The organism is Lonsdalea quercina, assembly GCF_900107885.1.
Classification (GTDB): Bacteria; Pseudomonadota; Gammaproteobacteria; order Enterobacterales; family Enterobacteriaceae; genus Lonsdalea; species Lonsdalea quercina.
In genome coordinates this window covers 403701-461371 of record NZ_FNQS01000001.1, presented here as the reverse complement: position 1 = coordinate 461371, position 57671 = coordinate 403701, and the positions used below count along the sequence as shown (strand labels likewise).

51 protein-coding genes and 1 other RNA gene (2 of these 52 cut by a window edge) are annotated in these 57671 nt (G+C 54.7%); 25 read left to right on the top strand and 27 right to left on the bottom strand.

Going from position 1 to position 57671, the window contains the following annotated elements; genetic code table 11:
- Together secD and secF are read left to right on the top strand one after the other, a co-directional pair.
- A protein-coding gene (secD, locus tag BLU64_RS02070) for a protein translocase subunit SecD (RefSeq protein ID WP_026738806.1) crosses the window boundary here: on the top strand, positions 1 to 1442 show its 3' portion. It extends 406 nt beyond the left edge of the window; only the last 1442 of its 1848 coding nucleotides appear in the window; its start codon lies off the left edge, out of view; it ends in the stop codon at positions 1440 to 1442.
- Positions 1443 to 1452: 10 nt separating this feature from the next.
- On the top strand, positions 1453 to 2421 hold the full coding sequence (secF, locus tag BLU64_RS02065; RefSeq protein ID WP_026742888.1) for a protein translocase subunit SecF: 969 nt from the start codon (positions 1453 to 1455) through the stop codon (positions 2419 to 2421).
- Positions 2422 to 2535: 114 nt separating this feature from the next.
- On the opposite strand, the gene BLU64_RS02060 is transcribed toward secF, so the two are convergent.
- Positions 2536 to 3108 (bottom strand): DUF3251 domain-containing protein, encoded by a 573-nt coding sequence (locus BLU64_RS02060; RefSeq protein ID WP_026742887.1) that lies wholly within the window; start codon positions 3106 to 3108, stop codon positions 2536 to 2538.
- A 183-nt stretch (positions 3109 to 3291) separates the two neighbouring features.
- A complete protein-coding gene (gene mgtA, locus BLU64_RS02055; RefSeq protein WP_074727785.1) occupies positions 3292 to 5994 on the bottom strand; it encodes a magnesium-translocating P-type ATPase in 2703 nt (900 codons plus the stop codon).
- Between the two features lie 473 nt (positions 5995 to 6467).
- Here mgtA and nrdR point away from each other — a divergent pair, with 473 nt between their 5' ends.
- The 6 genes from nrdR (at position 6468) to pgpA (ending at position 10644) form a co-directional block, all read left to right on the top strand.
- Entirely contained in the window at positions 6468 to 6917 is a 450-nt protein-coding gene (gene nrdR, locus BLU64_RS02050; protein ID WP_026742885.1) for a transcriptional regulator NrdR, read from the top strand.
- A gap of 44 nt (positions 6918 to 6961) precedes the next feature.
- Complete coding sequence (gene ribD / locus BLU64_RS02045) at positions 6962 to 8077, top strand: bifunctional diaminohydroxyphosphoribosylaminopyrimidine deaminase/5-amino-6-(5-phosphoribosylamino)uracil reductase RibD (protein WP_026742884.1); 1116 nt, start codon at positions 6962 to 6964, stop codon at positions 8075 to 8077.
- Between the two features lie 119 nt (positions 8078 to 8196).
- Positions 8197 to 8673, top strand: coding sequence for a 6,7-dimethyl-8-ribityllumazine synthase (ribH, locus tag BLU64_RS02040; RefSeq protein WP_026738812.1), 477 nt, complete (start codon positions 8197 to 8199; stop codon positions 8671 to 8673).
- 25 nt (positions 8674 to 8698) lie between these two features.
- Complete coding sequence (nusB, locus tag BLU64_RS02035) at positions 8699 to 9112, top strand: transcription antitermination factor NusB (protein WP_026742883.1); 414 nt, start codon at positions 8699 to 8701, stop codon at positions 9110 to 9112.
- Between the two features lie 61 nt (positions 9113 to 9173).
- Positions 9174 to 10148 carry a thiamine-phosphate kinase gene (gene thiL / locus BLU64_RS02030; RefSeq protein WP_026742882.1) on the top strand — a complete coding sequence of 325 codons (975 nt, stop codon included), beginning with the start codon at positions 9174 to 9176 and terminating at the stop codon, positions 10146 to 10148.
- Positions 10129 to 10644, top strand: coding sequence for a phosphatidylglycerophosphatase A (gene pgpA, locus BLU64_RS02025; protein WP_026742881.1), 516 nt, complete (start codon positions 10129 to 10131; stop codon positions 10642 to 10644). The genes thiL and pgpA overlap by 20 nt, the downstream gene beginning before the upstream one ends.
- A 112-nt stretch (positions 10645 to 10756) precedes the next feature.
- On the opposite strand, the gene dxs is transcribed toward pgpA, so the two are convergent.
- Genes dxs through xseB form a run of 3 tightly spaced genes read right to left on the bottom strand, consistent with a single transcriptional unit; the run spans position 10757 to position 13814 of the window.
- Positions 10757 to 12619 (bottom strand): 1-deoxy-D-xylulose-5-phosphate synthase, encoded by a 1863-nt coding sequence (gene dxs, locus BLU64_RS02020; protein WP_074727783.1) that lies wholly within the window; start codon positions 12617 to 12619, stop codon positions 10757 to 10759.
- Between the two features lie 33 nt (positions 12620 to 12652).
- Entirely contained in the window at positions 12653 to 13564 is a 912-nt protein-coding gene (ispA, locus tag BLU64_RS02015) for a (2E,6E)-farnesyl diphosphate synthase (RefSeq protein ID WP_074727781.1), read from the bottom strand.
- A 7-nt stretch (positions 13565 to 13571) separates the two neighbouring features.
- The gene (gene xseB / locus BLU64_RS02010; protein WP_026742878.1) at positions 13572 to 13814 is read right to left on the bottom strand and encodes an exodeoxyribonuclease VII small subunit; all 243 of its coding nucleotides are present in this window, start codon (positions 13812 to 13814) and stop codon (positions 13572 to 13574) included.
- 235 nt (positions 13815 to 14049) lie between these two features.
- On the opposite strand from xseB, the gene thiI reads away from it, so the two are divergent.
- Positions 14050 to 15498: a tRNA uracil 4-sulfurtransferase ThiI gene (gene thiI, locus BLU64_RS02005; protein WP_074727779.1), complete on the top strand. Its 1449-nt coding sequence runs from the start codon at positions 14050 to 14052 to the stop codon at positions 15496 to 15498.
- 59 nt (positions 15499 to 15557) lie between these two features.
- Here the strand turns inward: thiI and yajL are convergent, their stop codons facing one another.
- Entirely contained in the window at positions 15558 to 16148 is a 591-nt protein-coding gene (gene yajL / locus BLU64_RS02000) for a protein deglycase YajL (RefSeq protein WP_074727777.1), read from the bottom strand.
- Entirely contained in the window at positions 16111 to 17034 is a 924-nt protein-coding gene (gene panE, locus BLU64_RS01995) for a 2-dehydropantoate 2-reductase (protein ID WP_026742875.1), read from the bottom strand. Before panE ends, yajL begins: the two co-directional genes overlap by 38 nt.
- A 190-nt stretch (positions 17035 to 17224) precedes the next feature.
- Here panE and BLU64_RS01990 point away from each other — a divergent pair, with 190 nt between their 5' ends.
- Positions 17225 to 17716 carry a YajQ family cyclic di-GMP-binding protein gene (locus tag BLU64_RS01990; protein WP_026742874.1) on the top strand — a complete coding sequence of 164 codons (492 nt, stop codon included), beginning with the start codon at positions 17225 to 17227 and terminating at the stop codon, positions 17714 to 17716.
- A 48-nt stretch (positions 17717 to 17764) separates the two neighbouring features.
- On the opposite strand, the gene putA is transcribed toward BLU64_RS01990, so the two are convergent.
- The 11 genes from putA to BLU64_RS01935 form a co-directional block, all read right to left on the bottom strand.
- Positions 17765 to 21544, bottom strand: a complete 3780-nt coding sequence (gene putA, locus BLU64_RS01985; RefSeq protein ID WP_051625512.1) for a trifunctional transcriptional regulator/proline dehydrogenase/L-glutamate gamma-semialdehyde dehydrogenase — start codon at positions 21542 to 21544, stop codon at positions 17765 to 17767.
- An 81-nt stretch (positions 21545 to 21625) separates the two neighbouring features.
- Positions 21626 to 23167, bottom strand: coding sequence for an amino acid ABC transporter permease/ATP-binding protein (locus BLU64_RS17755; RefSeq protein WP_026742872.1), 1542 nt, complete (start codon positions 23165 to 23167; stop codon positions 21626 to 21628).
- A gap of 259 nt (positions 23168 to 23426) precedes the next feature.
- Complete coding sequence (locus BLU64_RS01975) at positions 23427 to 24263, bottom strand: ABC transporter substrate-binding protein (RefSeq protein ID WP_081825707.1); 837 nt, start codon at positions 24261 to 24263, stop codon at positions 23427 to 23429.
- A 467-nt stretch (positions 24264 to 24730) separates the two neighbouring features.
- Positions 24731 to 26110: an MFS transporter gene (locus BLU64_RS01970; RefSeq protein ID WP_026742871.1), complete on the bottom strand. Its 1380-nt coding sequence runs from the start codon at positions 26108 to 26110 to the stop codon at positions 24731 to 24733.
- Between the two features lie 145 nt (positions 26111 to 26255).
- The gene (cyoE, locus tag BLU64_RS01965) at positions 26256 to 27146 is read right to left on the bottom strand and encodes a heme o synthase (protein WP_026742870.1); all 891 of its coding nucleotides are present in this window, start codon (positions 27144 to 27146) and stop codon (positions 26256 to 26258) included.
- Between the two features lie 16 nt (positions 27147 to 27162).
- Positions 27163 to 27495 (bottom strand): cytochrome o ubiquinol oxidase subunit IV, encoded by a 333-nt coding sequence (locus tag BLU64_RS01960; RefSeq protein ID WP_026742869.1) that lies wholly within the window; start codon positions 27493 to 27495, stop codon positions 27163 to 27165.
- Positions 27495 to 28109, bottom strand: a complete 615-nt coding sequence (locus BLU64_RS01955) for a cytochrome o ubiquinol oxidase subunit III (RefSeq protein WP_026742868.1) — start codon at positions 28107 to 28109, stop codon at positions 27495 to 27497. Before BLU64_RS01955 ends, BLU64_RS01960 begins: the two co-directional genes overlap by 1 nt.
- A complete protein-coding gene (gene cyoB, locus BLU64_RS01950; RefSeq protein WP_074727775.1) occupies positions 28099 to 30093 on the bottom strand; it encodes a cytochrome o ubiquinol oxidase subunit I in 1995 nt (664 codons plus the stop codon). The genes BLU64_RS01955 and cyoB overlap by 11 nt, the downstream gene beginning before the upstream one ends.
- A 20-nt stretch (positions 30094 to 30113) precedes the next feature.
- Positions 30114 to 31061 (bottom strand): cytochrome o ubiquinol oxidase subunit II, encoded by a 948-nt coding sequence (gene cyoA / locus BLU64_RS01945; protein ID WP_026742866.1) that lies wholly within the window; start codon positions 31059 to 31061, stop codon positions 30114 to 30116.
- A 419-nt stretch (positions 31062 to 31480) separates the two neighbouring features.
- Positions 31481 to 32950, bottom strand: a complete 1470-nt coding sequence (gene ampG, locus BLU64_RS01940; RefSeq protein ID WP_026742865.1) for a muropeptide MFS transporter AmpG — start codon at positions 32948 to 32950, stop codon at positions 31481 to 31483.
- A gap of 51 nt (positions 32951 to 33001) precedes the next feature.
- Positions 33002 to 33580 carry a lipoprotein gene (locus tag BLU64_RS01935; protein ID WP_026742864.1) on the bottom strand — a complete coding sequence of 193 codons (579 nt, stop codon included), beginning with the start codon at positions 33578 to 33580 and terminating at the stop codon, positions 33002 to 33004.
- A gap of 346 nt (positions 33581 to 33926) precedes the next feature.
- On the opposite strand from BLU64_RS01935, the gene bolA reads away from it, so the two are divergent.
- The 8 genes from bolA to BLU64_RS01895 all read left to right on the top strand — a co-directional run bounded on the left by bolA (position 33927) and on the right by BLU64_RS01895 (position 43914).
- Positions 33927 to 34241: a transcriptional regulator BolA gene (gene bolA, locus BLU64_RS01930; protein WP_026742863.1), complete on the top strand. Its 315-nt coding sequence runs from the start codon at positions 33927 to 33929 to the stop codon at positions 34239 to 34241.
- Between the two features lie 287 nt (positions 34242 to 34528).
- Positions 34529 to 35833 carry a trigger factor gene (tig, locus tag BLU64_RS01925; RefSeq protein ID WP_026742862.1) on the top strand — a complete coding sequence of 435 codons (1305 nt, stop codon included), beginning with the start codon at positions 34529 to 34531 and terminating at the stop codon, positions 35831 to 35833.
- Between the two features lie 378 nt (positions 35834 to 36211).
- Entirely contained in the window at positions 36212 to 36835 is a 624-nt protein-coding gene (clpP, locus tag BLU64_RS01920; RefSeq protein WP_026742861.1) for an ATP-dependent Clp endopeptidase proteolytic subunit ClpP, read from the top strand.
- A gap of 164 nt (positions 36836 to 36999) precedes the next feature.
- Positions 37000 to 38274, top strand: a complete 1275-nt coding sequence (gene clpX / locus BLU64_RS01915; RefSeq protein ID WP_026742860.1) for an ATP-dependent protease ATP-binding subunit ClpX — start codon at positions 37000 to 37002, stop codon at positions 38272 to 38274.
- A 188-nt stretch (positions 38275 to 38462) separates the two neighbouring features.
- Positions 38463 to 40823, top strand: a complete 2361-nt coding sequence (gene lon, locus BLU64_RS01910; RefSeq protein ID WP_026742859.1) for an endopeptidase La — start codon at positions 38463 to 38465, stop codon at positions 40821 to 40823.
- 194 nt (positions 40824 to 41017) lie between these two features.
- Complete coding sequence (gene hupB / locus BLU64_RS01905) at positions 41018 to 41290, top strand: nucleoid-associated protein HU-beta (protein ID WP_074727878.1); 273 nt, start codon at positions 41018 to 41020, stop codon at positions 41288 to 41290.
- 236 nt (positions 41291 to 41526) lie between these two features.
- The gene (gene ppiD, locus BLU64_RS01900; protein WP_074727773.1) at positions 41527 to 43407 is read left to right on the top strand and encodes a peptidylprolyl isomerase; all 1881 of its coding nucleotides are present in this window, start codon (positions 41527 to 41529) and stop codon (positions 43405 to 43407) included.
- A gap of 138 nt (positions 43408 to 43545) precedes the next feature.
- Entirely contained in the window at positions 43546 to 43914 is a 369-nt protein-coding gene (locus BLU64_RS01895; protein ID WP_026742857.1) for a ComEA family DNA-binding protein, read from the top strand.
- A 251-nt stretch (positions 43915 to 44165) separates the two neighbouring features.
- Here the strand turns inward: BLU64_RS01895 and queC are convergent, their stop codons facing one another.
- Entirely contained in the window at positions 44166 to 44861 is a 696-nt protein-coding gene (queC, locus tag BLU64_RS01890) for a 7-cyano-7-deazaguanine synthase QueC (protein ID WP_026742856.1), read from the bottom strand.
- Between the two features lie 110 nt (positions 44862 to 44971).
- On the bottom strand, positions 44972 to 46045 hold the full coding sequence (locus BLU64_RS01885; RefSeq protein WP_074727771.1) for a PLP-dependent cysteine synthase family protein: 1074 nt from the start codon (positions 46043 to 46045) through the stop codon (positions 44972 to 44974).
- Between the two features lie 120 nt (positions 46046 to 46165).
- Between BLU64_RS01885 and BLU64_RS01880 the strand changes: the two genes are divergently transcribed.
- The 5 genes from BLU64_RS01880 (at position 46166) to amtB (ending at position 52230) form a co-directional block, all read left to right on the top strand.
- Complete coding sequence (locus BLU64_RS01880) at positions 46166 to 46627, top strand: Lrp/AsnC family transcriptional regulator (protein ID WP_026742854.1); 462 nt, start codon at positions 46166 to 46168, stop codon at positions 46625 to 46627.
- Between the two features lie 81 nt (positions 46628 to 46708).
- Positions 46709 to 48478, top strand: a complete 1770-nt coding sequence (locus tag BLU64_RS01875) for a SmdA family multidrug ABC transporter permease/ATP-binding protein (protein WP_074727769.1) — start codon at positions 46709 to 46711, stop codon at positions 48476 to 48478.
- Positions 48471 to 50246, top strand: a complete 1776-nt coding sequence (locus BLU64_RS01870; RefSeq protein WP_026742852.1) for a SmdB family multidrug efflux ABC transporter permease/ATP-binding protein — start codon at positions 48471 to 48473, stop codon at positions 50244 to 50246. The genes BLU64_RS01875 and BLU64_RS01870 overlap by 8 nt, the downstream gene beginning before the upstream one ends.
- Before the next feature lie 313 nt (positions 50247 to 50559).
- Positions 50560 to 50898, top strand: coding sequence for a P-II family nitrogen regulator (glnK, locus tag BLU64_RS01865; protein ID WP_026742851.1), 339 nt, complete (start codon positions 50560 to 50562; stop codon positions 50896 to 50898).
- Positions 50899 to 50937: 39 nt separating this feature from the next.
- Entirely contained in the window at positions 50938 to 52230 is a 1293-nt protein-coding gene (gene amtB, locus BLU64_RS01860) for an ammonium transporter AmtB (RefSeq protein WP_026742850.1), read from the top strand.
- A 101-nt stretch (positions 52231 to 52331) separates the two neighbouring features.
- Here the strand turns inward: amtB and tesB are convergent, their stop codons facing one another.
- Positions 52332 to 53195, bottom strand: coding sequence for an acyl-CoA thioesterase II (tesB, locus tag BLU64_RS01855; RefSeq protein ID WP_026742849.1), 864 nt, complete (start codon positions 53193 to 53195; stop codon positions 52332 to 52334).
- Between the two features lie 206 nt (positions 53196 to 53401).
- Here tesB and BLU64_RS01850 point away from each other — a divergent pair, with 206 nt between their 5' ends.
- The gene (locus BLU64_RS01850; protein WP_071999779.1) at positions 53402 to 53974 is read left to right on the top strand and encodes a YbaY family lipoprotein; all 573 of its coding nucleotides are present in this window, start codon (positions 53402 to 53404) and stop codon (positions 53972 to 53974) included.
- Positions 53975 to 54006: 32 nt separating this feature from the next.
- Here BLU64_RS01850 and BLU64_RS01845 read toward each other — a convergent pair whose 3' ends face one another.
- Complete coding sequence (locus BLU64_RS01845; protein ID WP_244888407.1) at positions 54007 to 54327, bottom strand: MGMT family protein; 321 nt, start codon at positions 54325 to 54327, stop codon at positions 54007 to 54009.
- A 164-nt stretch (positions 54328 to 54491) separates the two neighbouring features.
- On the opposite strand from BLU64_RS01845, the gene ffs reads away from it, so the two are divergent.
- Positions 54492 to 54588, top strand: an RNA gene (ffs, locus tag BLU64_RS01840) — signal recognition particle sRNA small type.
- 348 nt (positions 54589 to 54936) lie between these two features.
- Here the strand turns inward: ffs and BLU64_RS01835 are convergent.
- The 5 genes from BLU64_RS01835 to BLU64_RS01815 all read right to left on the bottom strand — a co-directional run.
- Positions 54937 to 55140, bottom strand: coding sequence for an HHA domain-containing protein (locus BLU64_RS01835; protein ID WP_009114000.1), 204 nt, complete (start codon positions 55138 to 55140; stop codon positions 54937 to 54939).
- A 53-nt stretch (positions 55141 to 55193) separates the two neighbouring features.
- Positions 55194 to 55562: an Hha toxicity modulator TomB gene (gene tomB, locus BLU64_RS01830; RefSeq protein WP_026738849.1), complete on the bottom strand. Its 369-nt coding sequence runs from the start codon at positions 55560 to 55562 to the stop codon at positions 55194 to 55196.
- 624 nt (positions 55563 to 56186) lie between these two features.
- Positions 56187 to 56330: a type B 50S ribosomal protein L36 gene (gene ykgO, locus BLU64_RS01825; RefSeq protein ID WP_071999778.1), complete on the bottom strand. Its 144-nt coding sequence runs from the start codon at positions 56328 to 56330 to the stop codon at positions 56187 to 56189.
- Positions 56331 to 56348: 18 nt separating this feature from the next.
- A complete protein-coding gene (locus BLU64_RS01820; protein ID WP_071999777.1) occupies positions 56349 to 56600 on the bottom strand; it encodes a type B 50S ribosomal protein L31 in 252 nt (83 codons plus the stop codon).
- Positions 56601 to 56742: 142 nt separating this feature from the next.
- On the bottom strand, positions 56743 to 57671 hold the final stretch of the coding sequence (locus BLU64_RS01815; protein ID WP_074727766.1) for an efflux RND transporter permease subunit. 2218 nt of this gene lie beyond the right edge of the window; 929 of the gene's 3147 nt are visible here — the last part of the coding sequence; its start codon lies off the right edge, out of view; it ends in the stop codon at positions 56743 to 56745.

Sequence of the window (57671 nt, the reverse complement as noted above, 5' to 3'; positions counted from 1 at the left end):
AAGTGGATATGGATACCGCGTTGGGCAAGTTGCAGGAGCAAACCATGGACTCCCTGCGCAGCGACCTGCGCGAGAAAAACATCCCTTACGCGTCCGTCCGCAAGAGTGATAACTACGGCGTCGAAATTCGCTTCCGCGACGGTCAGACTCGCGATCAAGGCGTCAGCTACCTGACGTCCCGCCACCGCGACCTGGTCATTAACGCCAATGGCGACGCGACGCTGCGTGCGGTCATGAGCGATGCGCGATTGAGCGAAGCCCGCGAGTACGCGGTCCAGCAGAACATCAACATTCTGCGTAACCGTGTGAACCAGCTGGGCGTTGCGGAGCCGTTAGTTCAGCGTCAGGGCGCTGACCGTATCGTCGTCGAACTGCCGGGTATTCAGGATACGGCGCGCGCGAAAGAAATTTTGGGCGCGACGGCGACGTTGGAGTTCCGTCTGGTCAACGCTAACGCGGATTCCACGGCGGCAGCCAGCGGCCGCGTCCCGGGTGACTCGGAAGTGAAGCAGATGCGCGAAGGCGGTCCTGTCGTGCTGTACAAGCGTGTGATCCTGACCGGTGACCACATCACCGATTCCACGTCCAGTTCCGACGAATATAACCGTCCTCAGGTCAACATCTCTCTGGACAGCGCCGGCGGCAATATCATGTCCAACTTCACCAAGGACAACATCGGCAAGTTGATGGCGACGCTGTTCGTGGAATATAAGGACAGCGGTAAGAAAGACGCCAACGGCCGCTCTATCCTGGAGAAACAGGAAGAGGTCATCAACGTCGCGACCATTCAGTCTCGCCTGGGTAACAGCTTCCGTATCACCGGTATCAACAATCCGAACGAAGCTCGTCAGCTGTCGCTGCTGCTGCGCGCCGGTGCGTTGATTGCGCCGATTCAGATCGTCGAAGAGCGGACTATTGGCCCGACGCTGGGGATGCAGAACATCACTCAGGGTCTGGAAGCCTGCCTGTGGGGGCTGATCGCGTCCATTGTGTTCATGGTGGTCTACTACCGCAAATTCGGGATTATCGCGACCACGGCGCTGATCGCTAACCTGGTGCTGATTGTCGGGATTATGTCCCTGCTGCCCGGCGCGACGCTGACCATGCCGGGGATTGCCGGTATCGTGCTGACGCTGGCGGTGGCGGTTGATGCGAACGTGTTGATAAACGAACGTATCAAGGAAGAGCTGAAAAACGGTCGAACGGTGCAACAGGCGATTCATGAGGGTTACAAAGGCGCGTTTTCCAGTATCGTGGATGCCAACGTGACGACCCTGATCACTGCCGTGATTCTGTATGCGGTTGGTACCGGCTCGATCAAAGGCTTTGCCATCACCACGACGATCGGGGTTGCAACCTCGATGTTTACGGCGATTGTCGGTACCCGTGCCATCGTGAACCTGCTTTACGGCGGTAAACGCATTAACAAGCTGTCTATCTGAGGAGTGCGTTGTGGCACAGGAATATACTGTTGAGCAACTCAACTACGGCCGTAAAGTCATCGACTTTATGCGCTGGGACAATCTGGCGTTCCTGATCTCGGGGATTCTGCTGGTGATTTCGTTGGTGCTGATCGGCGCTCGCGGCTTCAACTGGGGACTGGATTTCACCGGTGGTACGGTGATCGAAATTCATCTGGAAAAACCGGGCGATCTGGACGAAATGCGTCTGGCGCTGGAGAAGGCCGGCTTCGCCGACCCTCTGGTTCAGAACTTCGGCAGCAGCCGTGACGTGATGGTGCGTATGTCGCCGAATGTCGGCAACTCCGGGCAGGAGTTGGGCAATCAGGTGCTGAACGTGATTAACCAGAGCACTTCCCAGCACGGCGAAGTGAAACGTATCGAGTTCGTTGGACCGAGCGTCGGTAACGATCTGGCGCAGGCGGGCGGCATGGCGCTGCTGGCGGCGCTGATCTGCATCCTGATCTACGTTGGCTTCCGTTTCGAATGGCGGTTGGCTCTGGGGGCGGTTATCGCGCTGGCGCATGACGTCATCATCACGCTGGGCGTGCTGTCGCTGTTTCAGATCGAGATCGATCTGACGATTGTGGCCTCGCTGATGTCGGTTATCGGCTACTCGCTGAACGACAGTATCGTGGTCTCCGACCGTATCCGTGAGAACTTCCGTAAGATCCGCCGCGGTACGCCGTATGAGATCATGAACGTGTCGCTGACGCAGACACTGAGCCGTACCATCATGACGTCCGCCACCACGCTGGTGGTGGTGCTGATGCTGTATATCTTCGGTGGTGCGATGCTGTCGGGCTTCTCGCTGGCGATGCTGATCGGCGTCTCCATCGGTACGGTGTCTTCGATTTACGTCGCGTCCGCATTGGCGCTGAAGCTGGGTATGAAGCGCGAGCACATGCTCCAGCAGAAAGTCGAGAAAGAGGGCGCGGATCAGCCGTCGCTGTTACCGTAACGTCCTCGGTGAAACGCTAAAACCCGCCTGTGACGGCGGGTTTTTTTTTGCTTGGGCCACGGCATTCGATAGAGAGCCGTGGCCCAAGCGAGACGCGCTTACCGGCGCTGTTCGTCATCGCGCGGGCGGAGAAATGTGGTCCGTCTGCGGCGCAGAGGCGGAGACCTTCTCGATATCATACAGGCGGATGAAACCCAGCTGTTCAAGCGATAGGCCGGTCAGGCGCAGCGCGATCGTGACCTCCCCTTTGGGGAGCATGGTTTGCGTCACCGTAAAGGATTGGGTCTGCGCGCTCTCTGTCAGCGGCTTTCCCGACGCATCCAGCAAGCCCCAATCCAGTAGGGCGCGGAAATTGGGCAGCGCTCCGCCATCGAGCCGTCGGATATGCAACTGGGCATACGTCTCGGCTTCCTGTGAAACCTGGCTGAGAGAGACGCTGAGTCGGCCTATCGCACTGTCCACCAACGCATAATTTTTTGCTGCCGGCAGCAAGTGAACACCTGCGCTGGAGTGTGCGTTGAGGGTGTTCTGGCGCTCGAGCGCCACGGCCTGTTCAGCCAGCGTCTGCAAGCGCTGGTTCAACTGACTAATCTCTTGCTGCACTTGGGGCAGCTGTTGCTGATGGGCGCAGCCTGCCAGCGCGATCAGGGGCGGCAGCAAGGTAAGCAGACGGAAACGAATGGTCATGAAAGAGTCTCCTTGAGGGACGGCGCGTACGACAGCAAGGCGGGGAAGCGCCGCCGCCGGTTAAGTGTTCTGCGACAGATAATAGCGGATGTGGCATAAAAACGGGGCTGTGGCAGGCCAGAAACGGGAGAAGAGAGAAGGAGGCTGCGCTCCCAGGAGGGGCGCAGCCGTTGAGAGGGGCGTTTATTGCCAGCCGTAGCGGCGAGCGAAGAAGCCTTTCATTACCTGCGTCAGCATCATGTAGCCGCAAAGGATGGCGATGAGCCACGGGAAATAGCTCAGAGGCAGTGACTGCAGTTCCAGGAACTCGGCCAGCGGTGAGAATATCAGCGCGATCCCTGCCGCCATAATCAGCAGCGTCATCATTGCCAATGGCCATGACGGACGGCTCTGGAAAAATGGAATTTTACGGGTACGGATCATATGCACAATCAGCGTCTGCGACAGGAGTCCTTCAATGAACCAGCCGGACTGGAACAGCGTCTGCATCTCCGGTGTGTTGGCCTGGAATACCCACCACATCAGGGCGAACGTCGCCACGTCGAAAATAGAGCTGATCGGGCCGAAGAACACCATGAAACGACCTATGTCTCCGGCATTCCAGCGCTGAGGACGGCGAATCTGCTCATCGTCCACGTTATCGAACGGAATAGCGATCTGCGAAATATCGTACATCAGGTTCTGTATCAGCAGATGCAGCGGCAGCATGGGCAAGAACGGGAGAAATGCGCTGGCGATCAGAACGCTGAACACGTTGCCGAAGTTCGAGCTGGCGGTCATCTTGATGTATTTCAGCATGTTGGCGAAGGTTCTACGCCCTTCGACAACCCCTTGCTCCAGCACCATCAGGCTTTTTTCCAGCAGGATGATATCGGCGGCTTCCCGGGCGATATCCACCGCGGAGTCGACGGAGATGCCAATGTCCGCCGCCCGCAGGGCAGGGGCATCGTTAATGCCGTCGCCCATGAAGCCGACGACATGGCCCTGCGCCCGCAGCAGACGCACAATCCGCTCTTTGTGCATCGGCGTCAGTCGCGCGAACAGCGTGGTGGTCTCAGCCTGAGTCGATAGTTCCTCATCGGTCATTTCGTCGAGGTGGCTGCCGAGCAGCGTCTGCGAACAGTCGATGCCGACATCGCGACAGACCTTGGCGGCCACCAGTTCACTGTCCCCGGTCAGGATTTTGACCGCGATCCCACTGTTGTTCAACGCTTTCAACGCGGGCGCGGTGCTCTCTTTCGGCGGATCGAGGAAGGCGATATAGCCTTCCAGAATCAGGTCCGACTCATCGACGCGGGAATAATCCCGCGGCTCGGCGTCGACCACCTTGCTGGCGACGGCCACGACGCGTAGGCCCTGGCGATTCCAGTCGTCGGTGAGATGGCGGATCCGCAGCAACCGATCCTCATCCAGCATCATGGTTTCTTCGCCGAGCCGTATGGAGGAACACACGCTCAGCATTTCTTCCAGCGCGCCTTTACAAATCAGCCGATGTTCCCGATCGTTTTCGGCGACGACGACCGACATCCGGCGGCGTTCGAAGTCGAAGGGGATCTCATCCACCTTGCGCCAACGGGAGAGGACGTCGCGCTGCTCTTTATCGGATATGCCTTCCAGCACGGCCTGATCCAGCAGATTGTGCAGCCCGGTTTGATGCGCGCTGTTCAACCACGCCAGACGCAACACCTTTTGGCTGCAGCGTCCGAACGCATCGGTATGACTTTCCAGCGCAATATGGTCCTGCGTCAGCGTGCCGGTCTTATCGGTGCACAGAATATTCATCGCGCCGAAGTTCTGAATGGCGTCCAGACGTTTGACGATCACTTTCTGACGAGAGAGTTTTACCGCGCCTTTCGCCAGCGTTGAGGTAACGATCATGGGCAGCATTTCTGGCGTCAGGCCGACGGCGACCGACAACGCGAACAGCGCCGCTTCCCACCAGTCGCCTTTGGTGTAGCCATTGATGACCAGCACGATGGGCGTCATCACCATCATAAAGCGGATCAGCAACCAGCTGACGCGGCTGATGCCCTTCTGAAAGGCGTTTTCCTGCCCGGGCTGATTCGTTACTCGGCCTGCAAGCTGGCCGAACCAGGTGTTGGCGCCGGTACCGATCACTATCGCCTGCGCCGTACCGCTGATGACGTTGGTGCCCATGAAGCACAGCGTGTCGCTTTCCAGCGCCGGGGCGTTTTTCGCCAGACGGCTTTGCGCGACTTTTTCGACGGGCAGCGACTCGCCGGTCAGCGATGCCTGACTGATAAACAGATCGCGCGCCTGCAACACGCGCAGATCGGCCGGGATCATGTCGCCGGCCGCCAGCTTGACGATGTCGCCAGGCACCAGCTGATCCATCGGGATTTCCTGATACTCGCTGCGTCCGGTCTGCTCATCGCATCGCAGTACGGTGGCGGTATTGCTGACCATCGCCTTCAGCGTATCCGCGGCTTTTCCCGAACGCGCTTCCTGAATAAAATGCAGTAGCGTCGAGATCAGTACCATCAGCCCAATGACCAGTGCCGCGGTCAGATCTTCCGTTGCGTAGGAAATCAGCGCCAGCAGCGTCAGCAACAGGTTGAAGGGGTTACGATAGCAGCGCCACAAATGCAGCCACCAGGGGGCGGCCCGTTCGCCGGGGATTTGATTTTCTCCGTAGGTTAATCGTGCCTGACGGACTTCGTTGGGCATCAGCCCTTCGGGATGGCTGTCAAAAGCCTGATAGAGCGCTTCTTCATTCTGCCAGGCGTAGTGATGGCACTGACGGGCGAGACGCTCCGGAATCGCATTTGCCTGGCCGTTCGGCATGGGCGCGCGATGAAACAAACGAGAAGGCAGATGGCGCCTGATTTGGGCGAGCCACTGTCGGGTGAGGCGAGTAAATAGCATAGCAGTCCCTCCGCCACGACGGGGTGACGTCGCAGCGTGCTGACGCGCAGGGGGTATTCGCCGGCGCATCGGTTTCTAAAATGAGCAGGGACGATATCTGAACGTCGCTGCCTTACATATCGGTCGGTAAGGCAGCGAAAAAAAGCGGGGTTGCCTTACCGAAGAAGTCCTGCATGCGCAGGGTGAGGTTCTGGTTCCATCAATTTTCTCCGGTGGGTGATGCCATTCCAAATGACGCGAATATACGCTCAGGAGGCTAATTTCAATTTACGAGATTGCCGGTGAACGGAGGGTGCGCCAGCATGCGGAGTCACAATCTAGCAGATCAATCCTCAACCCAATCTAAACCGATGGCAGGGCGGCGCCGGTGGCAAGGAGACGCATATGGCCGCGTTGCGCCATAAGGAGGCTGGGTTAGGCCGCTAATTCAGGGTAAACTATTCTCATGATAAACGGAGGGAGCGGGAAAGGTTATGCATTGCCCATTTTGTTCTGCAGTTGATACCAAAGTGATTGATTCCCGTCTGGTTAGTGAGGGAGCACAGGTACGTCGACGTCGTCAGTGTCTGGTCTGCAATGAACGTTTTACCACCTTCGAAGTGGCGGAACTCGTGATGCCTCGTATCGTCAAAAGCAACGATGTCCGGGAGCCATTCAATGAGGAAAAATTGCGCAGCGGTATGCAAAAAGCGCTGGAAAAACGGCCGGTCAGCTCCGATGACGTGGAGATGGCGATCAACCATATCAAATCGCAGCTGCGCGCCACTGGAGAGCGAGAAGTCACCGCCAAGATGCTAGGGAATCTGGTGATGGATGCCCTGAAAAAGCTGGATAAGGTCGCGTACATTCGCTTTGCCTCGGTTTACCGTAGCTTTGAGGATATCCGAGAATTCGGGGAAGAAATCGCCCGTCTACAGGACTAACCCCTGTCATGCCGCACCGTCGGCGCTGAAAAGAGAGGCTGGGAATGACATTACCGTCGGATGAGTTTTATATGGCACGAGCGCTGGAACTGGCGCGCCGTGGGCGTTTCACTACCGCGCCCAATCCTAATGTAGGCTGCGTCATCTCCCGCGACGGCGAGATCGTCGGCGAGGGCTATCACCAGAAAACGGGCGGTCCCCATGCGGAAGTTCACGCGCTGAGCATGGCCGGTGACCGTGCGTACGGCGCAACGGCCTACGTCACGCTGGAACCCTGTAGCCATCAAGGGCGGACGCCGCCCTGCGCGGATGCGCTGATCGCCGCTGGCGTGAAGCGGGTGGTGGCCGCTATGCAGGATCCCAATCCACAGGTGGCTGGCCGTGGGCTGACGCGATTGCATCAGGCCGGCATTGATGTCAGCTACGGCGTAATGGCGGCGGAAGCGGAACAGCTCAATCGCGGTTTTCTCAAACGTATGCGCACCGGACTTCCCTACGTACAGCTCAAGATGGCGGCGTCTCTGGATGGACGCACGGCGATGGCTTCCGGCGAAAGCCAATGGATCACGTCATCGCAGGCGCGCCAGGACGTGCAGCGGTTTCGCGCCGAAAGTGCCGCCATCCTGAGCAGCAGCGCGACCGTGCTGGCGGATGACCCCTCTCTGACCGTGCGCTGGGAAGAGCTTGACCCGGATACGCAGCGCGCCTATCCGCAGGATCAGCTACGTCAGCCCGTACGGGTGGTCGTGGACAGTCAGGAAAGAGTCACATTTCGTCATCGCCTGATCCAGCAGCCCGGCTCAACCTGGCTGGCGCGCCAGAAGGCTGATGCGCAGGCCTGGCCGTCGTCTGTCGAACAGTTGGCGTTGCCGTTGCAAGGCGAAGGGATCGATCTGGTCGCGCTGATGATGCTGCTGGGCAAACGCGAGATCAACTCGGTGTGGGTCGAGGCAGGCGCACGGCTGGCCGGAGCGTTACTGCGCGCCAACGTGGTGGACGAAGTGCTGCTCTATCTCGCGCCGAAGCTGCTGGGAGAGGCGGCGCGTCCGCTTTGCGTCTTGCCGGGATTGTCCCAGTTGTCCCAGGCGCCGGAGTTTTCGCTGGCTCAGGTGGCGCAGGTCGGCCCCGATCTGCGTCTGACTCTCAAACCGCAGTCCTGAGACCACGGCACGGGCGTCGCGTAGTACAAAATATCAGCTGACAAAACCGGACACGGGTCCGGAAGAATATGATAGAATCCGCCCCCCTGCGGGGCACTCAAACCAGTCAAAGGAAAGCTATGAACGTTATTGAAGGTGTTGTTGCTACTCCTAATGCCCGCGTGGCGATTGCAATTGCCCGCTTCAACCATTTCATCAACGACAGCCTGTTAGAAGGCGCCGTTGACGCTCTGAAACGCATCGGCCAGGTGAAGGAAGAGAACATCACCGTGGTCTGGGTGCCGGGAGCCTACGAACTACCGCTAGCGGTACGCGCGTTGACCAAAAGCACTCAAAACGGCGGTTATGATGCCGTAGTGGCGCTGGGAACGGTGATCCGCGGTGGAACAGCCCATTTTGAATTTGTGGCTGGCGAATGCAGCTCAGGTTTGTCGCAGGTTGCCATGAACAGCGACATTCCCGTGGCTTTCGGCGTACTTACGACGGAAAGCATTGAGCAGGCTATCGAACGCGCCGGCACCAAAGCGGGTAATAAAGGCGCAGAAGCTGCGTTGACCGCGCTTGAAATGATTAATGTATTACACGCTATCAAGTAAGCCTGATTAAGTAAGGGGTATTTCCGTGAAACCTGCTGCTCGTCGCCGCGCCCGTGAATGTGCGGTTCAAGCGCTTTATTCCTGGCAGTTATCTAAAAACGATATTGCCGATGTTGAACTAGAATTCCTGAGCGAGCAGGATGTCAAAGGCGTTGACATCACCTATTTCCGCGAGCTGTTGACCGGGGTGGCGACGCAGGCCGACCGTATGGATGAGTTGATGACGCCATACCTGTCCCGCAAGCTGGAAGAACTGGGTCAGGTGGAAAAAGCGATTCTCCGTCTGGCGTTTTTCGAACTGAGCCGACGTGACGATGTGCCCTACAAAGTGGCCATTAACGAAGCTATCGAACTGGCTAAAGTGTTCGGTGCTGAAGACAGCCACAAATTTGTCAACGGCGTGCTGGATAAAGCGGCCCCGCGCCTGCGCAAGAAATAAGTTATTCGGGACCGGATTACCCGTCCCGAAAGTTTGAACGTCGGGACGGCCTGGACGAGATATGGTTGCTGGTGAATTCGATCTGATTGCTCGTTATTTTGACCGGGTGAGAACAACGCGCCGGGACGTTGAACTGGGCATCGGAGACGACTGCGCGCTGCTGACGGTGGCTGATAAAACGCAGCTGGCGGTCAGTACCGACACGCTGGTTGCCGGCGTACACTTCCTGCCGGACATCAATCCGGCGGACTTGGCCTACAAATCTTTGGCCGTCAATCTCAGCGATCTTGCCGCTATGGGCGCCGATCCGGCGTGGGTGTCCCTTGCCTTAACACTGCCGTCTATCGACGGCGGCTGGCTGGAGGCCTATAGCGACAGCCTGTTTGAACTGCTTGACTACTACGATATGCAACTGGTTGGTGGAGACACCACCCGCGGCCCGCTGAGTATTACCATGACGATTCAGGGGCTGGTGCCCGCCGGACGAGCCTTGCGGCGCGACGGCGCGCATGTCGGCGACTGGATCTACGTCACGGGGACGCTGGGCGATAGCGCTGCGGGTCTGGCTATTTTGCAGGATCGCCTACAGGTCGAGGACGACGAACGGCGACGCTACCTGCTGCAACGTCATCTGCGGCCTCAGCCGCGCATCCTGCAAGGGCAGGCGCTTCGCGGCCTGGCTCATTCCGCCATCGACCTGTCCGACGGTCTGGCTTCCGATCTCCGCCATATCCTTGCCGCCAGCCAATGCGGCGCACACATCAATCTGGATATGCTGCCGTACTCCGGAGCGCTGCAACAGTCGGCGGATGCCGACTGCGCCAGACGCTGGGCGTTGGGCGGGGGAGAGGACTATGAGCTTTGCTTCACCGTGCCCGAGCTGAATCGGGGCGCGTTGGATATGGCGCTCAGCCACCTTGGCGTGCGCTACACCTGCATTGGACAGATGTGTCCGGCAGCCGAAGGGCTGCGTTTCTTCCAACAGGACGAACCTGTCGACATCGATCTCAAAGGCTATGACCACTTTGGGGAGTGAAAATAAAGGTTCGCGTGAGGCGAAAAGCCGCCTGCGAATGCTGAACCCGTGGCATTTTCTGGCGACCGGGTTGGGAAGCGGACTCTCGCCCTGGATGCCGGGAACGGCAGGATCGTTGGCGGCGATCCCGTTATGGTATCTGATGATTCTGTTGCCGTGGCAGCTGTACTCGCTGGTGGTCATGTTCAGTATCGGCATCGGCGTTTACCTGTGTCAGCTTACCGCGAAAGACATGGGCGTTCACGATCACGGCAGTATCGTGTGGGACGAATTCGTCGGGATGTGGATTACGTTGATGGCCGTGCCGTCCATGCATTGGGCATGGGTGGCTACAGGATTCGTGCTGTTTCGGCTCCTCGATATCTGGAAGCCCTGGCCCATTCGCTGGTTCGACCGAAACGTGCATGGCGGAATGGGGATCATGGTGGACGATGTGATTGCCGGCGTTGTGGCGGCGTCCCTGATCTACCTGTTGGGTCACTCTCTGCCGTGGTAAGCGTGCGCCACCACGTGCGCACGTTCTTTTGCTCTGCCGTTTCCGATTGAGACTCCGGATATTCCCCACCTGACGCAGTGATGTCGGCGGGGAACCTGCGCCGAGCCTGAGATCAGGCCAGCCATTCCCGAATGCGTTGTTCAACGCCCGCCGCATCCAGTCCCAAGTCGGCCCGGATTTCCTGCTGCGACCCCTGAGAAATAAAGCGATCCGGCAGGCCCAGATTCAGAACCGAAACGGGGCGGCGATTCGCCATTACCCATTCGTTCACGCCGCTGCCGGCTCCGCCCATCACCGCATTTTCTTCCAGCGTCACCAGCGCGTCGTGGTTTGCCGTCAGTGTGTCCAGCAGCTCCACGTCCAGCGGTTTGACGAAACGCATATCGACCAGCGTCGCATTCAGCTTTTCCGCCGCCTGACGCGCTTCAGGCAGCAGCGTCCCGAAGTTGAGAATAGCCAGCTTTTCGCCTTCACGGCGCACAATGCCTTTGCCGATAGCAATGGACGCCAGCGGCGTCAGTTCTACGCCCAGACCGCTGCCGCGCGGATAGCGAACGGCGACCGGCCCATCCTGATAGTGATAGCCGGTGTGCAGCATGAGGCGACATTCGTTCTCGTCGCTCGGCGTCATGATCACCATATTAGGGATACAGCGCAGGAATGAGAGGTCGAACGCGCCCTGATGCGTCGGTCCGTCGGCGCCGACAATGCCGCCGCGGTCGATGGCGAACAGCACTGGCAGCTTTTGAATGGCGACGTCATGAATGACCTGATCGTAGGCCCGCTGCAAGAAGGTGGAGTAGATCGCGACGACCGGCTTGTAGCCGCCGATCGCCAGTCCGGCGGCAAAAGTGACGGCATGCTGTTCGGCAATCGCCACATCAAAATACTGCTTGGGATATTGGCGGGAGAACTCGACCATTCCGGAGCCTTCGCGCATGGCGGGCGTGATCGCCATCAGCTTACTGTCGCCCGCGGCGGTTTCCGTCAGCCACTGGCCGAAGATTGTGGAGTAGGTCGGGAGCGCTTCCTTGCTCTTCGGCAGCATCCCGCTGGCAGGATCGAACTTGGGTACGGCGTGCCAGCTGATAGGATCCTGCTCGGCGGGCGCATAGCCACGGCCTTTCTTGGTCATGATGTGCAGCAGTTGCGGCCCTTTCAGGTTACGCATGTTTTTCAGCGTCTGCGTCAACACGTTGACGTCGTGACCGTCGATGGGGCCGATGTAGTTGAAGCCGAGCTCCTCGAACAACGTGCCGGGCACGACCATCGCCTTGAGATGTTCTTCGGTGCGGCGAACCAGCTCTTTGATGGGGGGCATGCCGGACAGCACTTTTTTGCCCCCTTCGCGCAGCGTGGAATACAGTTTGCCGGACAGCAGCTGCGCCAAATGGTTGTTCAGGGCGCCCACGTTTTCAGAGATCGACATCTCGTTGTCGTTCAGCACCACCAGCATATCCGGGTCGATATCGCCCGCATGGTTCATGGCTTCAAACGCCATCCCCGCGGTGATGGCGCCGTCGCCGATCACGCATACGGTACGACGGCCCAATCCCTCACGGTCGGCGGCTACCGCCATGCCGATGCCTGCGCTGATGGAGGTGGAGGAGTGGCCGACGCTTAGCACGTCGAACTCGCTCTCTTCACGCCAGGGGAACGGGTGCAGGCCGCCTTTCTGCCGGATGGTCGCAATACGCTCGCGTCGGCCGGTCAGAATTTTGTGCGGATAGGCCTGATGGCCCACGTCCCAGATCACGTGATCAAACGGCGTGTTGTAGACATAGTGCAGAGCCACCGTCAGTTCTACCGTACCGAGACCGGAGGCAAAATGCCCGCTTGAACGGCTGACGCTGTCCAACAGGTATTGCCGAAGCTCATCGCACAGTTTCGGCAGACTTTCTTTGGGCAGCAGGCGCAGTTCGTCCGGGGTTTCCACCAGCGCCAGCGTGGGGTATTTCGCTATATCAAGGGTCATCGGATACTCATTAAGCGGTGTCTTATGTTGAAATTATTTATCGCGTTCAACGATGTAACTCGCCAGCGCCCGCAGCGGCGCAACGTCCAGCCTAAGGGAACTGACTTTGACCAGATCGTCTAGCGCCTCCAGAGAGTCCTGATAGAGTCGCTGCGCCTTGTCTTTCGCCTTCTCCAACCCCAACAGCCCCGGGTAGGTGCTTTTACCCAATTGCTGATCGGCTCCCTGGCGTTTGCCGGTGGTGGCGCTGTCGCCGACGACGTCCAGAATGTCATCCTGTACTTGAAAGGCTAAGCCGATGGCGGCGGCGTAACGGTCGAGACAAGGCAATGCCTCTCGGCCCACTTCGCCCGCGGCCAGCGCGCCCATCCGTATGGCGGCTCGGATCAGCGCTCCGGTTTTGTGACTGTGGATCTGTTGCAGCGAGGCTAAATCGACCTGATGCCCTTCGGCGACCAAATCCAGCGACTGGCCGCCGCACATGCCCGCGACGCCGCTGGCCTGCGCCAGTTCGGAGACCATCGCCAGACGGTCGCGGTCGCTGACCCGCGGCATCGGCGCATCCGCCAGAATCGAAAACGCCAGCGTTTGCAGCGCGTCTCCAGCCAGGACCGCGCTGGCTTCGCCGAACCGAATGTGGCAGGTCGGCTGGCCTCGGCGCAGATCGTCGTTGTCCATCGCAGGCAGGTCGTCGTGAATCAATGAGTAGGCGTGTATACACTCGACGGCCGCCGCTGGCGCGTCCAGACTTTCCAGTTTCAGTCCGAAAAGCTGTCCGGTCGTATAGACCAGAAACGGACGTAGCCGTTTACCCCCCAGTAATGCCCCATAGTTCATAGCGTCAACCAGCGGAGTATTCTGAAATGGCAGGGCGGCGATAAACTGACTCAGCGTGGCGTCCGTGCGCCGGTGGTGGGCACGCAGTTGCTCAAAGAATTCTGTCATAGCGTGACTACTCGTTGTCCGGGGTAAAAGGCGTCAAGGCCGCTTCGGGTTCATCGTTGAGCAGGATTTGCACGCGCTGTTCCGCCTGCTGCAACTTCAACTGGCCTTGACGCGCCAGCTGAATCCCTTGTTCAAACGCCTGCAGCGCCTCTTCCAACGGCAGATCGCCTGACTCAAGTCGGGCGACGATCTGCTCCAGATCGTTCAGTGAACTTTCGAAACTCACGGGTGGTTCGTTTTTTTTCGGCATAGTCGGTTTGGGTCCTGTTCCTACATATCGGCGCGCAAAAGGGGGCCGTAGCTCGTCGTGCCGCATGGTGCATTTGTGCGGTTAAGACGCGCCGTATGCCGCAATTAAGTGATATACTCCGCGCCCTGGATGCTATTGGTAAGACCGCCGGAGCAACGTCGGTCTTACCGATAACGTGATTTTAGCCTCAGGGTAAAATTATTTACGCCTTTACGATCAAGTAACGACAGCCACCATGAAGTTTATCATTAAATTGTTCCCGGAAATCACCATCAAAAGCCAATCTGTGCGGTTGCGCTTTATCAAAATCCTCACAGGGAACATCCGAAACGTTTTAAAACAGTATGATGAAACGCTGGCGGTTGTCCGTCACTGGGATCATATCGAAGTTCGTGCTCAGGACGAAAGTCAGCGCGTCATTATACGTGATGCCCTGACGCGTATCCCGGGGATTCACCATGTCCTCGAAGTGGAAGAGCACGACTATACCGATTTGCACAATATCTTCGAGCAAACGCTGGCCATGTACCGCGATCAGGTGGAAGGCAAAACCTTCTGCGTGCGGGTCAAACGTCGCGGCAAGCACGACTTCAGCTCTCAGGACGTTGAGCGTTATGTCGGTGGCGGCCTGAACCAGCACATCGAGAGCGCGCGCGTCAATTTGACCTCGCCGCAGGTTACCGTGCATCTGGAAATCGAACAGGATCGTCTGCTGCTGATTAAAGGCCGCTACGAAGGGATTGGCGGCTACCCGATCGGGACGCAGGAAGATGTACTGTCGCTGATTTCGGGCGGCTTCGACTCCGGCGTGTCCAGCTACATGCTGATGCGTCGCGGTTGCCGCGTGCACTTTTGCTTCTTCAATCTGGGGGGCGCCGCGCATGAAATCGGCGTTAAGCAGGTGGCGCACTATTTGTGGAACCGCTTCGGCAGCTCGCATCGCGTTCGCTTCGTCGCCGTCGATTTTGAACCGGTGGTGGGCGAAATTCTTGAGAAAGTCGACGACGGCCAGATGGGCGTTGTGCTGAAACGTATGATGGTGCGGGCGGCCTCGAAAGTGGCCGAACGCTATGGCGTGCAGGCGCTGGTGACCGGCGAAGCGTTGGGACAGGTCTCCAGCCAGACGCTCACCAATCTGCGTATGATTGATAACGCGACGGATACGCTGATTCTGCGTCCGCTGATTTCGCACGATAAAGAACACATCATCAATATGGCGCGTCAGCTGGGCACTGAAGATTTTGCCAAGACCATGCCGGAGTATTGCGGCGTGATCTCCAAGAGTCCGACGGTTAAAGCGGTCAAAGCGAAAATCGAACACGAAGAGAGTCACTTCGACTTCGATATTCTCGATCGCGTCGTGAGCGAGGCGCGCAATCTGGATATTCGTGAAATTGCTGAGCAGACCACGCAGGAAGTGGTGGAAGTCGAAACGGTGGACGCGTTCGCCGCCAACGACATCCTGCTGGATATCCGTTCGCCGGATGAACAGGACGATCGTCCGCTGACGCTGGAACAGGTCGAAATCCGGTCGCTGCCGTTCTATAAGCTGGCGACCCAATTCGGCGATCTGGACCAGAGCAAAACCTATCTGCTCTATTGCGAACGCGGCGTGATGAGCCGTCTACAGGCGCTTTATCTGCGCGAGCAGGGCTTTAATAATGTGAAGGTGTATCGCCCCTGATTGGGCGAAGCGATGTAGGTAAAAAAAGGCGCTTCGGCGCCTTTTTTAATGCATGAAAATCAGTCCTGATAATTGTAGATGCCCGGGGGCAGCACCAGCTGAGCGGCTACCTCGGCCGCCTTTGCCTTGCCGACCAGCAGGTCAATCAGTTTCAGGGCGAAGTCGATGCTGGTGCCCGGTCCCTGGCTGGTCAGGAGGTTGACACGCGGGTCGAAGGCGACGCGTTTGTCGAGCCATTTCTCTTCCGGGATTTGCGATTTCAATCCCGGATAGCCGGTCATATTCCCTACCGGGAAGAGCTGATGATACTCCAGCACCACGGCGGGGGAGGCGCAGATCGCGGCGACGATGTTGCCCTCCAGATGCGTCTGGCGCAGGCGTTCGATGAGCAGCGGGCTGTCGCGAAAGCACTCAGCCCCTTCCAGTCCGCCCGGCAAAACCACCGCGTCGAAGGCGCGGTCAGCCACGGCCACCAGCGGGACCTCCGCCAGAATACGGACGCCGCGCGAGCAGATGATGTTCAGATCGCCGTCGCCGGCGACGCTGGCGGTCGTCACCTGAATCCCCGCCCTGACCAGCAGGTCAATCGTGGTGACCGCTTCGATTTCCTCGCTACCAGGGGCCAGGCAAACCAGTACCGATGCGCTCATATTCACTCTCCTTTTGCTTAATCTGTTCGAACAGGCGGCGATTTTCCGGCAGCGTTAAGCCGTGAGCTCGTCCGCGTTTCAGCAGGTAGCCGGTAATGTAATCAATCTCGGTGTGCCGCTGCGCCAATATATCCTGCAGCATTGAGGAGGTATTGGCGGCCGTGTTGTGGATGATCTGATGGATATAGAGTAACAGGCTTTCGGTCGAGGTGTGCAGGCCCTCCCGGTCCATGACCTGCGCTATCTCCTGGCACAGCGCCGTCAATGCCTGCGCATGGAACGCCAGCTCACCGTTGGTGCAGCGCAACAGCGCGGTCAGCGGGTTGATCACGCAGTTGGCGGCCAGCTTCAGCCAGCAGGTAGCGGTGATATTGTTATGCCAGGCCACGTCCGGCAGGGCCTGTTGCAGGATTTCCGCCAGCGAGCTCTGGTCGTCAATGTCATTGACGCCGCCGATACTGACGCGGCCGATATGGGTCGTGCCTGCGGCGATATGGGTGACGGCCGTGCGATCGCGGCGTGCGGCGTGGGTGGTGATGCCGGCCAGCACCGGTTGGGTTAACGTCGGAAGTTCTTCCAGCGTTCCCATGCCGTTGTGCAATAGCAGGATCGTACAGTTCGGACGCAGACGCGGCAGGAGGGTGGAGACGGCGTCAGAGACCTGCCAGGCTTTGAGCGTCACCAGCAACAGCTCGCTCTGCGCCAGATGTTCGGGATCGTTGGCGGTGAGATTCAGGTTGCGGTGCTCTCCGTTGAGCGTGATCACATTCACCGGACAGTAGGGACGGGGAATGCGCAGCCAGCCTTGTACGTCGTGCCCTTGCTGATGAAGCGCTGCAAGCCAAAGTTGCCCGATAGCGCCGCAGCCGAGGACGGTAATATTCATGCCTCTCTCCCAGGGTAAAATGAAAATGTGATCTACATCACTTCATACATGATAAGCCATCGCTCATTGGTTTGTCCGGCGTATTCGCCGCCTGCGCTTGGCGTTCTGTATCGTGCTCCTGCGTGCATTTTGCTTATGACTGGCGAGCAGGTATCATGCTCGGCAGCCTTTTTGTGTCAGGAGATAAATCATGCCATCTTTCGATATTGTTTCGGAAATTGATATGCAGGAAGTCCGCAATGCGGTAGAGAATGCGTCACGCGAGCTGAGCACCCGCTGGGATTTCCGCAACGTGCCCGCCAGCTTTGATCTGAATGAGAAAGCGCAAACCATCAAGATGGCGAGCGAGTCCGACTTCCAGGTTAAGCAACTGGTGGATATTCTGCGGGAGAAGCTGGCCAAACGTGGCATTGAAGGCAGCGCGGTAGAGGTGCCTGAAGAGCTGGAGCACAGCGGTAAAACCTACAGTGTGGAGGCCGGGCTGAAGCAGGGAATCGAGACGGCTCAGGCGAAGAAACTGGTCAAGCTGATCAAAGACAGCAAGCTGAAAGTTCAGGTGCAGATTCAGGGCGAGCAGGTGCGAGTGACCGGTAAGTCCCGTGACGATCTGCAAAGCGTGATGGCGCTGGTGCGCGGCGCGGATCTGGGTCAGCCTTTCCAGTTCAATAATTTTCGCGACTAAGCGGACTTCTCCCAGAAGCAAAAGGCCAGCTAAGCTGGCCTTTCTGTTCTAAAGCGTCATCAGACGCGTATTGCCTCCCGCCGCCGCCGAATTGGTGCAGACTGCGCGCTCAATCAGCAGGCGCTCAAGCCGAATGGCGCGGTCTCCGCTGCTCAAGCCCTGCACCGATACGATCGGGCCGTGTCTGGCGGCCAACTGAGTACAGACATTCTGTAGCGAAACGGCATTACCGTGATGGATAACCGCGTCGAAAGGCTGTTCGTAAAGCGTCGAAGCGGGCGCGATGTTGATAGCCGATTTAACGTCAGTGGGCAGCTTTTCGTAGAGCGCAATGTTCATGGAGGCGTCCGGCCACAGCATTTTGCCGCCCACGCTGGCGACGGCCGCCAGTTGAATCAGCAAATCCTGGGAATTCAGCGCCAGCCCCAAAACGCGTTCTCGGGGCAGGAGCCGGTAGTCGTTATCTTCGCCGGTGGGGCCGGGAAGCGCGCTAACGGTATACCCGGCGCTATTTTCTTTGAACGTTTTGCAACAGTGCAGCAGCTCGCTGTTTTGCTGCTGCTCCGCCCACGCTTTCAGTGCCGTAAAGGCGTTGAAGGTGCCAGGCTCCGTCGGCATGGCTTCCGGTCCGGCGACTGCGGTGTAGCGCAATCCTCGCAGCGAGGCATCGGCAGGGCACTGGCTTAGCAGACGATACAGGTACAGCGGCCCGCCCGCCTTGGGGCCGGTGCCGGAGAGTCCCTCGCCCCCGAAGGGCTGAACGCCGACCACCGCGCCCACGACATTACGGTTGATGTAGACATTGCCCACTTTGATGTTTTCCGTCACTTTATTAATGGTGCGGTCGATGCGGGAGTGAATGCCGAAGGTAAGGCCATATCCCAATGCGTTGATTTTATTCACCAACTCCGGCAACTGGCGGCTGTCGTAACGCAGTACGTGCAGCACGGGGCCGAACACCTCTTTTTTCAAATCTTCGATCGCGTTGATTTCAATGAGCGCGGGTGTGATGAAGTAGCCTTGCGCATCGTCTGCGGCGTCGCCCATCGAGGTATGACTGGCTTGAAACACGGGGAAGCCTTTGTCCCGCATTAAGCTGATGTGCGCGCGGATTCCGCCCATGGCTTCTTCATCGATAACCGGACCGATATCCGTGGACAGCTGTTCAGGGTTGCCCATCTGATATTCGACCATCGTGCCGCGCAAGGCTTCGAGCAGCGGCTCGGCGACGTCATTCTGGATACACAACAGTCTTAACGCGGAGCAGCGCTGACCGGCGCTATCGAACGCGGAGGTCATGCAGTCGATAATGACCTGCTCCGGCAAAGCGGACGAGTCGACAACCAGGGCATTGATGCCACCGGTTTCCGCAATCAGGGGAATAGGACGTCCGGCGTCGTCCAGGCGTCCCGCAATCTTTTGGTTTATCGATAGGGCGACGGCGGTAGAGCCAGTAAACATCACCCCTTTGACGTTCTCGTCGGCGATCAGCGGCTCGCCGACGGTTTCGCCTCGTCCCGGCAGCATCTGCAAGACGTCGTTTGGAATACCGGCTTCGTGCAGAATATTCACGGCAAGGTAGGCGATAAGCGGCGTTTGCTCGGCCGGTTTGGCAATCACCGTATTGCCGGTCGCCAACGCGGCGGCTATCTGGCCGGTGAAAATGGCCAGCGGGAAATTCCAGGGGCTGATGCAGACGACGACGCCCAGCGGCACGTGGCTGTCATTTTCGAACGTCTGCTGAACCTGCAAGGCGTAATAGTTGAGAAAATCCACGGCTTCGCGAACTTCGGCGATGGCGTTGCTGTAGGTTTTTCCCGCCTCTCTGACCAGCACGCCGATGAGTTCGCCAATGCGTTGCTCCATCAATTCGGCGGCACGGATCAATATTTCCGCACGGTCCGAGGGCGCAACGGCGGACCACTGACGCGTCGCCTGTTGCGCGGCAGCCAGCGCATGAGCGACATCGATGTCGGTCGCTTCGCAAACGGTGCCTACGATATCGCGCGGGTTCGCCGGATTGATGATATCGATTGGCGTCCCAAGTGGGGAACCTGTCGCCGTGAGGGGCTGCGCATGAATTTTCTCCTGCGAGCTGTGCGTCAGGGTTGTGAACAGTTCATGCAAACAGACTTCGCTATACAGGTTCAGCCCCCGCGAGTTCTCTCGGGATGCGCCGTAGATATGTCGCGGCAACGGGATGCGGGGGTGCGGCAATCCGAGCTGGCTTTCCGTTTTCGCTAGCGCTGCGACGACATTGACGGGGTTTGCGATCAGGCTGTCGAGAGAAACGTTCGGGTCGGCGATCTGATTCACGAATGAACTGTTGGAGCCGTTTTCGAGCAAACGACGGACCAGATAAGGCAGCAGGGTTTCGTGCGAACCGACCGGCGCATAGATGCGGCAGGGGCGATTCAGGCGCTCTTCGCCCACGACTTCCCGGTAGAGCGGGACGCCCATGCCGTGGAGGCACTGAAACTCATACTGATGCGGGGTAACGTTTTCCCCCGCCAGATAAAAGATAGCCGCCAACGAGTGAGCATTGTGTGTCGCAAACTGGGGGTAGAACAGTTCCGGCTCGGACAAAAGAGCTTTCGCGCAGGCCAGAAAGGAAACATCGGAGTAGACCTTGCGCGTAAACACCGGATACGCGCCAAGGCCGGCGACCTGCGCGCGTTTGATTTCACTGTCCCAATAAGCGCCTTTCACCAGTCGTACCCGCAGGCGGCGCTGGGTTTGTCGTGCCAAATCTTTCAGGTAGTCGATCACGCTGAAGCAGCGCTTCTGGTAGGCCTGGACGACGAAGCCGATGCCGTCCCAGGACTGTAGTTCCGGCTCTTCACACAGCCGCGTCAGTAAATCCAGCGAGATGTCGAGTCTGTCGGCCTCTTCGGCGTCAATGGTGATCGGCACATCATAGGATTTGGCGAGGAGCACCAGCGACTTCAGCGTGGGATATAGCTCGCTGAACATCCGTTCATACTGGTGCAGCGTATAACGGGGATGCAGCGCCGAAAGTTTGAGTGAAAACTCCGTGCCGTCATAAATGCCTTTCCCCTGGCTGTGCTTGCCAATGGCGTGCAGCGCTTCCTGACAGCGTTGAACGTAGTTGTCGGCGTCTCGCTGGGTCAGCGCCGCTTCGCCCAGCATGTCAAAGGTGTAGGTGAACCCGGCTTTCTCGATGGGAGTGATCGACTGCAACGCCTGCGAAATAGTTTCTCCGGTGACGAAATGTTCGCTCATGACATGCATAGCGACGTCCATCGCTTTACGGATCAGCGCGGAAGAGGCGGTAGCGATAATCGTATTCATGCTGTGGGACAAGGCGTGCTTGTCGCCATAACTAACGACCGAACCGGTGACGAGCAGTCCCCACGTCGCGGCATTGATAAACAGAGATGAATTTTTACCCAGGTGAGACTTCCAGTTCTGTCCTGAGAGTTTGTCGCGAATCAGTAGGTCGCGGGTGTCGTCATCCGGTATACGCAATAGGGCTTCGGCCAGACACATCAGCGCGACGCCTTCTCGTGAAGACAGGGAGTATTCCTGCAACAAGTTCTGGATCATCGTTTCGCGATTTTTACTGACTTTCTTCTTACGTAACGATGAGGCCAAGGTATAGGCCAATTGATGGGTCTTTTGGTCTATGTCGTCAGGTATGTTAAGGGTCTCAAACAGAGAGGACACCACTTCCTGCTCAGGTTGGTCCCAGACCAGCGCGATGGCTTGTCTCTTGTGATCTCTGGAGGTCCAATGCGTAGATAATTCAGCGAACGGCGAAACTTTTTCTCTGTCCATAACATCATCTCTTACGGTATCGATAGCCATAGTAAACCTCACGTTACTTAATCTTAGTCTACGGCGGGAAAGCAGCCGCTACGGTGAATTTAGCCCGTCCATCGTTCTTGGCTATAGCGCGAGTGTCGTTAGCGCACTCTTCTGATTGTGGAGAAATTTCACTAATCTCTCGTCCGTGGAATGCAGGATGTCATTCGGTGAACCGACGGCGAGAATCTCACCTTCTTCCATAAAGACGATGCGATCGGAGATTTTGAATGCGAAGGACATTTCGTGCGTCACGATCACCATCGTCATCCCCTCGTTAGCGAGGTCTTCAATGACTTTCAGCACATCGCCGACCAGCTCCGGGTCCAGCGCCGAAGTCGGTTCGTCGAACAGCATGATGGAAGGTGTCATCGCCAGCGCACGGGCGATCGCCACGCGCTGTTGCTGGCCGCCGGAGAGCTGGTGGGGGTATTTGTGCGCGTGTTCAAGCAGCCCGACTTTCTTTAGCAGCGTTAACCCCTGAGCCAGAATGTCGTCTTTGGCGCCGGTATGATGGTAGAGCGGCGCGAACATCACATTTTCCAGCGCGGTCATGTGCGGGAAAAGATAGAACCCCTGGAAAACCATGCCGATTTTCTCGGCCTGCTGGTAATAATGTTGCGTCGGCCTGCCGTTATCCGTGGGGTGAAGGAAAGGCTGGTCATCCAGTAATATTTTCCCCGCATCGAGCGACTCCAGACCGTTCATGGTCCGAATTAACGAGGTTTTTCCCGAACCGGATGGGCCGATGATGGCGATCACTTCGCCTTTTTTGATCGCCAGGTTGATGTTTTTCAGCACCGGTTTATTGCCGTAGCGTTTGCAGATGCCTTCCAATGCCAAAGTTACGCGGTGCTTGTCGCTGGCATATTTGCGGGCGGACTGCGGCGCGGGAGCGGGCGGTTGCGCCTGTAGCAAGGCGAGTTCGTGATCGCTTAAACCCCGGGCTTTTCTGCCGCTGGTATCGAGCCATTTTTCCAGCGCGGTCACCAGCCGGTCGAAGACGGTTACGATGAAGATGTAATAGCACGACACGGCGAGCAGCGTTTCGATGACCTTGAAGTTCTGGGTATACAGTCGTTGTCCCACCAGAAGAATTTCCCCTAATGAAATCACGGACACCAACGACGTCAGTTTGACGATGACGATGAATTCATTCGCCAACGCGGGAAGCGCGATGCGCATCGCCTGCGGAATGATGATGCGCTTCTGTATACCGGCATAATTGATATTGAGGGATTTCGCCGCTTCCAGTTGCCCTTTGTGCACGGACATCAACCCGCCGCGATAAATCTCAGCGATAAACGCGGATTCGCACAGCACCATCGCGATCAGACCGGAAATAAACGGCGATGACAGAAGATCTGACGTCGAGGTAAAAAATTGCGGCAGGTTATAGATCAGGATAATCAAAACCAGGAGCGGTAAGCTTCTGAAAAACCAAATATAGACCTTGGCGAGAGCGCGTAGAAACAGGAAATGGGATTGTTTCGCCAGCGCCAGAATGAGGCCCAAAATATTGCCGCCGACCCAGGAGGCGACGCTGAGCGCAATCACGACGAGCGTGGCTTGCCAGAAGTCAGAATAAGAGAACAGTTCAAAGAAATAATGAGTATCAAAATCCATAGTTTATCCTGTGATGAAATTGACGCTGGCATCAGCGATCATGCATCTGGATGGTTCACCGGAATAACACGCATGATGAATAGCGACGACCGTGCTTTCTGTTCGCGATGATATGACGACGGCGAATCGGCGACGTCCTGTTCGCTACGACGGCATAAGCCGTAAAATCCGGTCAAGGCGCAAAGGAAGCCTGACTGATGATGCCCTTTCCCACACGGTCAGACCTCTGCACATGTGGGGAAGGGAACGGGATAATGATCTATTGCAGCGTGCCGTTTAACGCGGCCTGTACTTCGTTGGGGGAATACGCCTTTAAATTGTATTTTTCCAATAGCTGCTGGTATTCCGGTGATTTGATGACCGTCTGGACGGCGGTATTCAGGCTGCTGAATTTCTCTTGGTTGCCTTTTTTCACGCCCAGTCCAATCAGAATGGGATAGACGATGCCGCTGCTGACCGTCAGTTTCTGAGTTTTGTTGGCGACGTCAAAAGCCACCGCCGCATCGTCAAACTGGACGTCTACCGCGCGTGACAGCACGGCCTGACTGGCTTCAGGCGCGGTGGGGAATTCACGGATATCGATGGGCTTTAGCCCTTTATCCACGCACAGCGTCTTGGAACCCTGCGACATTTTCAACACCCATGCCGCCCCGCTGATGGAACTGACTTTTTTACCGCACAGCATGCCAAGTTCCGTTGGCTGAAACGGGTCGCCTTTTCTCGCGATCAGAACGCCGCCGGTTTTGACATAGGGAATAAAATCGATCTGTTTGGCGCGTTCAGGCGTGATGTAGAGTGAAGACGCGATCACGTCAAATTTGCCCGTATTCAATCCCATAATCAGGTTGGCGAAGCGCGTATCGATGAACTCGGGCTTGGTTTTGAGTTCTGTTGCCACGAGCTGGATGAACTCGGCATCGAACCCTGCGGGCTTATGATTATCGAGATAGTTATAGGGAGGATAGGTAAGGTCGGCGCCGACTTTCAGCGGTGCGGAAAAGGCCGGGGCGTTCGACAGGGCGCTGAGTGCGGCGCAGAAATACAGAGCCTTTCTGAGCGTAAAAAAAGCAGAGTTGAAAGGTTTTTTCCCAGTCATGATGATTTCCTTATTGTGCGGTAAGTCAGCCTGCTGTGTGGGTGCGATTCCTATTTGTTAAGCATATACCGTGCCATTTTATTGCCTCGTTCCTCTGCACGGCTCCCCGTCTGCAATGCGGCCAACGAATAGCGACAAGGCAGCGCCCATTGTTCGGGATAGTTAAGAAAAATTAATCAATATAGCTCCGGCGATCTTGGGTTTGCCAGACGCGCGGCAGAGCGGGAATGTCGTCTGTCTCAGCCTCAATGTGCAAATGAGCGGTTCTAGGAGGAACGGGATATGTCTCTTCGTTGTGCGTCTGCACAAGGGCGGTGCATCGCATGGTGCAACGGACGCGCAGAAAAAGGTGCCTGAATTAACGGGTTTTTTGGCTTGAAGAGGGAGGAACGCCCCTCGATAAACGGGGCGTTTTACGCTTAGGTGAGAGAGGCGATGGCACAATCGACACGGTCAGCACATCGGTATTAGACCGACGCCGATGCGGTATGGAGCCACTGCTCCAGTGTCTGACGGTTGGTCTGTTTGTTGTCGATTTTGACATAGGCGCTGAACTCGTGAGGCACAATGATGACCTCGGCGACGCCCGGCAGGCCGCGCATTTTTTGCTCCAGCTGAGGGTCTTGCAGCGTTTGATCGGACAGGGCGATCCGCAGGCTGCTGAGATAGGGCGGTTCCTGCATCGTAAAGCTCAGTATCAGCCAGCCGAGCGCGATGATGACGCCGGCGCTAAAGACCAGCGCGGCGCCGTGCAAGTCAAACAGCGCGCCGCCCAGACTGCCGCCAATCGCAACGCCGATAAACTGCGTGGTGGAGTAAACGCCCATGGCGGTCCCTTTGTATCCGGCCGGGGCCTCTTTACTGATCAGCGAAGGTAGCAGGGCCTCCATCACATTGAATCCCAGCAGAAACAGCTGAATACCGATGATAATTCGCCACAGCTGGTTGGTATCCGCACTCAGCAGTACCAGTTCGGCAGCGATCAGAATGACGATGCAGACGACAAATACCTGCTTCATGCGGCGCTTCAGCTCGGCATAAATGACAAAAGGCACGACGGCGACGAATGAAATCAGCATTGTCGCCAGATACACTTTCCAATGATCCTGAGGCGGAAGTCCCGCTTGCTCCATTGCGCGCGGCAGCGCCACGAAGCTCGACATCAGGAGAATATGCAGGCACATGATGCCGATATTCAGCTTCAGCAGTCGGCTATTTGCCAGCACCTCTCTGACGCTGCCGCGCACAATCGCCGACTCACGATTCAGCACGTGCTGTGCGGCGTTCGGGATAAAGGCGAGCGTGATGATTATCGCGATGACGGAAAGCATCGCGATCCCCCAGAAGAGCGCATGCAGCCCCAGCGCGTGGGTGACGATAGGGCCGACCACCATTGCGATGGCGAAGGTGACCCCAAAACTGACGCCAATAAACGCCATCGCTTTGGTGCGGTTCTGTTCCCGCGTTAAATCCGACAGCAAGGCCATGACCGCAGCGGAGATTGCTCCCGAACCTTGGAGTGCGCGGCCGAGAATAATGCCCCAAATAGAGTCGCTGAGAGCGGCGATAACGCTACCGATGGCGAACATCAGCAGACCGCCGACGATGAGGGGTTTTCGGCCGATGCGGTCTGACATCAATCCGAATGGAATTTGGAAGATCGCCTGCATTAAGCCATAGATACCGATGGCGACACCGATCAGGAATTCGCTGGCTCCTTGTAACGCCATACCGTATGTGGTCAACACCGGGAGGACCATGAACATGCCCAGCATGCGAAGTGAAAAGACCGTTCCCAGCCCCCACGTGGCCCTTAACTCGGCAGGCGTCATTCGGTTATCGTTCATCTATACCTCGGGTGTTTTTCTGGCTCTATTTTAGAGCCTCTTGCGCACGCGCGTAAATGCGCGTTTCGTTGCCTGATTTGCGGAGTCGGAGAGAAATAAAAAGACAGACGGCATGCCGTCTGTCTTTTTCTGCAAGCTGACGTCCTTAGCGGAGGTAAGTCAGCATCGCTTCCTGAGCGGGCGTAATAGAGTCGATCGACATCATCACGCTCAGCGAGGTGATGGCGACAATCGAGAACACGAACAGCTTTTTGGCCCAAAGGCGATCGTCATTCAGGTTTTTATAACCAGAGAGCGCCATGCCCAGCCACCACAGGCTGACCGCCGCTGCGACCACAAGATATTTGTATCCGGCGTAGCCGCCCAGAGAGAGCATCAATGTGGCGATCATAAACGCCAGAATATACAGCGTAATATGATGCTTCGCGACGGAGATCCCTTTCACCACTGGCAGCACTGGAATATTCGCGGCCTGATAGTCTTTGAAGCGGAAGATAGCGATAGCGTAAGAGTGGGGCATCTGCCACAGGCTGAAAATCAGCAGCAGGATCAGCGCGCCAGCGTCGAACTGGTTGCTGACGGCGCAGTAGCCGATGACCGGCGGAGCCGCGCCAGACAGGCTGCCAATCAGCGTGCCGTAAACAGAATGCCGTTTCATGTAGAGGCTGTAGACGCCGACATAAACAATGAAGCCAATTACCGCCAGCCACATGGCTAGCGGATTGGCGGCGACATACAGCAAGGCAAAGCCCGCAATACCCAGCAGCGCGGCATAAGCCAACGTTACCTTCAGCGAAATCAGCCCTCGCACCAGAACGCGGTTTTTGGTCCTCTCCATTTTTTTGTCGATATCGCGGTCGATCACGTTGTTGAAAACGCAACCGGAAGCCACGACCAGCGACACGCCGAGGAGCGTCGCTATAAACAGGGGATAATCAATGCTGCCGTTGGCCGCGAGTAAAAATCCCCCGATGACAGAAATCAGGTTGCCAAAAATAATGCCCGGCTTGGTGACCTGTAGGTATTGCTTAATCATCATGGTGACGGTCCAGTTACTGAATCATCATGTTGTGATGGGTGTTCCACATAATCCATATAGAACCCCCAACTACAATCGCGATAATCAGGGCGGTAAAGACAAGCGCGACAACGTTCCAGCGCTCTTGCGACGACGTGTTCAGGTGCAGGAAGTACACCAGATGGACCAGAATCTGTACGACGGCGCAGCCGACCACGGTCAGCATAATGATGTGCGTCGCCGCGGCGTCGGTCATCACCATCGCGAAGGGGATCACGGTGAGGATAATCGACAGGATAAAGCCGGTCAGATAGGACTTGACGGTGCCGTGGCTGGCACCCGCACTGTCATGCGTAGAATGGCTCATTACATCGCCCCCATCAGGTAAACAACGGTGAAGACGCAGATCCACACCACGTCCAGGAAATGCCAGAACAGGCTGAGGCACATCAGACGGGTTTTATTGGTCGCGGTCAGACCGCGGCGTGAGACCTGAATCATCATGATAACCAGCCAGATCAAACCGCTGGTGACATGAATACCGTGTGTGCCGACCAGAGCGAAGAAACCGGACAGGAATGCGCTGTGATCGGGTCCGTATCCTTCCGCAATCAGATGATGGAACTCATAAAGTTCCATACCGATGAAGATCAGACCAAACAGGAACGTCATCGCCAGCCACTGGTTAACCCGCGACTTATCGCCCTTGTTCATGGCGATCATCGCCATGCCGTAGGTGATGCTGCTGAGCAGCAGGGCAAAAGTTTCGACCAGCACGAACGGCAGTTCGAAGATCTCTTTGCCCGTCGGGCCTCCGGCAACGCCATCGACCAGGACGGCGTAGGTGGCGAACAGCGAGGCGAACAGGATACAGTCGCTCATCAGGTAGATCCAGAAGCCGAAGACTTTCGTCGCTCCCGCATCGTGATGCCCATGCTCTGCATGGGCGGTATTTGTGTGACTCAAAGTATCAGTGGACATTTTTCACGCCTGCCTTGCTGAGTTTCTCGAAATTTGCGTTTTCAATGCGCTCGATTTCTTCCACGGGAACGTAGTAGTCCACGTCCTGATTGAAACTGTGCACAATCCAGGTCGCTATCATGCCGACGAAACCGACGGCGGCGAGCCACCAGATGTACCAGATCATGGCGAATCCGAAGACCAGAGCGAAGGCGGAGATGACCAGGCCCGCGGCAGTGTTCTTAGGCATATGAATCTCTTCATAGCCGCCGTTTGGTCGGCGATAAGCCTCGCCCTTCTCTTTCTCTTCCCAGAACGCATCACGGTCATGAACCTGCGGGACGACCGCAAAGTTGTAGAACGGGGCAGGGGAGGACGTCGCCCACTCCAGCGTACGCGCATCCCATGGGTCGCCGGTCAGATCGCGGTTCTGTTCGCGGTCGCGGATACTGACGACGAACTGAATCAGCTGGCACAGAATACCCAGCGCGATCAGCGCGGCGCCGGCGGAAGCAACCAGCAGAAGTGGGTGGAATTCCGGATTGATCTGCTGGCTCAGGCGACGGGTCATGCCCATGAAGCCCAGCGCATACAGCGGCATAAAGGCGACAAAGAAGCCGATAATCCAGCACCAGAAGGCACGCTTACCCCAGGTTTCGTTCAGGGTGAAGCCAAAGGCTTTCGGGAACCAGTAGGTGATCCCTGCGAAGCAGCCGAACACCACGCCGCCGATGATGACGTTATGGAAGTGGGCGATTAGGAACAGGCTGTTGTGCAGCACGAAGTTCGCGCCCGGTACGGCCAGCAGTACCCCGGTCATCCCGCCGATAGAAAAGGTGATGATGAAGCCGATAGTCCACAGCATCGCCGAGTTAAGCTGAATGCGGCCCTGATACATGGTGAACAGCCAGTTGAAGATTTTCACCCCGGTCGGGATGGAAATAATCATGGTGGCGATGCCGAAGAAGGCATTCACGTTCGCGCCCGACCCCATCGTGAAGAAGTGGTGCAGCCACACGATAAACGACAGCACGGTGATGGCGATGGTCGCCCACACCAGGGACGTATAGCCGAACAGCCGTTTACGACAGAAGGTTGCGGTCACTTCGGAGAACACGCCGAAGACCGGCAGCACCAGGATGTACACCTCAGGATGGCCCCAGGCCCAGATGAGGTTGATATACATCATCATGTTGCCGCCCATATCGTTAGTGAAGAAATGGGTGCCCAGATAACGGTCCAACGTCAGTAACGCAATGGTGACCGTCAGGATAGGGAATGCAGCGATGATGAGAACGTTGGTGCACAGTGACGCCCAGGTGAACACCGGCATCTTCATCATGCTCATGCCGGGCGCGCGCATTTTCATGATGGTGGCGAAAAAGTTCACGCCGGTCAGCGTGGTGCCTAGCCCGGATATCTGTAGACTCCATATCCAGTAGTCGACCCCGACGCCGGGACTGTACTCCTTACCCGAAAGGGGAGGATAGGCGACCCAACCCGTCTGAGCGAATTCGCCCACGCCCAGCGAGATATTGACCAGGATGACTCCGGCGACAAACATCCAGAAGCTGAGTGAGTTCAGGAAAGGGAAGGCAACGTCACGAGCACCGATTTGCAGCGGAACGACCAGGTTCATCAGGCCGACCACGAACGGCGTCGCCACAAAGAAGATCATGATCACGCCGTGCGCGGTAAAGATCTGGTCGTAGTGATGAGGTGGCAGGAAACCTGCTTCACCTGCCGAGGCCAGAGCCTGCTGAGTACGCATCATGATGGCGTCGGCGAAGCCACGCAGCATCATCACCAGCGCGACGATAACATACATGATGCCGATTTTTTTATGGTCGACGGTCGTGAACCATTCGGTCCACAGCCATTTCCATTTGCCAAAATAGGTGATCAAGGCCAGCAACGCCAGCCCACCTAGAATAATTGCTGCCACGGTGACCATGATAATAGGTTCATGGTACGGAACCGCATCAAGAGTTAATTTTCCGAACATCGTATTATCCCTCGGCTCCTTTAATGAGAGGAGTGCTCGCTCATGTCCATGCCTTCATGAGATTGCATGCCTTCATCTTTCGGCGCGCTTTCTGCATGGTGCTGCATGTGCATTTCGTTGCCAGTAAATTTAGTAATCACCTGTCGGAACAGGTTCGGCTGTACCTGCGAGAAGTACTCGACGGGATGGTATTCACTGGGGAGAGCCAGTTTTTCAAATTCGCCCATGTTGCTCAACGTATGGGAGGACTGACGCACCGTATTCACCCACTGGTCAAACGCTTGTTGATTCGGCGTCGCGATAGCGGTGAATTTCATGCCGGAAAAACCTTTGCCGCTATAAGCACCGGAAATACCGTCGTACTTGCCGGGTTCATTCGCAATCAGGTGCAACTGCGTCTGCATACCGGCCATGGCGTAAATCTGTCCGCCGAGGCGAGGGATAAACAGCGAGTTCATGACGGAGTTTGAGGTGATTTTGAACGAGACGGGAACGTTGGCCGGGAAGGCGAGTTCGTTCACGCTGGCAATACCCAAGTCGGGGTAAATAAACAGCCATTTCCAGTCAAGCGATACGACTTCGACGTTAATGGGTTTGACGTCGGAATCCAACGGTTTGTAAGGATCAAGCTGATGGGTTGTCTTCCAGGTAATGGTGGCGAGGATGACGATGATGATGATGGGTACTGTCCAAACAACGGCTTCGATCTTGTTGGAGTGTGACCAGTTTGGCGTGTATTTGGCCTTATCGTTGGAAGCTTTGTACTTCCTGGCAAATACGATAGTCATAATGATCACGGGGATGACAACGATCAACATCAGCCCGAGGGCAGTCAGTATTAGCGAACGTTGTTCAAGCCCAATTTGTCCTTTGGGGTTCATCAGTGCCATATCACAGCCGTTAAGGAGCAGGGTGGCTGCAAATAAAGAGAACATCCCCAAAAATTTATTGTATTTCCTGAGTCTCATCTAGCGACCTCAATGACAAGGGGCTCTATCTGTTATTCACGCGAGCGGGCATTTTACGGGAAGGTTACCACACTGTAAACATGATTAAAGTGTTGTCAGTTGCTTGTTGCTCTGATTTTCTCTTTGTGTCACCAGTGTGGAGGTTTGTGAAAAAATATAATTAAAAACAGTGGGTAATAGTTTCTACAGAAAATGGCATGTCCGTATGAAAAATGACAACGCGTCCTCAAAATTATCGTGCCACCGTTATTAAGGTCTAGTGCGAGATGACGGTTTGTCAACGTAAAAAAGGTGGAAAAAGAAGATGACGACGGCCGAAATACAACGGCCATGCGATGTCGGCTGTGGATAACATTGGGTCGGGAGTATGAGAAAAAAGGCAAGAAGAGGCTGCTATGACGCAGCCTCTTTAGTACTGCTTACGTACGCCTGAGCGACAGATAATCTAATAGACTGCCCATAATGAGTCCGATCGCAGCCAACGCCACGCCCATGGTCATTAACGCTTCAGCCGCCGATGATCTATGCAGCCATCCCAGTGCGAACATACCCCAAACCGCCGCCCCGAGCGCGAAGCATGCGGCGCCGGAAAACAGCGTGCGCACCGCCAGCGTATACCCGCGAGAGTAGGCGCGTCGCGGCAGAAAATCATCGTGAGTCTGGGTGTATTCCAGCGTGCGGCGGCACAGTAAGAGCAGCAGCAGACCGGGGAAAGAGATCCCGACAGAGAACAGATAAAACCAGGCCCAGCCGTAATCTTCGACGAACCAACCGGCCAGCGGACCGACATAAACTCGGCCCACGGAGGCCAGAGCGGACAACAGGGCGAACTGTGTGGCGGAGAACGATTTGTTGCACAGGGCCATCAGCAGAGCGACGAACGCCGCCGTCCCCATACCGCCGCACAGGTTTTCAATGAAAATGGCGGCGCCCATGGAGAACAAATGCTTGTCCGTGATCGCCAGCAGCCAGTAGCCCGCATTGGAGACTGCCTGCAACAGTCCGAAAATCATCAGCGCCCGGAAAAGCGACCAGCGCTGCATCAGTATCCCGCCGTATAACGCGCCGACGATGGTGGCGAAAAGGCCGAGCGTTTTATTGATAAGGCCGACATCGCCAGCATCGAAGCCCACGCCGCGAATAAGAAACGTGGTGCTCAGGCTGACCGCGAAGGCATCGCCGAGTTTATAAAAAATTATCAGCAGCAGAATCAGCCAGGCGTTATTACGACCAAAGAAATCACGCAGCGGCGCCATCACGGCCTGTTCCAGCGAACGCGGCGCGGGCTGAGTATTGTTCGGCTCCGGGGCCAGCCAGGTCGCCAACGTACATAGCAGCATCAGACCCGCCATCAGCCAATAAGTTGACTGCCAACCCAGCAGGCGGTCGGCAATCCACAGCGCCAGCCCGCCGGAGACCAGCATCGCCAGCCGATAGCCCAGCACGGAGACCGCAGCCCCACTGCCGCGCTCCTGTGGAGGCAATAAATCTGTTTTATAGGCGTCGAAGACAATATCCTGGGATGCGGAGAAGAAAGCGATAACGACGGCTAGCGCCGCCAGCCACCAGAGATCCTGCGCGGGGGTTAATGTCCCGATGGCCGCAATAGCCGCCACGAGGCCCAATTGCGTGAGCAGCAGCCAGCCGCGACGTCGACCGAAGAAAGACGGCGTATAGCGATCCATCATCGGCGACCAAAGGAATTTAAAGACATAGGCCTGGCCGACCAACGAAAAGAAGCCGATGGTTTTGAGATCGACGTTCTCCACGGTCATCCAGGCTTGTAGCGTGCCGGAGGTCAATGCCAGAGGCAGGCCCGAGGCAAAACCCAGAATAAGCAGGATCAGTGAATTACGTTGCTTGAAAAGCGTAGGGAGCTGACTAGGCATGCAACATCCTTTTACTTGCCCCGGGGACGGGGCAAGGGAACCTGCGTAAAATTAATGGGCGTTGGTTTTGATGAATTCGTTGACGCTAGTGTCTTGCGCCATATCGCTGATCACATCGCCTAATACCTGATTCACCGCAGTGGTGATCTTGTTGTTGGTGGCCGTCAACGCACCTTGTACATTGTAAGTGGAGCGGTAGTTTTTGACCTGCTTATTGCCATTGGCGGCTTGAGCGATGATCGAAATATCCGCTTTGGTGGTGATGGTGTAGCGCAAGTTGCCTTCAGTGACGTCAGCATACAGCGTATTCACCACAATTTGCAGCGCGACCGGACCGCCGGTGCCGATCATGTAGCCGCGCGCGGACATCTGTTTCTCTAATGCTTCCTGCAACAGGAAACGGAGATCGCGCGAGGGGAGCAGTGTGACTAACTGACTATCGCGGTTCACTTTAGCCAGTGCTTGATCTTGACGCAGATCGGCTCCGTTAATGCTTATTGTCACGCCCATCAGGCTGGGATCCTGAGAAGGCAACGCGATGTTAGGGTTAATATTTAGCGTATTACCTTTGCCTGCGCAGCCCGCCAGCGCCATGATGGCGAGCAGCGGAAAAATAATTTTTTTAAACATGCGAATGTTCTCAGTAATAATAAGAAGGTTAAACGTTAAAAACGCGCGATATCATACCATTGACTTAGGCAAGAGAAAGAGCGGTGAATCGTCCGCGTCGCAAGTTCTTCGCCTGTAGGACAACCGATTCTGTTTTTATCATAACTTCCTGAAGAAAAGATATGCCGCACCTTGTCGGAGTCCCCTCAGTACCGGCATTAGCGGATTATTCTGCATGCTGTTTCCCCTGTGAAAACATAGCCCGGCGGCGTCGCCAGCGAGAGAAAATTCCCGTGATCGCACACACCGGCCATGTAAAATGATATCTATGTTGTCCGGTTCCCAAACTGTTACTAAAGGTTAATTCATGATCCGTGAAACCATTGAAGCCAAGCTGCATGCCGGATTGGCGCCGCAACACCTTGAGGTCATCAACGAAAGTCATCGCCATCGGGTGCCAGCGGGGGCGGAGAGTCATTTCAAAGTGGTGCTGGTCAGCGATCGTTTTGACGGTAAACGTCTGATTCAGCGCCATCGCGCGGTCTATGAGCTGCTGACTGAGGAGATGGCGGGTGCCGTGCATGCGCTCGCGCTGTACATTTACACTCCGCAGGAGTGGCGCGATCAGCACCAAATCGCCCCTGCATCACCAGCTTGCGGCGGTGCGGGAATCGACCGTTAACGCCGGTGATGCCACGGCGTAAAGTCTCCCCGTATCATATCCAAAGCGGTAATTCCTCGTGGGGCAATACGAGGGTGACTCTCCTCGACTCGGTCAGCCTATGCCGCTATAATGCCGCGTCTTATTTTTCCTGAATGTATTCGGGACGCTTCTGACTACAAGGAACGGGTCTGGTTCGCGAGGCCGTCCTGGTGATGTGAGTCTGTGATCAGAAAGCCTGCCTTCGGGCGCTTTGTGAAAACGGCTTTTGAGGTTGACCGAGCACTGTGATTTTTTGAGGTAACAAGATGCAAGTTTCAGTTGAAACCACCCAAGGCCTTGGGCGCCGCGTAACGATTACCGTTGCTGCTGACAGCATCGAGAATGCTGTTAAGAGCGAGCTGGTCAACGTGGCAAAAAAAGTTCGTATCGACGGCTTCCGTAAAGGCAAAGTGCCGATGAATATCGTTGCTCAGCGTTATGGCGCTTCCGTGCGTCAGGACGTGCTGGGCGACTTGATGCAGCGTCAGTTTGTTGATGCAATCATCAAGGAAAATATCACTCCCGCAGGCGCGCCGAAGTATGTTCCGGGCGAATACAATGCGGGATCTGATTTTACCTATAGCGTCGAGTTTGAAGTGTATCCAGAAGTAGAGCTGAAAGGTCTGGATAGCATCGAAGTCGAAAAACCGCTGGTGGAAGTTAAAGACGAAGACGTCGACGCCATGCTGGACACCCTGCGTAAGCAGCAGGCGACTTGGAAAGAGGTTGAACGCGCAGCAGAAGCTGAAGACCGCGTAACTATCGACTTCAGCGGTTCTGTCGACGGTGAAGAGTTTGAAGGCGGCAAAGCCTCCGACTTCGTACTGGCGATGGGCCAGAACCGTATGATCCCGGGCTTCGAAGACGGTGTTGTCGGCCACAAGGCGGGTGAAGAGTTCACTATCGAAGTCACCTTCCCGGAAGACTACCACGCAGAGAACCTGAAGGGTAAAGCCGCTCAGTTCGCTATCGTACTGAAAAAAGTCGAAGAGCGTGAGCTGCCGGAACTGACTGCTGACTTCATCAAACGTTTCGGCGTTGAAGATGGTTCTGTCGCCGGCCTGCGTACCGAAGTGCGCAAAAACATGGAACGTGAGCTGAAGTCTGCTGTGCGTAACCGTGTGAAAACACAGGTTATCGACGGTCTGGTCGACGCTAACGACATCGATGTTCCGGCTGCGCTGGTCGACGGTGAAATCGACGTACTGCGCCGTCAGGCCGCACAGCGTTTCGGTGGCGACGAAAAACAGGCTCTGGAACTGCCGCGCGAACTGTTTGAAGCACAGGCTAAACGTCGCGTTGTTGTCGGTCTACTGCTGGGTGAAGTGATCAGCACCAATGAGCTGAAAGCCGATGAAGACCGTGTTTCCGCGATGATCGACGAAATGGCAGCTGCCTACGAAGATCCGCAGGAAGTGATCGAGTTCTACAAAAAGAACAAAGAAATGATGAACAACATGCGTAACGTCGCTCTGGAAGAGCAAGCGATTGAAACGCTGTTGTCTCAGGCCAAAGTGACTGAGAAAGAAGTCGGGTTCAATGATCTGATGAACCAGACTAACAACGCGTAATCGCGTTAACCTTTCGAGGATGTCGGTCTAATACAGCCCGCAGTTTTAACGCTGCGGGTTTTTTTTCTGCCTGATTATGTAACGGTTTCTCCTGAAATTACGACCGCTAAGCATTTATTTGCACTATCATTAATCTTAGCGTAAGCCGAATCCACAGCGCTTCTTTCAGAGTAATGCTGGGTGAATCGAAAATAATCGGTGATGTAAGCTTGAAAATCGACACAAGACGCCTAATTGTCCGATAATCGATGACGTATCGCTGGATATTCTGAGTACTCAAGGTAGGGCAGCCATCCAAGGTCTGGGCGTGGTTTTCACTTCGTATCTCAAGTAGAATCGGGCAAGATGCGCCAAATGCATTTTATCTAGGAGACGTTGATGTCATACAGTGGCGAACAAGTAAAACAGGCTCCGCATATGGCCCTGGTGCCAATGGTAGTAGAGCAGACAGCACGTGGGGAACGTTCTTACGACATCTATTCCCGCTTATTGAAAGAGCGTGTGATCTTCCTGACCGGTCAGGTCGAAGACCATATGGCGAATCTTATTACGGCTCAGATGCTGTTTCTGGAAGCTGAAAATCCTGAGAAAGACATTTATTTGTACATCAACTCGCCGGGTGGGGTGATCACCGCGGGAATGTCCATCTATGACACCATGCAGTTCATCAAGCCGGACGTAAGTACTATCTGTATGGGACAGGCGTGCTCAATGGGGGCGTTCCTGCTGACTTCCGGTGCGGAAGGCAAACGTTTCTGCCTGCCGAACTCGCGCGTTATGATTCACCAGCCGCTGGGCGGTTATCAGGGACAGGCGACGGATATTGAAATTCACGCCAAAGAAATCCTGAAAGTGAAGTCACGGATGAATGAACTGATGGCTAAACATACGGGACGGTCTCTTGATGAAATAGAAAGAGACACGGAACGTGACCGTTTCCTCTCTGCCGATGAGGCAGTAGACTATGGATTAGTCGATTCTGTATTGACTCATCGCGACTAAATCCATTTGATGATGGTCGTTCTGTATAGCTGTAGACGGTGTTCGGCCGATAGTCTTTTGTGCGAGTGTGATTGCGCTTATTGGCTATAAAATAGTGGCGTTCGCTGTAGCGCTATCGCTGTATGGTTAGCCTGCGGGCAAGAGACTAAAGAAGAGGTTTACTGATGACAGATAAGCGCAAAGACGGTTCAGGAAAGTTGCTGTACTGCTCTTTCTGCGGCAAAAGCCAGCACGAGGTTCGTAAGCTGATTGCCGGGCCGTCAGTGTATATCTGCGATGAATGTGTTGACTTATGTAACGACATTATTCGCGAAGAGATTAAAGAAGTGGCCCCGCATCGTGAACGTAGTGCGTTGCCGACTCCGCACGAAATTCGTCATCACCTTGACGATTACGTGATTGGTCAGGAGCAGGCTAAGAAAGTTCTGGCCGTGGCCGTATACAACCACTACAAACGTTTACGCAACGGTGACAGCAGTCATGGCGTTGAGCTGGGCAAAAGCAACATTTTGCTCATCGGCCCCACCGGTAGCGGTAAAACCCTACTGGCAGAAACACTGGCTCGATTCCTTGACGTGCCTTTCACCATGGCTGATGCCACGACGTTGACCGAAGCCGGTTACGTGGGTGAAGACGTTGAGAACATCATCCAGAAACTGCTGCAGAAATGTGATTACGACGTACAGAAAGCGCAGCGCGGCATCGTTTATATCGATGAAATCGACAAAATTTCTCGTAAGTCGGATAACCCGTCGATTACGCGTGACGTTTCTGGCGAAGGCGTGCAGCAGGCCCTGCTGAAGTTGATTGAAGGGACCATCGCCGCCGTTCCGCCTCAGGGCGGTCGTAAGCATCCGCAGCAGGAGTTCCTGCAAGTGGATACCTCGAAGATCCTATTCATCTGCGGCGGTGCGTTCGCAGGATTGGATAAGGTTATCGAGCAGCGTACAGACACCGGTCGCGGGATTGGCTTCAATGCGACGGTAAAAGGTCTTTCGCAGAAAGTGACAGAAGGCGAGCTGTTGGGCCAGGTAGAGCCGGGCGATCTGATCAAGTTTGGTCTGATTCCTGAGTTCATCGGTCGTCTGCCAGTAGTGGCGACGCTGAAAGAGCTGGATGAGGCCGCGCTGATTCAGATTCTGCGTGAGCCGAAGAATGCACTGACCAAGCAGTATCAGGCGCTGTTCAAACTCGAAGGCGTCGAGCTTGAGTTCCGTGACGATGCGTTGACGGCCATCGCGAAAAAAGCTATGGCGCGCAAGACCGGAGCACGTGGCCTGCGTTCCATCGTGGAAGCCGCGCTGCTGGAAACCATGTATGAATTGCCCTCTCAGGACAGCGTGGACAAAGTCGTGATCGATGAATCCGTCATCGCGGGTCAGTCCGAGCCGCTCCTGATCTATGGCAAACACGAAGCGCAACAAGCCTCTGGCGAATAATTCGCCTAAAAATCATCTTAGAAGAACAAAATGGGGGGTGTTAGCCCCCCATTCCTTTTTCAGCGCGATCTATCGTTGAATGTAGGATATTTATCCCCATATACTCGAATATCTAGAGGCGAAACCGTGAAGAGCCTGTTTCACGAGATTCCCTTAACCTGGCGGAAATGAAACTAAGAGAGAGCTCTATGAACCCTGAGCGTTCCGAACGCATAGAAATCCCCGTATTGCCGCTGCGCGATGTGGTGGTTTATCCGCACATGGTCATTCCGTTGTTTGTTGGTCGGGAGAAGTCAATTCGGTGCCTTGAAGCCGCAATGGATCACGATAAAAAGATCATGCTGGTTGCACAGAAAGAGGCCTCAACGGATGAGCCAGGTGTTAACGATCTTTTCTCGGTTGGGACGGTAGCCTCCATTCTTCAGATGCTGAAATTGCCTGACGGTACCGTTAAGGTACTGGTCGAAGGCTTACAGCGAGCGCGTATCACCACGCTGTCTGACAGTGGAGAGCATTTTGCCGCGCAGGCTGAATATCTGGACTCGCCTGAAATTGAAGAGCCTGAGCAGGAAGTGCTCATGCGCACGGCGGTCAATCAGTTTGAAGGCTATATCAAACTGAACAAAAAAATCCCGCCTGAAGTCCTGACGTCGCTGAACAGTATCGACGACGCGGCCCGTCTGGCTGACACGATTGCCGCACACATGCCGTTAAAACTGTCCGATAAGCAGTCGGTCCTGGAAATGTTTGACGTGACGGAACGTCTGGAATACCTGATGGCGATGATGGAGTCGGAAATCGACTTGCTCCAGGTTGAAAAGCGCATCCGTAGCCGCGTCAAAAAGCAGATGGAAAAAAGCCAGCGCGAGTATTACCTGAATGAGCAAATGAAAGCCATTCAGAAAGAGCTGGGCGAGATGGATGACGCGCCGGACGAAAATGAAGCGCTAAAACGCAAGATTGAAGCGGCTAACATGCCGAAAGAAGCCCGGGAAAAAACCGAGGCGGAGCTGCAGAAGTTGCGGATGATGTCGCCGATGTCCGCGGAAGCTACCGTCGTGCGCAGCTACATCGACTGGATGGTGCAGGTTCCCTGGAACTCACGCAGTAAAGTCAAAAAGGATCTGGCCAAAGCCCAGCAGATGCTGGATAGCGACCACTATGGCCTGGAACGCGTAAAAGAGCGCATCCTTGAATATCTGGCGGTACAGAGCCGTGTCAGTAAAATTAAGGGGCCGATTCTGTGCCTGGTAGGGCCGCCGGGGGTGGGTAAAACCTCTCTGGGACAGTCCATCGCCAAAGCGACCGGACGTAAATATGTCCGTATGGCGCTGGGCGGCGTGCGTGATGAGGCGGAAATCCGCGGTCATCGTCGCACCTACATCGGTTCCATGCCGGGCAAACTGATCCAGAAGATGGCGAAGGTCGGGGTAAAAAACCCGCTTTTCCTGCTGGATGAGATCGACAAAATGTCTTCGGACATGCGAGGCGACCCGGCTTCTGCGCTGCTCGAAGTGCTCGATCCGGAACAGAACGTGGCGTTTAACGACCACTATCTGGAAGTGGATTACGACCTCTCGGACGTCATGTTTGTGGCCACTTCCAACTCCATGAATATCCCAGCCCCGCTGCTGGATCGTATGGAAGTGATCCGTCTGTCTGGCTATACCGAGGACGAAAAGCTCAACATCGCGCGGGAACACCTGTTGCCGAAACAAATTGAGCGCAACGCCCTCAAGAAGAATGAGCTGAAAGTAGATGACAGCGCGATTATCGGCATCATCCGTTACTACACCCGTGAAGCGGGGGTACGTAGTCTGGAACGTGAGCTTTCCAAGCTATGTCGTAAGGCGGTCAAATCGCTGCTGATGGACAAGTCCCTTAAGCACATTGAGATCAATGGCGACAACCTGAAAGAGTTCCTTGGCGTTCAGCGCTTCGACTACGGTCGTGCGGACGATGAGAACCGCATCGGTCAGGTGACTGGCCTGGCGTGGACCGAAGTCGGCGGCGAGCTGCTGACGATCGAAACCGCCTGTGTGCCAGGTAAAGGAAAGCTGACTTACACCGGTTCACTAGGCGAAGTCATGCAGGAATCGATTCAAGCCGCATTGACCGTGGTACGCGCGCGCGCTGACTCTCTGGGTATCAACTCTGACTTCTACGAGAAGCGCGACATCCACGTTCACGTACCGGAAGGTGCGACGCCGAAAGACGGTCCGAGCGCGGGTATCGCCATGTGCACCGCACTGGTCTCATGCCTGACGGGGAACCCGGTAAGAGCCGATGTGGCGATGACGGGGGAGATTACGCTGCGTGGTTTGGTGCTGCCCATCGGCGGTTTGAAGGAGAAACTGCTGGCGGCTCATCGCGGTGGTATTAAAACCGTGCTGATTCCAGATGAAAACAAGCGTGATCTGGAAGAGATTCCGGCAAACGTGATTGCCGATCTGGATATTCATCCGGTAAAACGTATCGAAGAGGTGCTGGAATTGGCGCTGCAAAATTCGCCTCATGGCATGAAGGTGGTGACTGCGGCGGCGAAATAGTGACCTGTTACATAAACCGTACATAAAATAAAGGCTGGTAAGTGTAATGATGCTTGCCAGCCTTTTTTTGTGCGGCTAAGTTAGAGCACTGTTAATCGTACGGCTAACCTCCGTGGATTTAACTGAATGTTAAAAGCTAATGCTGCGCCATAAAATAAGGGATGCAGCCACAGGATTTCAGAGGGGATGAAAGAGTGAACAAGTCACAACTGATCGACAAAATCGCTGCGGATGCTGATATTTCCAAAGCGGCGGCAGGGCGTGTGTTGGATACCATTATTGGATCTGTCACTGAATCTCTAAAAGAAGGGGATGACGTTGCTTTAGTTGGGTTTGGAACATTTGCGGTGCGCGAGCGGGCAGCTCGCACAGGCCGCAATCCGCAGACCGGAAAGGAAATCAGTATTCCTGCCGCTAAAGTACCGGGCTTCCGCGCAGGTAAAGCGCTGAAAGACGCCGTAAATTAATTGTCTTAGGGGAGAATGTCTCCCCTAAACATTACCTGACGTCACGATGTGGGTAAGGTAAGATATGGGGCGCATCATTCAATGATGTGCCTTTTTTTACCGGAAATCCGGATTACTATCATCAGGCAGTCGCCTGAGTGCGCCCTGGCCGTTTTGCGGCTATAGCATCGCAAGGAAGCATGGCTGCGGCCTGCGCAGGGAGTTTCATCCATTCTACAGCGGAGTGTTGTCACATTATGATGGACAATTTACGCGCGGCCGCGAATAACGTCGTGCTTAAAATTATTCTGGCCCTGATCATCGGTTCATTCGTACTGACTGGCGTAGGTGATTACTTGATTCGCGGGTCAGGTGATTACGCAGCGAAGGTCAACGGGCAGGAAATTTCCCGTTCCCAGTTGGAACAGGCTGTACAAAACGAACGTAACCGACAGCAGCAGATGCTGGGAGAGAACTTCTCTATTCTGGCGAGCAACGAAGGTTACATGCAGCAATTGCGTAAACAGGCGTTGTCTCAGCTGATTGATGAAACGCTGCTGGACCAGTATTCTCACACGCTGGGTTTAAGCATCAGCGACGAGCAGATCAAGCAGGCCATTTTCGCTATCCCCGAATTCCAAACCGATAACCGCTTCGATAACGAAAAATATCTGACCCAGGTGCGTCGTCTTGGCCTGAGTCCAGAGACTTTTGCCCAAATGCTGCGCAAGCAGTTGACCACTCAGCAGTTGGTCCGTGGCCTTGGGGGCACCGAGTTCCTTTTGCCCCAAGAGCTTGACCGCCTTGTACAACTGGCGGCGCAGGATCGCACCATCCGCACGGCGACCATCAATGCCGCCGACCGCGCCGAGTCGCAAACGGTCAGCGATGCTGAAGTGCAGAGTTTCTACGATCAGAACAAGAGCCGTTATCTGGCGCCTGAACAGTTCAAGGTCAGCTACATTCTGCTGGATGCGGCCGCCATCATGGACAAAACCAAGGTGGATGATGCGGCTATCGCCGCCTATTACGATCAGCACAAAAACGATTTCACTCAGGGCGCACGCAAAAAATACAGCCTCATTCAGGTAAAAACAGAGGCGGAAGCCAAAGCTGCATTGGATAAGCTGCAGCACGGCACCGACTTCTCCGCGTTGGCTCAACAGATCTCAACCGACGTCGTTTCTCGCCGCAACGGCGGCGACCTGGGCTGGATGGACGACAATTCAACCGTGGACGAACTGAAGCAGGCAAAACTGACCGAAAAAGGACAGCTCTCCGGCGTCATCAAATCCTCTGTGGGTTACTTGATTGTCCGTCTGGACGATATGCAGCCGCAGCAAATCAAGCCGCTGGCTGACGTTCGCGCTGAGCTGGCTGAGAAGGTGAAACACGAAAGAGCGCTGGATGCGTTTTATGCGCTGCAGCAGAAAGTCAGCGAAGCGGCCAGCAACGATAATGAGTCGCTGGCTTCCGCAGAACAAGCTGCCGGCGTTAAATCGGTACAGACCGACTGGTTTAGCCGGGATAAAGTTCCCGCCGCGCTGAACTTTCAGCCGGTTACCCAGGCCATTTTCGGCGGTTCTCTGTTAGGCGAAAATGGCGCCCCGGGCAGCAATTCGGATGTGATCAGCGTCGATGGCGATCGTGCTTTTGTCGTGCGCATCAGCGAACACAAACCGGAAAGCACCGAAGCGCTGGATCAGGTACGCGATCAGGTTGTTCAAACCTTGAAACGCCAGAAGGCGGATCAACAGGCGCGTCTTGAGGCTGAGAAAATCCTCGCCGACCTGAAAGAAGGGAAGATGGACAGTCTGAAAGCCGCTAATCTGAGCTTCAGCGCGCCAAAGACACTATCTTCTTTAAACCAGAACGAAGTGATGGCTGAGTCGATCTTTGCTTTGCCAATCCCTCAGAAGGACAAGCCTTCTTACGGCTTATCGAAGGATCAGGCGGGCAATGTGGTGATTGTGGCGTTGGACAGCATTCAGCCGCACACGCTGCAAGATCAGCAGAAACAGCAGTTTGCTAATCAGGTGAAACAGAATGCGGTCGGCTCTCTGTTTGACGTCTTGATTACCAGCCTGCGCAGTGAAGCGAAAATCAAGCTGGGGAATGCCGCTCAACAGCAGGAATAACCCTCGCAAGAGAATGTAACGCACTGCAACAGATAAAGGCCGCTTTCGCGGCCTTTTCCACATTTGAACACGGCGTATTGTTGCTGATTTCCCCTTCAGGCAAGGTGGGCGTGCTGTCAAACACAAGGAGACAACAGCATGAAAAAATCAGGAATCAAGGCTATGTGCTTCGTCGTGGGTCTGACCCTGTCGAGCCTGCCTGCACTTGCTCAAGCCGCGACAAAAGTGAACGCGGATATAGCGGTTGCGACTTTGCAGCAGGATGCGCCGGGCAAGAAGATCGAGCCGGTCATGCCGTCGGCCAGCGATGAAGAAAAAGTGAGTATCAACTCGGCATCGGCGGAGGAACTGGCCGATATTCTTAACGGCGTGGGTTTGAAAAAAGCGCAGGCTATCGTGAGTTATCGGGAGCAAAACGGTCCATTCACGCAGGTTGATCAGCTACAGGAAGTTCCAGGGATCGGTGCTTCACTGATTGAACGGAATCACACCCGGTTACGGCTCTGACGCTAAGTTAAAAAACGGATAGGTGAGTCGTTACGGGGGCGGAAACTTCTGTTCAGGAGATGACATTGGTTGAATGAAGCCCACAAAGCGGCTCTTGACGCAGGATGAAGTTAACCACAGAGAGATATCGTCATGGCGCTCGCTTTATTAAGCAATGAGTCTGGGCTGAGTTAATTAGCAGGAGTTGATGGTGGTTATCCGTGAGTTCGTCAATGGATAACCACCGGTCGGCAATGCGTTGGCGGAGTGAGTTACTTCAGCCCGGTTTTCTTGGACAGTGACGCTCTGACGCTTTCGGGGTTCTGCTGATACTGCTCTAGCCCTTTCTGGCGCAGATGGCAAGCGGCACATTGACCACAGCCGTCGCCTTTGATGCCGTTGTAACAGGTCAGTGTATGGTGACGAATTGTGTCTAGCTGCTGGTAGTAGTCGGCCAACGCCCAGGTTTCGGCTTTGTCCAGCCACATCAGCGGCGTAAGAAAACGGATATCTTTGGCTAATCCGAGCGCGACGCCTTCGTTAAGTGCTTTGACGAACTCGTCGCGGCAGTCCGGGTAGCCGGAAAAGTCGGTTTCGCAGACGCCGGTAATCACCGTATCGGCGCCGACCTGATAGGCGTAGATGGCGGCCAGCGTGAGAAAAAGGATGTTGCGACCGGGAACGAACGTGCTAGGAAGACCGTCCTGGTTCTCGTCGAAGTCCGGCACGGGAATGTTGTCCCGCGTTAGGCTGCTGACAGCGAGTTCATTCAGCAAACGAACGTCCAACACTTTGTGGGCGCAGGCGCCCAAGCGTTGAGCTAGTTCGGCAGCTACGTCGATTTCAGCCCGATGTCGCTGTCCATAATCGAACGTCACGCAGTGCACGTGATCGTATTGCTTGAGAGCCTGTATTAAGCAGGTTGTGGAATCCTGTCCACCGCTAAAAACAACTACTGCGCTTGTCATGCTGGTTCACCTCAATGAGCAGGGGGCCGTAGATACAGACTACGGTTTAACATGTCACGAAGGGGATATGGTAACTCAAATCCGTCCTCGCTTCAGCGCAGTAAATGACATCATACGGGACAAGGCGATAGGCTATTCTGCTGCGGTTCCGAGGCAAGTTGCCGGATGTAAGGCGCCAGATTACCGATGTGCGCCGCTACCCACTCAGGGTTGAAATAGGTATCCAGATAGCGCTCGCCACTGTCGCACAGCAGCGTCACAATGGCGCCTTGCCGCCCTTCGGATTTCATTTTTTCGGCTAGCTGCAACATGGCCCAGACATTGGTGCCGGTCGAAGGACCGACTTTACGGCCAATAACGCTCTCCAGCCAGAGTAAGGTCGCCACGCTGGCGGCGTCAGGCACTTTAATCATCTCGTCTATCACACTGGGAATGAAAGACGGTTCGGCCCGCGGGCGGCCAATACCTTCGATTCTGCTGCTGCAATCTGCGGTCAGCGTTCGATCCTGCTGATGATAGCAGTCGTAAAACACGGAGTTCTCGGGGTCGGCAACCACCAATTTCGAATCCAGGCCTTTATAGCGAATATAACGCCCGAGGGTCGCTGAGGTTCCACCGGTGCCCGCGCTCATCACCAGATAATCAGGAACCGGGAAAGGCTCTCTGGACATCTGGTGATAAATGCTGTCGGCGATATTGTTGTTGCCCCGCCAGTCAGTCGCCCGCTCAGCGTAGGTAAACTGATCCATATAATGGCCGTTAAGGTCGCGGGCCAACTGCTCCGATGCCGCGTAGATCTGTCCTGACTGCTCAACGAAGTGGCAACGGCCGCCATAAAACGTAATTTGCTCAATTTTACGTTTCGCTGTGCAAGCAGGCATTACGGCTATGAACGGCAGCCCCAGCAGGCGGGCGAAGTAAGCTTCGGAGACGGCGGTACTGCCGGAGGAGGCTTCGATGATCGTCGTGCCTTCCTTGATCCACCCGTTGCTGAGGCCAAACAAAAACAGTGAGCGTGCCAGCCGGTGTTTAAGGCTCCCGGTAGGATGAGTACTCTCGTCTTTCAGATAAAAAAAGATGCCGGGGTAGGCGGGTAGCGTCAGGCGCATGAGATGCGTGTCGGCGGAACGTTGAAAGTCAGCTTCAATCGCGCTGACGGCATTTTTTACCCATAAGTTGGTCATAAGGGAACTTCCGTTGTTTCTGAAGGATACGCTTAGATTACCGTGGTCATGAGGAAAAAATATTGCATAATTTTCTTTATTTGGCCTAAATAGTGGAAAATTTTTCTATGGTTATTCCACATGCTAGATAAAATCGATCGCACGTTGCTCTCTCTCCTTCAACATGATTGTACGCTTTCGCTGCAAGCATTGGCTGAGGCTGTCAATCTTACATCGACACCTTGTTGGAAAAGGCTGAAGCGTCTGGAAGAGTCTGGGTATATCAAGGCGCGTGTCGCTCTGCTGGATAACGAGCGGCTAGGACTGGGCTTAACGGCATTTGTGCTTTTGAAAACTCAGCAACACAACAGCGACTGGTATCGAGACTTCTGCCGTTTCGTTTCCGATATGCCCGAAGTGTTGTCTTTTTATCGCATGGCCGGTGAGTATGATTATCTGATGCAGGTTCGGGTAGAGGATATGAAAAACTATGACAACTTCTACAAGCGTCTCGTCAACGGTATTCCCGGTTTGGTGGACGTCACGTCCAGCTTTGCGATGGAAGAGATTAAACATACAACGGCATTGCCGATTAAGGTCTAAATTTATCCATCAGGGCAATCATGTATACTATTGTTCTGCCCGAAATAATAATGATGCTACTAGCTTTGGAATGAAGACCGCGTGAGACTTTTTGTTCAACTAGGATGGTATTTCCGCCGTGAATGGAAGCGTTATCTGGGGGCGGTGATCCTCTTAATCGTTATCGCAATACTGCAATTGCTGCCTCCGGCTCTTGTCGGGATTGTTGTCGACGGCGTAACGCAACATAAGATGCCTGCCGCTACCGCGATGGGGTGGATTGGGCTTATGGCGTTGTCCGCGGTTCTGACCTACCTGCTGCGATATTTCTGGCGCGTTTTGTTGTTTGGCGCGTCTTATCAACTGGCGGTGGAATTACGTGGAGACTTTTATCGTCAGCTGAGCCGTCAGCATCCTGCCTTTTATCTACGTCACCGCACCGGAGACTTAATCGCGAGAGCCACCAATGACGTCGACCGAGTGGTGTTTGCCGCAGGTGAAGGCGTGCTGACGTTTGTCGACTCTCTGATGATGGGATGTGCCGTACTGGTGGTAATGTGCACACAACTCAGCTGGCAGCTGACGTTGCTGTCGTTGGCACCGATGCCAATCATGGCCGTCATTATCAAACACTACGGCACGCAGTTGCACCACCGCTTCAAAGCCGCTCAGGCCGCGTTCTCTATGCTGAATAACCAGACGCAGGAAAGCTTGACCAGCATCCGCATGATCAAATCGTTCGGACTGGAAGATTATCAGTCTCAGCGTTTCGCCGAAGTCGCTGCCGACACAGGGGCCAAAAACATGCGAGTGGCACGCGTGGATGCGCGGTTCGACCCAACAATTTATATTGCTGTCGCATTGTCTAATCTGCTGGCGATTGGAGGCGGGAGTTGGATGGTAATCCATGGGACGATGACGTTGGGCGAACTGACCAGTTTCGTCATGTATCTGGGCCTGATGATTTGGCCGATGCTGGCGTTGGCCTGGATGTTGAATATCGTGGAACGCGGCAGCGCTGGGTACAGCCGTATCCGTCAGCTCTTGTCTGAGAAGCCGGTGGTGCTCGACGGTGCTCAGTCTTTGCCGGACAAGCCCGGAACGCTGGCGGCAGATATCCAGACATTCCACTATCCGCAGCATAGTCAGACTGTGCTGCATGACGTCAGTTTCAGGCTGCAACCTGGCAGAATGCTGGGGCTATGTGGCCCCACCGGTTCAGGGAAAAGCACGCTGATCGCTTTGTTGCTGCGTTCCTTTGACGTGGAGAACGGGCGGATTTCTTATCATGACCTCCCGCTCAAGAGCCTTCGTCTGGATGACCTGAGGCGCCGGTTTGCCGTCGTTGGACAAACACCGTTCCTGTTTGCCGATACGGTCGCGGGCAATATCGCCTTGGGCCGTCCGGATGCGACGGAAGCGCAAATTCAGGAAGCGGCGCGTCTGGCTCATGTTCATGACGACATTCTGCGTTTGCCGCAGGGATACAAGACAGAGGTGGGCGAGCGCGGCGTCATGCTATCCGGTGGACAGAAGCAGCGAATCGCCATCGCCCGTGCGCTCCTATTGGAGGCTGAGGTGCTGGTGCTGGATGATGCCCTGTCTGCCGTGGACGGACGCACCGAACACGAAATATTGAACAACCTACGTGAGTGGGGTGAAAGGCGCACGCTGATTATCAGCGCACACCGGCTTTCCGCCTTGGTCAACGCGGATGAAATCCTCGTGCTGCAACAGGGCCAAGTGGCGCAGCGCGGCAATCATCAGTCGTTGTCACAGGAATCAGGTTGGTATCGGGATATGTATCGTTATCAGCAACTCGAAGCCGCATTGGACGAGCCGACGTCGCTTGAGGAGGTCAAAGGTGAGTAATTCACATCCGCTCTGGCCGACGCTGAAACGTCTGCTGGCCTATGGGTCACCCTGGCGCAAGCCGCTGGCGGTAGGCATGGTGATGCTCTGGGTTGCGGCGGCGGCTGAAGTCGCAGGACCAATACTCATCAGTTATTTTATCGACCATCTCGTCTCAAAAGGGCAGTTCCCGCTGATGTTGGCCAGCGGTTTGGCGGCAGTTTACGTGTTGCTGCAACTTCTCGCCGCATCACTGCACTACCTGCAATCGTTGACCTTTAATCGGGTTGCGGTGGGCGTCGTACAACAATTGCGCATCGATGTGATGGACGCCGCATTACGTCAACCGCTGTCGACGTTCGATACCCAGCCTGTCGGGCAACTGATTTCCCGGGTGACGAATGATACGGAAGTGGTCCGGGATCTCTACGTGATGGTGGTGGCGACGGTGCTGCGTAGCGCTGCGCTTATCAGCGCCATGCTGGTGGCGATGTTCAGCCTTGATTGGCGTATGGCGCTCGTCGCGCTAACCATTTTTCCTGCTGTGATGGTGGTGATGGTGATTTACCAGCGCTATAGCACGTCAATTGTACGCCGTGTGCGTAGCTATCTGGCGGATATCAACGATGGCTTCAACGAAGTCATCAATGGTATGAGCGTCATTCAGCAATTTCGTCAGCAGGCGCGGTTTGGTAAACGCCTGAGTGAGGTCAGCCAAAAGCACTATCTGGCGCGAATGCAAACGCTGCGTCTGGAGGGGTTCCTGTTACGTCCGCTGTTGAGCCTGTTTTCTGCGCTGGTGTTGTGCGGACTCCTTCTGCAGTTCGGTTTCAGCTCGGTCGGCTCGGTGGGTGTCGGCGTGTTGTATGCTTTCATCAACTACCTTGGTCGGCTTAACGAACCTTTGATTGAGCTAACGACTCAGCAGTCGATGCTTCAGCAAGCCGTCGTGGCCGGCGAGCGTATTTTCGCGTTGATGGATGGTAAGCGTCAGGATTATGGCGACGATTTAGATCCCCTGACTAGCGGACGCATCGATATCGACGACGTGACCTTCTCATACCGCGGCGGCAAGCCGGTATTGAGTAACATCAACCTGCAGATCCCTGATAAGGGATTTGTCGCATTGGTGGGCCATACCGGCAGCGGCAAAAGTACGCTGGCGAACCTGCTGATGGGGTATTACACCCCCGAACACGGTGTTATTCGGCTGGATCAGCGTCCGCTGCCGACGTTGTCTCATCAGGTTCTGCGCAGCAATGTGGCGATGGTTCAACAGGACCCGGTAGTCCTGGCGGATTCTGTCTATGCCAACATCACGTTGGGCCGTGATATTGATGAAGAAAGTGTGTGGCGCGTGTTGGATATGGTGCAAATGGCTGAGCTGGTCAGGAATATGCCCGAGGGGATTCACAGTCGCATCGGCGAACAGGGCAATAACCTTTCCGTGGGGCAAAAGCAGCTGCTTGCGCTCGCGCGCGTGCTGGTAAATTCGCCGAAAGTGCTGATTCTCGATGAAGCGACGGCCAATATCGACTCAGGGACAGAGCAGGCTATCCAGAAGGCGTTACGCCTAATCCGCGCGCAAACTACGCTGGTGGTTATTGCTCACCGTTTATCCACGATCGTCGAGGCGGACAATATTCTGGTGCTTAACCACGGCGAAATGGCCGAGCAGGGGACACACTCGCAACTGCTGGCCCAGCAAGGGCGCTATTATCAGATGTATCAGCTACAACTGGCAGGGCAGGCCCTTGCAGAGTCAAACGTTACGATATTGCTGAGATGACTTCCTAAACTCCCTCAAAACTTCGCCTGATTTTCGGCACGCACCATAACCTAGCAGACATTTTCCTGCTCTTAGGGTAAGGCGCACTGGAATCAGGCGTTGCGCACTAAAATGGTGCGCTGGATATGTGCGCTTTGATTCCTGATAGTCCATTCTTTATTCAAGCCCGGTTTGCGCGATACGCGCATTCATCATCTTTCACCGCTTTTCCCTCGTCTAATCATTTATGGCACATCAATTGCTTTCAATGATGGCGTATAGACATTTGATAGTGACGGCGCAGGCCTGAACTTAACGGGTTAGGGGGATGAGAATGAAATTGGTGACTGTGGTAATCAAACCGTTCAAGCTGGAAGACGTGCGCGAAGCCCTTTCTTCCATTGGTATTCAAGGCCTTACCGTAACAGAGGTAAAGGGATTCGGACGGCAAAAGGGCCATGCGGAACTGTACCGTGGCGCGGAATACAGCGTCAATTTCTTGCCTAAAGTAAAAATAGATATCGCTATCGCCGAAGATCAGCTCGATGAAGTGATCGATGTGATCAGCAAAGCCGCCTACACCGGCAAGATTGGCGACGGTAAAATCTTTGTCGCCGAACTACAGCGCGTCATTCGCATCCGTACCGGCGAAACAGATGAAGCTGCACTATAACAACTACCTGATTTAGCCTTATAAATAGGGATGAATGAAATGAAGAAACTATCCTTCTTGTCTGGTCTGGGTACCGTAGCCATGTTACCGGCATGCGCCTTGGCTGAGACTGCAGCACCAGTGATCGATAAAGCCGATAACGCTTTCATGATGATTTGTACCGCTTTAGTGCTTTTTATGACCATTCCTGGCATCGCACTGTTTTACGGCGGTCTGATTCGTTCCAAAAACGTGCTGTCTGTACTGTCTCAAGTGGTGGTTGCTTTCGCGCTGGTTTGTCTGTTGTGGGTTATCTATGGTTACAGCGTTGCGTTCAGCTCCGGCAACGAATTTTTCGGCAGCCTGAGTAACTTCATGCTGAATGGCATTGATATCAACTCTCAGAACGGCACGTTCTACCAGTACATCCACGTCGCTTTCCAAGGCTCCTTCGCGTGCATTACTGTTGGCCTGGTGATTGGTGCTCTGGCGGAGCGTATTCGCTTTTCCGCAGCACTGATTTTTGTGGTTCTGTGGCTGACATTGTCCTACCTCCCAATGACTCACATGGTGTGGGGCGGCGGCTATCTGGCCGCAGACGGGGCGCTTGATTTCGCCGGGGGCACGGTAGTGCACATCAACGCCGCGGTTGCGGGGCTGGTTGGCGCAACCTTGCTGGGTAAACGCGTCGGCTTCGGCAAAGAAGCGTTCAAACCCCATAACCTGCCGATGGTGTGCATCGGAACCGCTATTCTGTATATCGGCTGGTTCGGCTTCAACGCGGGTTCCGCTAGCTCAGCCAACAATATCGCGGGTCTGGCATTTTTGACCACGGTGATCGCTACGGCGGCAGCGATTCTGGCCTGGGTCGTCGGCGAATGGGTTCTGCGTGGCAAGCCTTCTCTGCTGGGCGCGTGCTCCGGCTGTATCGCAGGTCTGGTTGCCATTACGCCTGCGGCGGGTACGGTTGGCGTTGGTGGTGCGATGATCATCGGTTTTGCGGGCGGCTTCGCTGGCCTGTGGGGCGTAACCGTGTTGAAACGCTGGCTGCGTGTTGACGATCCATGCGACGTCTTCGGCGTTCACGGCGTCTGCGGTATCGTCGGCTGCATTTTGACGGGCGTCTTCACCTCGTCTTCGCTGGGCGGCGTGGGGTACGCGGAAGGCGTCACCATGGCTCATCAGGTTTGGGTTCAGCTGTTCAGCGTGATCGTTTGTATCATATGGTCTGGCGTGGCCGCATTCATTGCCTTCAAAATCGCTGATATGGCTGTGGGTCTTCGCGTACCGGAAGAGCAAGAACGTGAAGGGCTGGATGTTAACAGCCACGGCGAAAACGCTTACAACCAATAATCAGTATCCCGGGGCGTGTAATACACGCCTCGACCGGAAAAAACCACCCGTGAGTTTGCTGCGGGTGGTTTTTTTATTGGGGTAATTACAAGGAAGAGCGGCTACGCGCTGTGTCGCCGGATAACGCCTTCTTGCATGCTGGAGGCAACCAGCACGCCTTCTCGGGTGTAGAACTGACCTCGAACCAACCCTCTGGCGCCGGAGGCCGATGGGCTGTCGACGGCATAAAGCAGCCAGTCATCCATACGGAATGGTCGGTGGAACCACATCGCGTGATCGATAGTGGCCACCTGCATGTTGGGTTCGAGAAAACCAACGCCGTGAGGTTGGAGCGCCGTTAGCAGACAGTTGCAGTCGGAGGTATATCCCAAAAGGTATTGGTGAATGCGTTCATCGTCAGCCAACTTACCGTTAGCTCGGCACCAGACATGGCGGATTGGTGGCTCAACTTCTCCTTTCAGCGGGTTATGGAATTTTACCGGCCGCATTTCGATAGGACGTTGTTTGGTAAGCATCTCTTTCAACTGAGGCGGCAGCAAATGAGCCAGGCTCTGAGCTATGTCTTGCTCTGAAGGCAAGTTTTCGGGCATCGGCACCTGCGGCATCACGCTCTGGTGTTCAAACCCCGGCTCGGGTCGCTGAAATGAGGCGGTCATATGAAAAATAGGGCGGCCGTTCTGAATGGCATCTACGCGTAGGGTACTGAAGCTCTTGCCTTCTCGTAAGGTAGTAACCTGATAGATAATGGGCTTTTGACTGTCTCCTGGCAAAAGAAAGTAACAGTGAAAAGAGTGCACGCTACGTTTTTCGGAAACCGTCTGTTTCGCCGCCGAAAGCGCCTGACCGACAACCTGGCCGCCAAAGACCTGTCTCAGTCCTAACTCCTGACTTTGACCACGAAATAAACCTCCCTCGATTTTTTCCAGATTCAGCAAATCGAGAAGCTGTTGTAATGCCTGACTCATCATTATCAGCCTTGTCGCTAGTACGCTATGTTGCGGGTCCTGGTGCGATAACCACGGGACCCCACTTTTTGTTTTGGTCCTTTATGTCATCCCTTATGAAAATACCAAGATATTGAACCATAATTAAAACGCCGAGTGGTTCTTGCTACTTAGCGGTCATCGGTTTTCGCCGAAGGCCATATAAATGATAAAGGGAGACTTACCAAATGAAATTATGGCATATCTTGGGCGGTATCATGGTATCGATCGGCTTGGTTGGGTGTGCGGATAAAAGTGATAGTGGTGTAGCTCCGGACGTCAGAGGTCCTATTCCGGCGAGTGGCAGCTATCTACCCGGCATTGCTCAGCCTTCCGTGACCGGCACGGTGAATATTCGACAAAAAATAGCACTGCCAGCGGATGCCGAATTAACAGTGACTGTTTCAGATGCCTCGCTGGCCGACGCTCCGGCGAAAATCATTACCCAGCGGGTGACATTGACTCATGGAAAACAGTCGCCTTTCCACTTCGTTCTGCCCTATAACCCGAACGATATCCAACCTAAAGCGCGTGTGCTTTTGAGCGCGGCAGTTACCATCAATCATCGCGTCACGCTGATTACGGAAAGGGTAGTGCCTGTGATTACCAATGGCGTTCGTTCCGCCGAGTTGACTTTGGTGCCGGTGGAGTCTGTGCCTGTACCGGCTAATCCGTCAGTACCTTTAGCGGCAGGGACGGATATCCATAGCGGAGCGACGGTGCCCCCTGTTTCAGGTACGGCCGTTTCCCCGATGCAGTAATCAAGGGGGGAACCAGCGGCGAGCGATCAGATTTACGTCGTTGGTTGCCACCGAAACTGGTTGAGGTCAATTTTACCAGCTAAATTAAATCTTATTCCTTCCGCAACCAGCGCCAGCTTTTGGCGCTGGTAATCGGGGCCCGTCAACGATAGCTGGCCTTTTCGATTAATCACACGGTGCCAGGGGAGCGCGGTTCCTTCAGGCAGATTACGCAATATAGCGCCGACTTGGCGCGCAGCGCGGGGCGAGCCGGCTAAAAGCGCGATGTCTCCGTAGGTTGTGACTTGACCAAAAGGGACCGCCGCGATGACCTGGAACACGCGTTGTCGAAAATTATCTTCATGTGGCGACATAGCCGTAGGGAGACTCCTGTTTGCCATGAGATTTATCGATAGTGCATGGTATCAAGTCGGTAGTGGGTAAGAAAACGGCGGTTAGGCCGTGTCGGCTTGCAATTGAGCAGGTCATCGCTGATAATGCCCACCGCTTCGCAGTGCGGAGCCGTCAATGGAGGCCCTGTTGGTTCTCCCGCAACACTAACCTGTGGACTCGGTCAGGTCCGGAAGGAAGCAGCCGCAGCAGGCGACGTGTGTGCCGGGATGTAGCTGGCGGGGCCTCCACCATTTCAGATGGTTCCTACCCCTTCTTACCCTTCTTATTTTTGCTTTCTGGATAATCTTTGTTTAGAAACTTGGCGTTGTTTCGCATTTTATTTATTGGGCGCTATCGGGTTTAAGCATTGAACGCCATTGAGGATAAGTTTATAAAAAGACTTATCTCTATCGGTAGGGAGTTGTTTAATAAAATGAGGACCCAGTCATCTCTGATGAATTAAGGCGGAAATATGTACATATACGTTGTTACTCGTTTTAGCATATTGCTTAATTTTTCTAATAAGACAAAGGCCGATCATGATATCGGCTCAATGTACTTTTAGCTCAACGCTAGAGGATTAATACGTATTAACGTACGTATTTCCATACAGCGGTAGGGACTTTGTCGTAGAGCTTATTCATGGTCAGCTCGGCCAGACGGTGGTCTGCCGCAGAATAGAACATTTCTAACTCATCGTTAGAGAGTTCATACTTGTTTTTTTCAATAACTCGTTCGAGAGTGTCAATGGTTGTGCATTTGCGCAAACGCATCAAGTAATCTATTTTTTTCATAATAACCTTTATGAATTTTCCTGGGTTAAAATAAGTATAAGGCAAATAATTGCTTAAGTTCTTACTGTTGCATAGCTGCTCTTTTCTGAGAGCATTCTGAATAATTGTGACTTAGACTTTTGCCATCTCCGCAGCTCGGCATCATTAATGCCGTAATTACTGAAAAGAATATAAGTATCGTCTAAATATTTTTCAACCCGCATGTACAACTCTTCATCATCCGGGTATTTAATTTTATAGGTGCCAATAAAGGCCGCAATATGCTCAATAAGCTCATTGAGCTGAAGATTTATTGCGGAGGTCGGATCATTCACCCAGCCGTGATTGCTGTCACCTAGCGTCGCGATACTTTCGTCGCGCAGATTCTCACACAAGAATCTGAGTTGGGCAATATCATAATGTTTAGGTGAGTACTCATCCATTTCAATCCCTCCGTTAAGCCATGGTTCAGTCTTACTTAGGGTTTACTCCTGCTTTAGCAGGTAACGTGATGAATTGCATAAGAGAGATTACACTCCGCTGTCCTCAAATAGACCAACCAAGGATAACACGGTGAATGTAAAGAATGTCCTCACATCAATGTAAAAGTCATTCTGCATCAACTATAGCAAAGAACACCTAGGTTCGCACTGCGCGGACATTTTCTGTCGTAATTGCTGCTATCGAACTCATCGTTCAAATTTTGTAATGTATTAATTGGGATACAGGACTATTAAGCGTCTCTTTTTAAACGTACTACATTTACTATGGTAATTAGTTTTTCCAGAATCGAATGTAAGGTATCCATATAAAATGTAACAAAAATAGCATCACTCAATCTCAAAGGTGTTGACTGAACGGTAGGTGGGATAGGGGAGGATGCTCCCCTATAGCGGTCAAAAGCCAAACCGCTTTTAAAGGTGATAGAGTGCAATACGCCGAATCATTAACAGTCAGTGAGTTACCTAAGTGTTAAAACCTGTTTAAATCCGAAGGAGTAAGAAAAGTTCTTTCAGGCTTAATTGTTTGTTTATTGAGGTCGGCGTAAAGGTCCGATGAGTTATTCATTAGTGTTTTTTCTTTTTCCGGCCTTGAACTGCATTAAAGCGAGGATGGCTTTTACAAATAACGTAAATTCTGCCTCGCCGTTTAACGACGATACAATCCTTGTGGCGTTTTTTGGCGCTGCTTAGTGAGCTTAATACCTGCATATAGCATTTCTCCCGTCTCTAAGATTTTAGAAAATGGCCGAATCTTTTTTGAAAGCGTGCTGCGCTTCCCTCTTTTGAATACTCTTTCTGCTTGCCGGTGTAGTAGGGATGTGAGGCTGCAGAAACTTCAATGGTGACATAGGGATAAATGTTCCCCTCATATTCATGAGTTCTTTCCGTCGCGATTGTTGATCCTACGGTATAGAACGTATTTGCGCTGGTGTCGTGGAAAAGCACGGTACGGTAGTGGGGATGTATATTGGATTTCATAACACACCTATAGTTTATGTTATAACATAACATTTATTCTGCGCTTTTTTTATTCGACGATCAACTGTGGTTTGCATGAATGGATGAGTTGAGAGAAAAAAATAGGCCGCTTGAGCGGCCTATTGAAACTTCAAGATGTGGATTAGTGCTGGTCTGGCTGATGTTCCGTATTCTCAGCGCCTTTCTTTTTACTGAAGCGTCGGCTGACGACGACATAAAAGACGGGCACGAAATAGATAGCCAAAATGGTGGCGGTCAACATCCCGCCCATGACCCCAGTCCCCACCGCGTTCTGCGCGCCGGAGCCAGCGCCTGAGCTGATAACCAGCGGCACGACACCCAAAATAAAGGCCAGTGAGGTCATCAGAATGGGGCGCAAACGCATCCGTACGGCATCGAGCGTTGCTTCCACCAAGCCTTTTCCTTCTTTTTCCATTAGGTCTTTCGCAAACTCCACGATCAAGATGGCGTTTTTGGCGGATAGCCCAATAGTGGTGAGCATTCCCACCTTGAAATACACGTCGTTTTCCAACCCGCGCATGCTGGCTGCAACAACTGCCCCCAGAATTCCGAGCGGTACGACGAGCATGACGGAGAAGGGAATAGACCAACTTTCGTACAGTGCGGCAAGACACAAGAATACGACGATGGCGGAAATAACAATCAGCGCTGGCGCCTGGTTTCCTGCCAGACGTTCCTGGTAAGACATGCCCGTCCAGTCAAAGTTGATCCCCTCAGGCAACTGCGAAGCCAGCTCTTCCATCAGCGCCATTGCTTCACCCGTACTTTTTCCTGGCGCGGCCTCCCCCAGAATCTCCATGGAGGGTAAGCCGTTGTAACGTTCCAGACGAGGTGAACCATATTCCCAGTGTGCCGAGCCGAAGGCGGAGAATGGAACCATTTGCCCAGCAGTACCGCGGACATACCAGTTCTGAATATCGCCGGGCAGCATACGGAATTTCGCATCCGCCTGAACGTAGACTTTTTTCACCCGACCGCGGTCGATGAAGTCGTTGACGTAACTACCCCCCAGCGCGGTCGCCAGCGTCGAATTGATTTCATCCAGCGTAA

Coding starts and splice junctions, on each gene's coding strand:
- BLU64_RS02060 (WP_026742887.1), bottom strand. CDS start 3,108: ATGACCATTCGTTTCCGTCTGCTTACCTTGCTGCCGCCCCTGATCGCG.
- mgtA (WP_074727785.1), bottom strand. CDS start 5,994: ATGCTATTTACTCGCCTCACCCGACAGTGGCTCGCCCAAATCAGGCGC.
- nrdR (WP_026742885.1), top strand. CDS start 6,468: ATGCATTGCCCATTTTGTTCTGCAGTTGATACCAAAGTGATTGATTCC.
- ribD (WP_026742884.1), top strand. CDS start 6,962: ATGACATTACCGTCGGATGAGTTTTATATGGCACGAGCGCTGGAACTG.
- ribH (WP_026738812.1), top strand. CDS start 8,197: ATGAACGTTATTGAAGGTGTTGTTGCTACTCCTAATGCCCGCGTGGCG.
- thiL (WP_026742882.1), top strand. CDS start 9,174: ATGGTTGCTGGTGAATTCGATCTGATTGCTCGTTATTTTGACCGGGTG.
- pgpA (WP_026742881.1), top strand. CDS start 10,129: ATGACCACTTTGGGGAGTGAAAATAAAGGTTCGCGTGAGGCGAAAAGC.
- dxs (WP_074727783.1), bottom strand. CDS start 12,619: ATGACCCTTGATATAGCGAAATACCCCACGCTGGCGCTGGTGGAAACC.
- ispA (WP_074727781.1), bottom strand. CDS start 13,564: ATGACAGAATTCTTTGAGCAACTGCGTGCCCACCACCGGCGCACGGAC.
- xseB (WP_026742878.1), bottom strand. CDS start 13,814: ATGCCGAAAAAAAACGAACCACCCGTGAGTTTCGAAAGTTCACTGAAC.
- thiI (WP_074727779.1), top strand. CDS start 14,050: ATGAAGTTTATCATTAAATTGTTCCCGGAAATCACCATCAAAAGCCAA.
- yajL (WP_074727777.1), bottom strand. CDS start 16,148: ATGAGCGCATCGGTACTGGTTTGCCTGGCCCCTGGTAGCGAGGAAATC.
- panE (WP_026742875.1), bottom strand. CDS start 17,034: ATGAATATTACCGTCCTCGGCTGCGGCGCTATCGGGCAACTTTGGCTT.
- BLU64_RS01990 (WP_026742874.1), top strand. CDS start 17,225: ATGCCATCTTTCGATATTGTTTCGGAAATTGATATGCAGGAAGTCCGC.
- putA (WP_051625512.1), bottom strand. CDS start 21,544: ATGGCTATCGATACCGTAAGAGATGATGTTATGGACAGAGAAAAAGTT.
- BLU64_RS17755 (WP_026742872.1), bottom strand. CDS start 23,167: ATGGATTTTGATACTCATTATTTCTTTGAACTGTTCTCTTATTCTGAC.
- BLU64_RS01975 (WP_081825707.1), bottom strand. CDS start 24,263: ATGACTGGGAAAAAACCTTTCAACTCTGCTTTTTTTACGCTCAGAAAG.
- BLU64_RS01970 (WP_026742871.1), bottom strand. CDS start 26,110: ATGAACGATAACCGAATGACGCCTGCCGAGTTAAGGGCCACGTGGGGG.
- cyoE (WP_026742870.1), bottom strand. CDS start 27,146: ATGATTAAGCAATACCTACAGGTCACCAAGCCGGGCATTATTTTTGGC.
- BLU64_RS01960 (WP_026742869.1), bottom strand. CDS start 27,495: ATGAGCCATTCTACGCATGACAGTGCGGGTGCCAGCCACGGCACCGTC.
- BLU64_RS01955 (WP_026742868.1), bottom strand. CDS start 28,109: ATGTCCACTGATACTTTGAGTCACACAAATACCGCCCATGCAGAGCAT.
- cyoB (WP_074727775.1), bottom strand. CDS start 30,093: ATGTTCGGAAAATTAACTCTTGATGCGGTTCCGTACCATGAACCTATT.
- cyoA (WP_026742866.1), bottom strand. CDS start 31,061: ATGAGACTCAGGAAATACAATAAATTTTTGGGGATGTTCTCTTTATTT.
- ampG (WP_026742865.1), bottom strand. CDS start 32,950: ATGCCTAGTCAGCTCCCTACGCTTTTCAAGCAACGTAATTCACTGATC.
- BLU64_RS01935 (WP_026742864.1), bottom strand. CDS start 33,580: ATGTTTAAAAAAATTATTTTTCCGCTGCTCGCCATCATGGCGCTGGCG.
- bolA (WP_026742863.1), top strand. CDS start 33,927: ATGATCCGTGAAACCATTGAAGCCAAGCTGCATGCCGGATTGGCGCCG.
- tig (WP_026742862.1), top strand. CDS start 34,529: ATGCAAGTTTCAGTTGAAACCACCCAAGGCCTTGGGCGCCGCGTAACG.
- clpP (WP_026742861.1), top strand. CDS start 36,212: ATGTCATACAGTGGCGAACAAGTAAAACAGGCTCCGCATATGGCCCTG.
- clpX (WP_026742860.1), top strand. CDS start 37,000: ATGACAGATAAGCGCAAAGACGGTTCAGGAAAGTTGCTGTACTGCTCT.
- lon (WP_026742859.1), top strand. CDS start 38,463: ATGAACCCTGAGCGTTCCGAACGCATAGAAATCCCCGTATTGCCGCTG.
- ppiD (WP_074727773.1), top strand. CDS start 41,527: ATGATGGACAATTTACGCGCGGCCGCGAATAACGTCGTGCTTAAAATT.
- BLU64_RS01895 (WP_026742857.1), top strand. CDS start 43,546: ATGAAAAAATCAGGAATCAAGGCTATGTGCTTCGTCGTGGGTCTGACC.
- queC (WP_026742856.1), bottom strand. CDS start 44,861: ATGACAAGCGCAGTAGTTGTTTTTAGCGGTGGACAGGATTCCACAACC.
- BLU64_RS01885 (WP_074727771.1), bottom strand. CDS start 46,045: ATGACCAACTTATGGGTAAAAAATGCCGTCAGCGCGATTGAAGCTGAC.
- BLU64_RS01880 (WP_026742854.1), top strand. CDS start 46,166: ATGCTAGATAAAATCGATCGCACGTTGCTCTCTCTCCTTCAACATGAT.
- glnK (WP_026742851.1), top strand. CDS start 50,560: ATGAAATTGGTGACTGTGGTAATCAAACCGTTCAAGCTGGAAGACGTG.
- amtB (WP_026742850.1), top strand. CDS start 50,938: ATGAAGAAACTATCCTTCTTGTCTGGTCTGGGTACCGTAGCCATGTTA.
- tesB (WP_026742849.1), bottom strand. CDS start 53,195: ATGAGTCAGGCATTACAACAGCTTCTCGATTTGCTGAATCTGGAAAAA.
- BLU64_RS01850 (WP_071999779.1), top strand. CDS start 53,402: ATGAAATTATGGCATATCTTGGGCGGTATCATGGTATCGATCGGCTTG.
- BLU64_RS01845 (WP_244888407.1), bottom strand. CDS start 54,327: ATGTCGCCACATGAAGATAATTTTCGACAACGCGTGTTCCAGGTCATC.
- BLU64_RS01835 (WP_009114000.1), bottom strand. CDS start 55,140: ATGAAAAAAATAGATTACTTGATGCGTTTGCGCAAATGCACAACCATT.
- tomB (WP_026738849.1), bottom strand. CDS start 55,562: ATGGATGAGTACTCACCTAAACATTATGATATTGCCCAACTCAGATTC.
- ykgO (WP_071999778.1), bottom strand. CDS start 56,330: ATGCAGGTATTAAGCTCACTAAGCAGCGCCAAAAAACGCCACAAGGAT.
- BLU64_RS01820 (WP_071999777.1), bottom strand. CDS start 56,600: ATGAAATCCAATATACATCCCCACTACCGTACCGTGCTTTTCCACGAC.